The organism is Lacinutrix sp. Hel_I_90 (genome assembly GCF_000934685.1).
Classification (GTDB): Bacteria; Bacteroidota; Bacteroidia; order Flavobacteriales; family Flavobacteriaceae; genus Lacinutrix.
The window spans coordinates 1,157,844-1,215,514 of the sequence record NZ_JYNQ01000001.1 but is presented as its reverse complement, the minus strand read 5'-3'; the positions used below and the strand labels follow the sequence as shown (position 1 = coordinate 1,215,514).

At 34.3% G+C, this 57,671-nt stretch carries 52 protein-coding genes (2 of these 52 cut by a window edge); 41 read left to right on the top strand and 11 right to left on the bottom strand.

Going from position 1 to position 57,671, the window contains the following annotated elements:
* The 3 genes from GQ46_RS05435 to GQ46_RS05425 all read right to left on the bottom strand — a co-directional run.
* Positions 1-22, bottom strand: the 5' portion of a protein-coding gene (locus GQ46_RS05435) for a transglutaminase domain-containing protein (RefSeq protein WP_044399069.1). Its footprint begins 986 nt before the window's first position; only the first 22 of its 1,008 coding nucleotides appear in the window; its start codon is at positions 20-22; its stop codon lies beyond the left edge, outside the window.
* Between the two features lie 12 nt (positions 23-34).
* Positions 35-715: a carboxypeptidase-like regulatory domain-containing protein gene (locus GQ46_RS05430; RefSeq protein ID WP_044399067.1), complete on the bottom strand. Its 681-nt coding sequence runs from the start codon at positions 713-715 to the stop codon at positions 35-37.
* 317 nt (positions 716-1,032) lie between these two features.
* Positions 1,033-1,440 carry a hypothetical protein gene (locus GQ46_RS05425; RefSeq protein WP_044399065.1) on the bottom strand — a complete coding sequence of 136 codons (408 nt, stop codon included), beginning with the start codon at positions 1,438-1,440 and terminating at the stop codon, positions 1,033-1,035.
* 332 nt (positions 1,441-1,772) lie between these two features.
* Between GQ46_RS05425 and GQ46_RS05420 the strand changes: the two genes are divergently transcribed.
* Positions 1,773-2,666, top strand: a complete 894-nt coding sequence (locus tag GQ46_RS05420; protein ID WP_044399063.1) for a hypothetical protein — start codon at positions 1,773-1,775, stop codon at positions 2,664-2,666.
* Between the two features lie 113 nt (positions 2,667-2,779).
* On the opposite strand, the gene secA is transcribed toward GQ46_RS05420, so the two are convergent.
* The 5 genes from secA to GQ46_RS05395 form a co-directional block, all read right to left on the bottom strand.
* Positions 2,780-6,136 (bottom strand): preprotein translocase subunit SecA, encoded by a 3,357-nt coding sequence (secA, locus tag GQ46_RS05415; protein WP_044399061.1) that lies wholly within the window; start codon positions 6,134-6,136, stop codon positions 2,780-2,782.
* 258 nt (positions 6,137-6,394) lie between these two features.
* Positions 6,395-6,616, bottom strand: coding sequence for a DUF2795 domain-containing protein (locus GQ46_RS05410; RefSeq protein WP_008272287.1), 222 nt, complete (start codon positions 6,614-6,616; stop codon positions 6,395-6,397).
* A gap of 177 nt (positions 6,617-6,793) precedes the next feature.
* Complete coding sequence (locus GQ46_RS05405; RefSeq protein WP_044399032.1) at positions 6,794-7,366, bottom strand: cob(I)yrinic acid a,c-diamide adenosyltransferase; 573 nt, start codon at positions 7,364-7,366, stop codon at positions 6,794-6,796.
* A gap of 306 nt (positions 7,367-7,672) precedes the next feature.
* The gene (locus tag GQ46_RS05400; protein WP_044399031.1) at positions 7,673-8,446 is read right to left on the bottom strand and encodes an O-methyltransferase; all 774 of its coding nucleotides are present in this window, start codon (positions 8,444-8,446) and stop codon (positions 7,673-7,675) included.
* 105 nt (positions 8,447-8,551) lie between these two features.
* The gene (locus tag GQ46_RS05395; protein ID WP_044399029.1) at positions 8,552-10,414 is read right to left on the bottom strand and encodes an ABC-F family ATP-binding cassette domain-containing protein; all 1,863 of its coding nucleotides are present in this window, start codon (positions 10,412-10,414) and stop codon (positions 8,552-8,554) included.
* 104 nt (positions 10,415-10,518) lie between these two features.
* On the opposite strand from GQ46_RS05395, the gene GQ46_RS05390 reads away from it, so the two are divergent.
* The 37 genes from GQ46_RS05390 (at position 10,519) to GQ46_RS05210 (ending at position 51,982) form a co-directional block, all read left to right on the top strand.
* A complete protein-coding gene (locus GQ46_RS05390; protein ID WP_044399027.1) occupies positions 10,519-11,322 on the top strand; it encodes a polysaccharide biosynthesis/export family protein in 804 nt (267 codons plus the stop codon).
* Between the two features lie 10 nt (positions 11,323-11,332).
* Positions 11,333-13,783, top strand: coding sequence for an exopolysaccharide transport family protein (locus GQ46_RS05385; protein WP_044399025.1), 2,451 nt, complete (start codon positions 11,333-11,335; stop codon positions 13,781-13,783).
* A 14-nt stretch (positions 13,784-13,797) separates the two neighbouring features.
* Positions 13,798-15,084 carry a nucleotide sugar dehydrogenase gene (locus GQ46_RS05380; protein WP_044399023.1) on the top strand — a complete coding sequence of 429 codons (1,287 nt, stop codon included), beginning with the start codon at positions 13,798-13,800 and terminating at the stop codon, positions 15,082-15,084.
* Positions 15,085-16,077: an SDR family oxidoreductase gene (locus GQ46_RS05375; protein ID WP_044399021.1), complete on the top strand. Its 993-nt coding sequence runs from the start codon at positions 15,085-15,087 to the stop codon at positions 16,075-16,077. It begins immediately after the preceding gene.
* Positions 16,078-16,126: 49 nt separating this feature from the next.
* Positions 16,127-16,948, top strand: coding sequence for an ABC transporter permease (locus GQ46_RS05370; RefSeq protein WP_044404600.1), 822 nt, complete (start codon positions 16,127-16,129; stop codon positions 16,946-16,948).
* Between the two features lies 1 nt (position 16,949).
* A complete protein-coding gene (locus tag GQ46_RS05365) occupies positions 16,950-18,215 on the top strand; it encodes an ABC transporter ATP-binding protein (RefSeq protein ID WP_044399019.1) in 1,266 nt (421 codons plus the stop codon).
* A 2-nt stretch (positions 18,216-18,217) separates the two neighbouring features.
* A complete protein-coding gene (locus GQ46_RS05360; protein ID WP_197077337.1) occupies positions 18,218-19,375 on the top strand; it encodes a polysaccharide pyruvyl transferase family protein in 1,158 nt (385 codons plus the stop codon).
* Between the two features lies 1 nt (position 19,376).
* Positions 19,377-20,222: a glycosyltransferase family 2 protein gene (locus tag GQ46_RS05355; RefSeq protein ID WP_044399017.1), complete on the top strand. Its 846-nt coding sequence runs from the start codon at positions 19,377-19,379 to the stop codon at positions 20,220-20,222.
* Positions 20,219-21,253 (top strand): glycosyltransferase family 2 protein, encoded by a 1,035-nt coding sequence (locus GQ46_RS05350; RefSeq protein WP_044399016.1) that lies wholly within the window; start codon positions 20,219-20,221, stop codon positions 21,251-21,253. The genes GQ46_RS05355 and GQ46_RS05350 overlap by 4 nt, the downstream gene beginning before the upstream one ends.
* A 17-nt stretch (positions 21,254-21,270) precedes the next feature.
* On the top strand, positions 21,271-22,236 hold the full coding sequence (locus tag GQ46_RS17090) for a glycosyltransferase family 10 domain-containing protein (RefSeq protein WP_052503413.1): 966 nt from the start codon (positions 21,271-21,273) through the stop codon (positions 22,234-22,236).
* On the top strand, positions 22,217-22,903 hold the full coding sequence (locus GQ46_RS05340) for an FkbM family methyltransferase (protein WP_044399015.1): 687 nt from the start codon (positions 22,217-22,219) through the stop codon (positions 22,901-22,903). Before GQ46_RS17090 ends, GQ46_RS05340 begins: the two co-directional genes overlap by 20 nt.
* Positions 22,903-23,724, top strand: coding sequence for an alpha-1,2-fucosyltransferase (locus GQ46_RS05335; protein WP_044399014.1), 822 nt, complete (start codon positions 22,903-22,905; stop codon positions 23,722-23,724). Before GQ46_RS05340 ends, GQ46_RS05335 begins: the two co-directional genes overlap by 1 nt.
* 1 nt (position 23,725) lies before the next feature.
* Complete coding sequence (locus GQ46_RS17085; protein WP_052503412.1) at positions 23,726-24,754, top strand: glycosyltransferase family 2 protein; 1,029 nt, start codon at positions 23,726-23,728, stop codon at positions 24,752-24,754.
* On the top strand, positions 24,751-25,698 hold the full coding sequence (locus GQ46_RS17080; RefSeq protein WP_052503411.1) for a glycosyltransferase family 2 protein: 948 nt from the start codon (positions 24,751-24,753) through the stop codon (positions 25,696-25,698). Before GQ46_RS17085 ends, GQ46_RS17080 begins: the two co-directional genes overlap by 4 nt.
* Positions 25,699-25,700: 2 nt before the next feature.
* Complete coding sequence (locus GQ46_RS05320; protein WP_044399012.1) at positions 25,701-26,852, top strand: glycosyltransferase; 1,152 nt, start codon at positions 25,701-25,703, stop codon at positions 26,850-26,852.
* Positions 26,853-26,854: 2 nt separating this feature from the next.
* Entirely contained in the window at positions 26,855-27,733 is an 879-nt protein-coding gene (locus GQ46_RS05315) for a glycosyltransferase family 2 protein (RefSeq protein WP_044399010.1), read from the top strand.
* A 230-nt stretch (positions 27,734-27,963) separates the two neighbouring features.
* The gene (gmd, locus tag GQ46_RS05310) at positions 27,964-29,028 is read left to right on the top strand and encodes a GDP-mannose 4,6-dehydratase (RefSeq protein ID WP_044399008.1); all 1,065 of its coding nucleotides are present in this window, start codon (positions 27,964-27,966) and stop codon (positions 29,026-29,028) included.
* A gap of 5 nt (positions 29,029-29,033) precedes the next feature.
* Entirely contained in the window at positions 29,034-29,957 is a 924-nt protein-coding gene (locus GQ46_RS05305) for a GDP-L-fucose synthase (protein ID WP_044399006.1), read from the top strand.
* The gene (locus GQ46_RS05300) at positions 29,950-31,110 is read left to right on the top strand and encodes a DegT/DnrJ/EryC1/StrS aminotransferase family protein (RefSeq protein ID WP_044399004.1); all 1,161 of its coding nucleotides are present in this window, start codon (positions 29,950-29,952) and stop codon (positions 31,108-31,110) included. Before GQ46_RS05305 ends, GQ46_RS05300 begins: the two co-directional genes overlap by 8 nt.
* Before the next feature lie 86 nt (positions 31,111-31,196).
* Positions 31,197-32,351 carry an acylneuraminate cytidylyltransferase gene (locus GQ46_RS05295; protein ID WP_044399002.1) on the top strand — a complete coding sequence of 385 codons (1,155 nt, stop codon included), beginning with the start codon at positions 31,197-31,199 and terminating at the stop codon, positions 32,349-32,351.
* Between the two features lie 3 nt (positions 32,352-32,354).
* Positions 32,355-33,230, top strand: coding sequence for an N-acetylneuraminate synthase family protein (locus tag GQ46_RS05290; protein ID WP_044399000.1), 876 nt, complete (start codon positions 32,355-32,357; stop codon positions 33,228-33,230).
* 55 nt (positions 33,231-33,285) lie between these two features.
* Positions 33,286-34,677: a UDP-glycosyltransferase gene (locus tag GQ46_RS05285; RefSeq protein WP_044398998.1), complete on the top strand. Its 1,392-nt coding sequence runs from the start codon at positions 33,286-33,288 to the stop codon at positions 34,675-34,677.
* A gap of 1 nt (position 34,678) precedes the next feature.
* Positions 34,679-36,109, top strand: a complete 1,431-nt coding sequence (locus tag GQ46_RS05280; protein ID WP_044398997.1) for an MBOAT family protein — start codon at positions 34,679-34,681, stop codon at positions 36,107-36,109.
* Complete coding sequence (locus tag GQ46_RS05275; protein ID WP_044398995.1) at positions 36,110-36,985, top strand: hypothetical protein; 876 nt, start codon at positions 36,110-36,112, stop codon at positions 36,983-36,985.
* Positions 36,986-37,061: 76 nt separating this feature from the next.
* A complete protein-coding gene (locus tag GQ46_RS05270; protein WP_044398993.1) occupies positions 37,062-38,213 on the top strand; it encodes a glycosyltransferase family 4 protein in 1,152 nt (383 codons plus the stop codon).
* A 3-nt stretch (positions 38,214-38,216) separates the two neighbouring features.
* Positions 38,217-39,176, top strand: a complete 960-nt coding sequence (locus GQ46_RS05265) for a hypothetical protein (protein WP_044398992.1) — start codon at positions 38,217-38,219, stop codon at positions 39,174-39,176.
* Positions 39,176-40,732: a glycosyltransferase family 2 protein gene (locus tag GQ46_RS05260; RefSeq protein WP_052503410.1), complete on the top strand. Its 1,557-nt coding sequence runs from the start codon at positions 39,176-39,178 to the stop codon at positions 40,730-40,732. Before GQ46_RS05265 ends, GQ46_RS05260 begins: the two co-directional genes overlap by 1 nt.
* Complete coding sequence (locus GQ46_RS05255) at positions 40,725-41,765, top strand: exostosin family protein (RefSeq protein ID WP_044398990.1); 1,041 nt, start codon at positions 40,725-40,727, stop codon at positions 41,763-41,765. Before GQ46_RS05260 ends, GQ46_RS05255 begins: the two co-directional genes overlap by 8 nt.
* A complete protein-coding gene (locus GQ46_RS05250) occupies positions 41,758-42,756 on the top strand; it encodes a glycosyltransferase family 2 protein (RefSeq protein WP_082041711.1) in 999 nt (332 codons plus the stop codon). The genes GQ46_RS05255 and GQ46_RS05250 overlap by 8 nt, the downstream gene beginning before the upstream one ends.
* Before the next feature lie 10 nt (positions 42,757-42,766).
* Positions 42,767-43,318, top strand: coding sequence for a serine O-acetyltransferase (locus GQ46_RS05245; RefSeq protein WP_044398988.1), 552 nt, complete (start codon positions 42,767-42,769; stop codon positions 43,316-43,318).
* A complete protein-coding gene (locus GQ46_RS05240) occupies positions 43,318-44,436 on the top strand; it encodes a glycosyltransferase family 4 protein (protein ID WP_044398986.1) in 1,119 nt (372 codons plus the stop codon). Before GQ46_RS05245 ends, GQ46_RS05240 begins: the two co-directional genes overlap by 1 nt.
* A 73-nt stretch (positions 44,437-44,509) precedes the next feature.
* Positions 44,510-45,658: a glycosyltransferase family 4 protein gene (locus GQ46_RS05235; protein WP_231567325.1), complete on the top strand. Its 1,149-nt coding sequence runs from the start codon at positions 44,510-44,512 to the stop codon at positions 45,656-45,658.
* 63 nt (positions 45,659-45,721) lie between these two features.
* Complete coding sequence (locus tag GQ46_RS05230) at positions 45,722-46,996, top strand: O-antigen ligase family protein (protein WP_197077336.1); 1,275 nt, start codon at positions 45,722-45,724, stop codon at positions 46,994-46,996.
* Positions 46,980-47,918 carry a glycosyltransferase family 2 protein gene (locus GQ46_RS05225; protein WP_044398981.1) on the top strand — a complete coding sequence of 313 codons (939 nt, stop codon included), beginning with the start codon at positions 46,980-46,982 and terminating at the stop codon, positions 47,916-47,918. Before GQ46_RS05230 ends, GQ46_RS05225 begins: the two co-directional genes overlap by 17 nt.
* Positions 47,919-49,511 carry a hypothetical protein gene (locus tag GQ46_RS05220; RefSeq protein WP_044398979.1) on the top strand — a complete coding sequence of 531 codons (1,593 nt, stop codon included), beginning with the start codon at positions 47,919-47,921 and terminating at the stop codon, positions 49,509-49,511.
* An 8-nt stretch (positions 49,512-49,519) separates the two neighbouring features.
* Positions 49,520-50,530 (top strand): glycosyltransferase family 4 protein, encoded by a 1,011-nt coding sequence (locus GQ46_RS05215; protein WP_044398977.1) that lies wholly within the window; start codon positions 49,520-49,522, stop codon positions 50,528-50,530.
* 60 nt (positions 50,531-50,590) lie between these two features.
* Positions 50,591-51,982 (top strand): sugar transferase, encoded by a 1,392-nt coding sequence (locus tag GQ46_RS05210; RefSeq protein WP_044398975.1) that lies wholly within the window; start codon positions 50,591-50,593, stop codon positions 51,980-51,982.
* Positions 51,983-52,079: 97 nt separating this feature from the next.
* Here the strand turns inward: GQ46_RS05210 and GQ46_RS05205 are convergent, their stop codons facing one another.
* Both GQ46_RS05205 and GQ46_RS05200 read right to left on the bottom strand, forming a co-directional pair.
* Positions 52,080-53,261, bottom strand: coding sequence for a DUF4105 domain-containing protein (locus GQ46_RS05205; RefSeq protein WP_044398974.1), 1,182 nt, complete (start codon positions 53,259-53,261; stop codon positions 52,080-52,082).
* A gap of 15 nt (positions 53,262-53,276) precedes the next feature.
* Positions 53,277-54,263, bottom strand: coding sequence for a PorV/PorQ family protein (locus GQ46_RS05200; protein ID WP_156133291.1), 987 nt, complete (start codon positions 54,261-54,263; stop codon positions 53,277-53,279).
* Between the two features lie 199 nt (positions 54,264-54,462).
* Between GQ46_RS05200 and GQ46_RS05195 the strand changes: the two genes are divergently transcribed.
* The 3 genes from GQ46_RS05195 (at position 54,463) to GQ46_RS05185 (ending at position 56,914) form a co-directional block, all read left to right on the top strand.
* Positions 54,463-55,206 (top strand): phosphatidylcholine/phosphatidylserine synthase, encoded by a 744-nt coding sequence (locus GQ46_RS05195; RefSeq protein WP_082041709.1) that lies wholly within the window; start codon positions 54,463-54,465, stop codon positions 55,204-55,206.
* 44 nt (positions 55,207-55,250) lie between these two features.
* Positions 55,251-56,135, top strand: coding sequence for a DUF808 domain-containing protein (locus tag GQ46_RS05190; protein ID WP_044398970.1), 885 nt, complete (start codon positions 55,251-55,253; stop codon positions 56,133-56,135).
* Between the two features lie 182 nt (positions 56,136-56,317).
* On the top strand, positions 56,318-56,914 hold the full coding sequence (locus tag GQ46_RS05185) for a hypothetical protein (protein ID WP_044398968.1): 597 nt from the start codon (positions 56,318-56,320) through the stop codon (positions 56,912-56,914).
* Positions 56,915-57,157: 243 nt separating this feature from the next.
* Here GQ46_RS05185 and lptB read toward each other — a convergent pair whose 3' ends face one another.
* Positions 57,158-57,671: the 3' portion of an LPS export ABC transporter ATP-binding protein gene (gene lptB / locus GQ46_RS05180; RefSeq protein ID WP_044398966.1), read on the bottom strand. 227 nt of this gene lie beyond the right edge of the window; 514 of the gene's 741 nt are visible here — the last part of the coding sequence; the start codon falls outside the window, past its right edge; its stop codon occupies positions 57,158-57,160.

The window sequence follows — 57,671 nt, the reverse complement described above, 5'->3', positions numbered from 1 at the left end:
GATAAATGAAGGTGTTTTTCATAGCAGTTTGGGTTTATTTATTTCGCTTTGATTGATACACGCCTTTTACGGCTACTTTCCCCATAATAACCACTGTATCTAATGTCATTTTTATGTCTAGTGCTATGTTTGACGCTGAATTTTCATTTTCTATAACTACTTTTTGTGATTCCAGTCCGAGATAACTAAAAACTAAAACGTCTCCTTTTTTAAGCTTTATAGGAAATTCAAAATGCCCATTAAAATCTGTTACTGTTCCAGTTTTGGTTCCTTCTAATGTCACATTAACACCAACTAATGGTTCAGAGTTGTCAGACACATTTCCTTTTACAATAAAGCTATTTTGAAATGCTGAATTTTGAACTTCCTGAGTGTTTACAGCCGTTTTTGTTGGGTTTTGAGACTCCTGTGCTTGTATTGTATTCATTGAAAAAGCCAGTATACACGCCAGTCCAATACCACCAACAAGGCTAAGGTTTTTACCTTGCTTGTGATTTTCGTTGACCGTGCTTAACTGAGAACGATTAAATCTTCCGCAGGTGTTTTGACGCTTTTGATTTTGAAAATAATTAACAAGATCTTGAGTGTTCATTTTTGTAAAGTCGATGACCTCCTTTTCACAAGAGCCACAAAAGCCACCGTCTGGAGTTTGAGAAAATTGATTAAAGTTTTCGTGACAAGGTGTTTTGATGTTTAAGCTAAATTGATTTTTCATGTTATAGGTTTTAAAAGTTATGATGCCTCAAACCTATAACTTAACAGAGTATATAAAAACCAGCAATGAGTTAACCGGGCTTTTCAATGAGTGAAACCTGGTTTTTAATACGTTTTATTAAAAAAAGAGTAGGAGATGAGATTGAATTTGATTTTGTATAATACGTAATTATAAAGACTAATTTGTGGGGCCCGCTTCTTTAATTTGTTTTGGCGCTTTCTGACATTTTGGTAGTCTCACGATTTTAAAACAGTTCGCTTAGACCATATAAAATTAAGATCTTTACTCACGTTCGTTGAACTCGGCATGTCTTAATATCAATTAAAAACATGTTTTTGAGCCAGTGGTTTTCCAAAGTGAAATCCAGCAAAAACCGCAATAACTTCAGCAAGGATAAACCAAAGGCCTTTTGGTAGTGTTAACGTAACAAAAGCGGTAGCCAAAATCATTAGACCTGCAACAATATAGGCTGGAATCATACTTGTTTTTGAGATAAATCCTGCTATAAACATGCCGCTAATAATACCCATAAAGTGACCAATAACTACAAATACTTTAGCGCCTACAGGAATTCTATTCATATTATTCTTTATCCAATCCATATCTGTAGGATTAGCGTCTTCAGGTAGCGGAAATAGGTTGTGGCCAATACCCGTTTCAAAAATGTAAACGACCATTGAAGCCAAAATAAAACCAGCGAAGGTGGCGAGTATATTTCTAATCAAGACATTTAAATTTTAAACTCAAAAGGAGTTTGATTGGTTCTATTAAAGGTACGATTTTTTTCGTTATTCCTAAAGTTTCTATACCATGCGAAATAGAAAAATGTAGTTTTAATTAGTATAAAGACCTGTATCTCTTTAAGCCTTATAGGTCTTTTTTATAGTATTTATAATGGCCGATTGAGAAAAAAAAGGTGTTCATTGTTAGTGACTTAGAATAGCAAAACTTAATCGCAGATTAGCAATAAATATTTTCATATTAAAAAAAACAGTAGATTTACAATTGTATAGAAACACAATAAATTATAAGTTATAATCATTAAACCAAACCTATTATGAAGATTAAATACCTACTACTAGTATTTGTAATTTTTTTTAGCAGCTGTAATTCAACTGAAAAGTCAGATAAGAATACAACAATTGAAAAATCAGGTAAAGACACAATAGTTGGATCATGGACGTTATCAGAAGTAATAAATTATGATAAAGCTAATTTGGACATGGACAATCAGACAAAAGCAACCTTGGCAAATGAGATGCTCTCTAAAGGGTTAATGCTATATTTTTACCCTGATTCATCCTACACCGTAATAGAAGACGATAATATTAAGAACGGTGAATGGTCTTACCTTAATGAGAAAGAGGTTAAATACGGAAATAATAAACTTAAAATAGAACACTTTGATCAAGAAGGGACAATGAGGAGCATGCTTGTAACGATTCGCAATGAAAACGATGCTGTTGCATCAGAACTTAAGTTAGTCGAAGAGTTAGAGAAATTAGAAAACTATAAGGAAGACCCTTTTTACGTAGCGAATAACAAATGGAGACAGCGACCACTAGAAAAAGAGACGAATGCGGAAATTGTATCTCGCTTGGCAAATTATATATTGCATAATGCCTATCTTTTAAAATCAGCCTATGAAAGGAATGATGTTACTGTTACTTTTAAACATTCTCAAGGAATAATTAAAGTGTTTAAAGGGGGAATAGGTGTTGTTAAAGAAAACAGGATTAACGAAACATGGAAAAGTTATTTTTATGATGAAGAAGATGCGATGAAAGCCTATTATTTATATAATAGTTATCTTGGTAAGCAAGGCGTAATAAGAGCAACATCGACTAGAGACTGGGTGAAAGATAATTATGAAATATTAATGAAGTTGTATTCTAAAATTCAAAAAAGAAAGGGAGATGCTATTGAGGTTTTAAATAAACAAAACAGCTAGAAATATAAGAGTAATACATTAATACAGTTATAGAATATATCTTTTGACATTAAAGCAAAAAAAACCTGAAGTATGGCTTCAGGTTTTTTTATTATAATTGCTTATTTATTGTTTTATTCTTCTGTTAAAACCCATTCGCCCTTAGCGATTAAAGGTTCTGCTTGCTTGTATTTTACGGTTTTATTTTCACCACTCATAACATGCTTAATGGTCACACGGTCATTACGCCCAATTTTAGGTTGGTCACGTACAATGGTTTCTACAACTTGTTGCTGTTGCTGTGTGTTACCGGCGGCTCTGTTTTGAGCAGAACGCTCATCTAAATTTTGGATTTCGTCTTTTTGTGTTTTCAGATTTTCCTTTTTACGGGTTTGTCTTGCTTCACTTATTTCGTTGCCTTGATTGGCTTGTAATTCTCCTTTAAATAAAAACGAAATTACTTCTTTGTTTACTCGGTCTATCATGCCTTTGAATAATTCAAAAGCTTCAAACTTATAAATCAAAAGTGGATCTTTTTGCTCATGAACCGCAAGTTGAACAGACTGTTTTAACTCATCCATTTTACGTAAATGCGTTTTCCAGGCATCGTCAATAATGGCTAAAGTAATGTTCTTTTCAAAATCTGTAACTAATTGCTTTCCTTCTGAATTGTAAGCCGTTTCTAAATCTGTTACGACCTGTAATGTTTTTTTACCATCTGTAAACGGTACAACAATACGTTTGTATTTATCGCCTTGGTTTTCAAAAACATCTTTAATCACAGGAAACGCAATCTCAGCATTACGAGCCATCTTTGCCTTGTAGTGATCAAAAGCAGCATTGTAAATACGTTTTGTTAATGCCGTTGCTGATAATTTATTGAATTCTGCTTCTGTCACTGGCGATGCCATAGAGAAGTAACGGATTAATTCGAATTCGAAATTTTTAAAATCACTCGCAGCTTTATTGGTTTCAGCCATGCCTTCCGAAGTATCGAAAAGCATGTTTGCTAAATCAACACGTAAACGTTCTCCAAATAACGCATGGTGGCGACGTTTGTAAATTACTTCACGTTGCGAGTTCATAACATCGTCATATTCTAATAAACGCTTACGCACGCCAAAGTTATTTTCTTCAACCTTTTTCTGTGCACGCTCAATAGATTTAGAAATCATAGAATGCTGAATCACTTCGCCTTCCTTAAGTCCCATACGGTCCATCATTTTGGCAATACGCTCACTACCAAACAGTCGCATTAAATTATCTTCTAAACTCACATAAAATTGTGAGCTTCCTGGATCTCCTTGACGTCCAGCACGACCACGTAATTGTCTGTCTACACGACGAGAATCATGACGTTCTGTACCAACAATAGCTAAACCACCAGCTTTTTTAACGGCATCGCTTAACTTAATATCGGTACCACGACCAGCCATGTTCGTAGCGATGGTTACTTGACCAGGTTGCCCAGCTTGTTCTACAATATCGGCTTCTTTTTTATGGAGTTTTGCATTTAATACATTGTGCGGTACTTTTCTAATGCTTAGCATTTTCCCTAGTAACTCAGAAATTTCTACGTTAGTGGTACCTATTAAAACAGGACGGCCTTGTTGCGATAAGTTGGTTACTTCATCAATAACCGCATTGTATTTTTCACGCTTTGTTTTATAAACTAAATCTTCTCTATCGTGACGTGCAATGGGTCTGTTCGTTGGAATTTCAACAACATCTAATTTATAGATCTCCCACAATTCGCCTGCTTCTGTAACCGCAGTACCTGTCATACCAGACAGTTTACGATACATTCTAAAGTAATTTTGAAGGGTTACTGTCGCGAAAGTTTGTGTGGCATCTTCAATTTTTACATTTTCCTTAGCTTCAATAGCCTGGTGTAAGCCATCGCTATAACGACGACCATCCATGATACGACCTGTTTGCTCATCAACAATCATAACTTTATTATCCATAACAACATATTGGTTGTCTTTTTCAAATAAAGCATAGGCTTTTAGTAATTGATTTAGGGTATGTATGCGTTCAGATTTTACACCAAACTCTCTAAATAACTCTTCTTTTAAGTTGGCTTCATCTTCAGAAGATAAACCTTGTGCTTCAATTTTGGCTATCTCAATACCAATTTCTGGCATGACAAAGAAGTCTGGATTATCTTTTCCTGAAATGTATTCAACCCCTTTATCGGTTAATTCAATTTGATTATTTTTTTCTTCAATAACGTAGTACAATTCTGCATCAACCTTTGGCATCTCACGGTTGTTATCTGCCATGTAGGTGTTTTCTGTTTTTTGAAGTAATAGCTTATTACCTTCTTCACTTAAGAATTTAATTAATGCTTTATTCTTTGGAATACCTCTGTACACTCTTAACAGTTGAAAACCACCTTCTTTGGTGTCACCTTCCGCTATTAATTTTTTAGCATCCACTAAAACCTGAGTTAAATGTTTGCGTTGTACTGCAACAATATCTTCAACTTTTGGCTTTAATTCTGTAAATTCATGGCGGTCACCTTGTGGAATCGGACCTGAAATAATTAAGGGTGTTCTGGCATCATCAACCAATACAGAATCAACCTCATCGACAATCGCGTAATGGTGCGGGCGTTGTACTAAATCGTCTGGCGAATTCGCCATGTTATCACGTAAATAATCAAAACCAAATTCGTTATTTGTACCGTAAGTAATATCAGAGTTATAGGCTTTACGACGCCCTTCAGAATTTGGTCTGTGGTTATCGATACAATCTATACTCATGCCATGGAATTGGAAAATGGGCGCCATCCAGGCCATATCACGTTTTGCTAAATAGTCGTTTACTGTTACTAAATGCACACCTTTTTCGGCTAAGGCATTTAAGTAAACCGGTAAGGTTGCGACTAAAGTTTTACCTTCACCTGTTTGCATTTCGGCAATTTTACCTTCATGCAAAGCGACACCACCAATAAGTTGTACATCGTAATGAACCATGTCCCAAGTAATGGCTTTTCCCACAGCATCCCATGAGTTTGACCAGGTGGCTTTTTCACCATCAAGCGCAACATACTCTCCCATGCCAGAGACTTCTCTGTCAAACGGGGTAGCGGTTACTGTAATTTCGGTGTTGTTTGTAAAACGTTTTGCTGTTTCTTTAACCACAGCGAATGCTTCAGGTAAAATAGCATTTAAAGTATCTTCTACTGCAGCATACGATTCGTCTTCAATTTTATCAATCTCTTGATAAATGTCTTCACGTCTGTCAATGTCATCAATTGCTTCTGCTTCTACGCGTAACTTTTCTTTACGTTCGTTAAAAGGTTTTCGAGTTTCGGCAATAATGGCTTTGAATTCTACTGTTTTAGCTCGTAATTCATCGTGAGATAAAGCTTCTAAAGCGGTTTCAAAGGTTTTAATTTTATCTACTAAAGGTGAGATGGCTTTGACATCTTGTTTAGATTTGTCGCCAACAAAGACTTTTAGTACGGAATTTAAAAAATTCATAAGCTTATAATATTTTTTTGTCTTAAGTGCTTCGCTTGCACTCCATTTGACATTTTGTTTGTTATAGTGTCTGCGACTATCACACGAAGTGCAGTCGAAGGGTCTTTATTTATATTTAGAGGTATTATTAATTCCTTATAAAAAGGGCTTAAAGATACGTTTTGTGCGCTTCATTTCTAAAAATTAAAGCACAAAAAAAGTCTCAAATAGAGACTTTTTCTTTGTTTTTATAGTTTAGACGTAGCACTGCTAAGTCTTTTAATATTCGTCCTCGTTCCAGAGGTAGTCTTCATCTGTTGGGTAATCAGGCCAGATCTCTTCGATAGAATCGTAAGAATCGCCTTCATCTTCAATGGCTTGCAAATTTTCAACAACTTCTAAAGGTGCGCCAGTTCTAATAGCGTAATCTATAAGCTCATCTTTAGTTGCTGGCCAAGGTGCATCACTTAAATAAGATGCTAATTCTAAAGTCCAATACATTTCTTTATGGGTTTATTTTTTTGCAAAAATAATTTTTTAGTTTTAATAGTCAAGAAAAAAGTGAATTATTTTCAATAATAAAAAAGAACGTCATTTTTCACTGAAACAATTTAACTGTAAATCTTTTGCAGTGTTATGTAATCACAGGGCGTTGTAGGCTGTTTTTCTGTGTAGCTTTTAATGCTTTTCAGGAATCCATTTTACTTCATCTGCTTGCAAATCAAAGGACAACTTTCGTGCCAACACAAAAAGATAGTCAGAAAGACGGTTTAAATAGATGAGCGCTTCTGGTAAAAAGGGTTCTAAATCATTAAGCGCTGAGGCTAAACGTTCAGCACGGCGACAAACACAACGTGCTATGTGACAGAATGACACCGTTTGGTGGCCGCCAGGGAGTACGAAGTGTGTCATTTGAGGTAAAACGGCATTCATGGTATCCATTTCTTGTTCTAAAAGCGCAATATCTTCCTCCGAAACCTTATTGATGTTTAGTCTTTCTTTTCCATTTTTAAGAATCATTTTCTCTGGATCGGTCGCTAGGATAGCGCCAACGGTAAAGAGTTTGTTTTGGATGCTCACTAAAACAGCTTTATAAGCTGGGTCGATGTCTTGATCACGAATAAGACCAATATGAGAATTTAGTTCATCTACAGTACCATAACTATCAATGCGAATATGGTGTTTAGGAACGCGAGTACCACCAAACAATGCGGTGGTGCCTTTATCTCCTGTTTTTGTATATACTTTCATTTTTCTAGGGTTAGAAGTTGCAAGTTAGAAGTTTCAATTCTATTTATTAAAATAAAATACAATTTTCGCGACTTTCTTCAGTTAGGGGAAGGGAGGGGGCTTTCAACAAAACTCGGAAGGTTTGACGAAAAACAGCTTTAGCGATTTTTTATTAAAATAAAAATCTACTTGAATTTTCTACTCGTTTTCTTTGTGTCATCGCTCACTTTATAAAAAGTGTTGCTCTTTCTAAGAATACCAACAAAAACAACAATAAGGACTATTGAAATTATAAGTATTACGATTATTTTTTTATAAACTAAGCGATTAAACTCGTAGTGTAAAATGCTCTTTAGCTTGTTCTTTTCTAAAAAAAACAATGCCCCAGAAAAAAGTATCTATAGTAACGGTCACTTTTGGGTGTTGTTTTATAAGAGTCCAGGCTTCGGTCATGCCTGTACTCCAGTAGATGTCATCAAAAATAAAAACAGTATCATTGGTTGCGGTTGGGAGCAGGGTTTCAAAATAATTTAAGGTTGCCTCTTTTTGGTGATTACCATCAAAATAAATGCAGTCATAGGTGTTTTTAGTGAGTGTCTTTGTGACGTCATTAAAATCACCTGTTATAAGCCTGATGTTTTTTAAGCCGAACTGTTCAAAGGTTTGTTCTGTAAAAGCAGCAATGGCTGGGCAGCCTTCTATGGTTGTAATGTCGCCAGCGGGATGCCCCAAATGTAGCGCCTGTGTCGCAATGCCTAGTGAAGTTCCTAGTTCTAAGCTGTTTTTAAACTGAAAATACTGTGCGAAACGAGAGAGTAATTTTGCGCGGTATCTCGTGGTTCCTGCATTTTTAACCAGTTCTGAAACGCTGCGGGTGTGGCCTTTTTTTACGCGAGACCCAACACCTAAATCGCTAACCTCTATTTTAGTCCTGTTTGAAAGCAAATAAGTCCTGTAGGCCTTTAATTCTGAATAAATAGCCTGTTTTTTGCGGTCGTAGAAACATTTAGTTACCAAATCATAGACAAAAGGAGACTGCACACCATGTTGGTTTTTAGAACGCAACCAGAATTTTAGGTAAGCAATAATTAGTTTTCGCATAGGATTTTCCGCGAAAGCGGGATGCTTTTTATTAATTTCAAAATTTAATTAGTTCAATAGCTATAACACTAACTAATCATTGGTAGCTGCAAAATGCAGACTAAATTACCCTTCCATCTTTTCACTGAGCTCTAACCAGCGCATTTCCTTTTCTTCGATACTATCAATAATTTTTTGAAGTTTGTTAGACAACGCATTAATTTCATCTTGAGGAAGCTCGGGGTTTAAAAATTTTTGTTCTAATTCAGCTTTGTCAAACTCTAAGGATTTGATTTTACTTTCTAAGTTTTTATATTCCTTTTGTTCGTTATAAGAGAGCTTGGGATTGCTGTCTTTCTTCCAGTTTTTAGTCTCTTTTTTGTCTTCCGAAGCTTCAATAACTACAGGTTTGCTATCGTCATAGGCTCTAAAGTCACTATAATTTCCTGGGAAATCCTCGACTACGCCTTCCCCTCTAAAAACAAAAAGGTGATCGACAACTTTGTCCATAAAATACCTATCATGAGACACCACTAACAAACAGCCAGGGAAATCCAAGAGAAAGCTTTCAAGCACATTAAGAGTGACAATGTCTAAATCGTTTGTAGGCTCATCTAGAATTAAAAAGTTTGGATTTTGAATTAAAACGGTGCATAAGTATAAGCGTTTACGCTCGCCACCGCTTAATTTTTCAACAAAATCATATTGCTTTTTACGGTCAAATAAAAAGCGTTCTAGTAATTGCTGTGCGCTAATTTGACGGCCTTTTTTTAAAGGGATATACTCCCCGAATTCGCGCACCACATCAATTACTTTTTGATCTGGTTTAGGCGTGATACCCATTTGAGTATAATAACCAAACTTAACCGTTTCGCCAATAATAATCTTTCCAGAGTCGGGTTCGGTTAACTGGGTAATAATATTTAAAAAGGTTGATTTCCCTGTGCCGTTTTTGCCAATTATTCCCGCACGCTCCCCTTTTTGGAACATGTAATCAAATTGATCTAAAATAATTTTGTCTTTATAAGACTTCGATACTTTTTTAAGCTCTAGGATCTTGCTTCCTAAACGCTCCATATTGAGTTCTAACTGTACTTCGTGATCATTACGACGTTGGTGTGCACGGTGTTTGATATCTGCAAAATCATCTATTCTAGATTTAGATTTTGTAGTTCGCGCTTTGGGCTGGCGACGCATCCAGGTGAGTTCCTTTTTATAAAGTTGTTTGGCCTTACCAGTTTCTGTAGTTTCTTGTTCGATACGGGCTTCTTTTTTCTCTAAATAATAAGAATAGTTGCCTTTGTAATTGTATAATTGACCTTGATCTAACTCTATAATTTCATTACACACCCGTTCTAAAAAGTAACGATCGTGCGTGACCATAAACAGGGTGATGTTCTCTTTTGCAAAAAAGGCTTCCAGCCATTCAATCATTTCTAAATCTAAATGGTTGGTAGGCTCATCGAGAATTAATAAATCGGGTTTATTAATTAAGGCATTGGCTAAAGAGAGTCGCTTTTTTTGTCCGCCAGACATGCTACTTACTTTTTGATGCAGGTCGTCCAGCTTTAACTTAAAAAGAATTTGCTTGTATTGCGTTTCAAAATCCCAGGCATTAAAAGCGTCCATTTTCTCAAAGGCTTTTTGGTAGGCTTCGGCATCTTCCGGATTTAATAAAGCGAGTTCATAATTTTTTAGGACGTCTAATATCGGATTGTCGCTATTAAAAATCGTCTCTTCAACTGTTAGACTGCCATCTAAATAGGGGTCTTGCGGTAAAAAAGAGACTTTAATATTTTTTCTAAAAATTACCTGTCCAGAATCTGGGGTGTCTGTATTGGCAAGTATATTTAAAATGGAGGTTTTTCCTGTACCATTTTTAGCCACAAAGGCCACTTTTTGATCCTTATGGATGCTAAATGAAAGGTCTTCGAAAAGGGTAAGCTCTCCATAAGATTTCGATATGTTTTCAACGTTAAGATAATTCAATGAGTGATTTTTTTGCAAATAACGGATAAAAAACCAAAAAATCCGACAAATGTTTTATTATTCACGACGAAAAGCTATATTTGTTGTAAATCAATGAGTCCAAAATGAATCGATTGCTGTTTGGTATTATGCTGTTATTCAGTGTGTTATGTTCTTCTTGTGTCACTAATAAAGATGTTGTTTATCTTCAGGATAAGGGCACTGTAGTGAATGATTCTTTACAAATTGCAGAATTGTCTAAACCCTACCGTGTTCAAGTAAACGATATCTTGAGCGTTAATATTAAAGCGATTGATAGTGAGGTCAAGAAATTAGTCGAAGTGTTTCAACCAGTTGCTGAAGGAGCTGCAGGAGCTGCGGGTGGTCAGGGGGCTTTATATTTTAATGGTTTTACAGTAGACTTACATGGTAATATCGAATTCCCTATTCTTGGAGATATCAATGTGCTAGGCTTTACTACAGATGAGATAGAAGATAAAGTCAAAACGGAAATACTGGCAACCTATTTAAAAGAAACCACACAAATATTTGTGACAATAAAATTAGCGGGATTACGCTATACAGTAACAGGGGAAGGTGTTTCTGGTGTCTATACATTATTTCAGGACCGTGTAAATATCATTGAAGCCATTGCTAATGCTGGTGGCTTATCGAATGTCGCAGACCGACGTGATATTAAAATTGTGCGACAATATCCCTACGGTCAAAAAATACACAGTATTGATTTAACCGATATTGCGGCTATGAAATCACCTTATTATTACATTCAGCCCAATGATATCATTTTGGTTAAACCGCTTAAACGCAAAGCATTAGGAAGCGGAGAGACGGCAGCTCAAACCTTTACCACGATTGCCTCTATATTTTCTATTGTTGTCTCAACGTATTTTTTGGCAAGGAATCTCTAAATTATAGTTTATGAATGATGAATTTGATTTATTAGAGTCTTCAGCACCTGCTTTCGATATTAAAGCCTTTTTATTTAGAGCGTTAAGGTATTGGAAGTTGTTTATACTTTGCATTGGCATAGGTATTTTTATCATCTACCAGCAAAATATTAGAGAACAGGCCTCATATAGACTAAGTACTCAAATCTCTGTTGAAGATGAAACAAATCCCTTGTTTACATCTAACACAAGTTTAACGTTTAATTGGGGGGGTGTTTCAGGGAAAGTGAATAAGATTAGAACTTCTTTACAATCGCGTTCTATTCATGAAAAGGTTGTGGATAGCCTTCAATTTTATATTACCTATTTAAAACAATCGCGCTTTAGAAAAGACGACATTTATAAGGCGGCGCCCTTTAGAGTGTCTTTAATTCCAGATTCCTATCAAGTGCTTGATCAGCCCATAAAAATCACGTTAATCAATTTATTAACCTACGAATTAAGTTGGAATTTTGAAAATAGCATGGTTAATGCGCAGAACTATTCAGACAAGTCAATTAAAGCGACAGAAGTTAGTATAGGAGCGTCTAAGCAACAATTTAATTTTGGCGAAATAGTCAATAAACCCTTTTTTAAAGGCACCATTAATTTGGTTGAAAACCGCGAAATAAAACCGGGAGACTCTTATTTTTTTCAGTTTGAAAAGTTTAATACTGTGGTTGGGAACTATAAAAGTAAGCTTATTATAAGCAATCCTCAAAATTCTGCTATTTTAAATCTGAGCATGACCGATTTTAATAAAAGTAAAATTGTGGATTATTTGAATAAAACGGTTGAGGTATTAAGCGTAGATCACTTAGAACGTAAAAATCAATTTGTAACCAATACCATTAATTTTATAGACCAACAACTTGGTCGTGTCAAGTCTAAAATAACCTCTAATATAGATTCTTTAAACGACTATCGGGTAGAGAATAAAATCTTCAATATAGATGAAGAAAGCACTAACATTAATAGTCAGTTAGCCGTTTTAGAAATAGAAAAAGATGGGATCAATAGGAAGCTAGCCTATTACTCAAGTCTAAAAAGCTACTTAGAGAATAGCGAGAATACGACTGAGCTTCCAGCACCATCATTAGCGGGTGTAGACGATGGTAACATTCAAGGTAATATAGGGCGTATAAACGCGTTATCAGTACAAAAGGCAAACTATGAAAAAACAGTAAGAAGTGATGCTTCTATTTTTTCAGATTTAGACAGTCAGATAGACGCATTAAAATTGGTGTTGTTAGAAAATATCAGCACAGCTACAAATGGTCTTACCCGTGAGTTAAATTATGTGAATTCTAAAATTGCCAATGCCACTGAGAAAATAAGAAAACTACCTAAAAGCCAGCAAAAATTACTAGATATTCAACGTCAGTATGCCTTAAATGAACAAACTTATAATTTGTTCTTAGCAAAACGTGGAGAGGCAGACATTATCAAATCGGCCAGCGTAAGTGATATCGTGGTTATTGATAAAGCCAAAGATGTTGGTGCTCAGCCTATAGATTTAAAGTTGAGTTCACGATATATCGTTGCTGTTTTTGGAGGCTTAATACCACCCTTATTGTTAGCTTTTCTTATTACCTTTTTTGATAACAAATTACATAGTCCAAAAGATTTGGAAAGTCAATCCAGTATCCCGCTTTTGGGTGTTATAGGTAAAAATACTTTGGATAATAATTTAGTGGTGCATCGTAAACCAAAATCTGCAGTAGCAGAATCTTTTAGAGCCATAAGATCCAGTTTACAATTCATGTACAAAAAACACGAATTAGAAGGTTCTAAAACGGTTATGGTCACCTCCTCTGTTAGTGGAGAGGGGAAGACCTTTTGCTCTATTAATATAGCCACCGTTTTTGCATTGAGTGGTAAGAAAACAGTATTGGTTGGTTTAGATTTAAGAAAACCTAAAATCTTTGGAGACTTTAATATTCAAAACGAAATTGGAGCGGTTAATTATTTGATTGGTCAAAAAGAACTTAATGAAGTCATTCAGCCCTCAGGGATAGATAATCTTGATGTGATTACCTCAGGACCAATACCACCAAATCCTTCAGAGTTATTGATAGGTGATAAAATGGATGCATTAATAGCTGCATTAAAGGAAAAATACGATTATATCATCTTAGATACGCCACCATTAGGATTAGTGTCTGATGCTATTGAGTTGGTAGAGTATGCAGATGCGACTTTGTTCGTTACCAGACAGGATTATACTAAAAAAGCCATGTTGAATCTTATTAATGATAAGTATAAGCGTGGTGAAATTAAAAATATTAGTTTGCTTTATAATGATTACGACCAAAAAGGCAAGTATGGTTATGGCTACGGTTATGGCTATGGTTATGGCGACTATGGTAACGGCTATCATGAAAACGATAAAAATAAAATGACACTACTGGATCGTGTGAAGTCTATTTTTAAAATAAGCTAATAAGCAAGATTTTAATGAGTGATTCAAAAAAAATAGCAATAATAGGATTAGGATATGTTGGCTTGCCACTGGCGGTTACCTTTGCCAAAAAGTATCAGGTTATTGGTTTTGATATAGATTATAATCGCGTGCAAGCTTTGAGTAATGGACAAGATGATACGCTTGAAGTGTCTTCTTTGGACTTAAAAAAGGTATTAAATTATTCAGGAAACAAAGGCTTATGGCTTACAGAAAAGCATGCCGATTTAATCGAAGCTTCTATTTACATCGTAACGGTTCCAACACCTACAACTCAGGATAATAAACCAGATTTTACCCCCCTTTTAAAAGCCTGTGAAACGGTAGGTAAGGTTTTGAAATCTGGAGATATTGTTATTTTTGAGTCTACAGTATATCCCGGTGTTACTGAAGATATTTGCGTGCCAGTTTTAGAAGAACAGTCAGGATTAGAATTTAATCACGGTTTTTATGCGGGCTATTCACCAGAGCGCATCAATCCAGGCGATAAAAAACATACCCTTACTAAAATTCTGAAGGTGACCTCAGGGTCTACGCCAGAAATAGCTCAGGAAATAGATGCCTTATACCGTTCCATCATTGTTGCAGGGACCTATTTGGCACCCTCAATAAAAGTGGCAGAAGCAGCAAAAGTGATTGAAAATTCGCAACGTGATATTAATATTGCATTCGTTAATGAATTGTCGAAAATTTTTAGACGTTTAGACCTTGATACCCAAGCGGTATTAGAAGCTGCTGGAACCAAATGGAATTTTTTAAAATTCACGCCAGGTTTGGTGGGCGGGCATTGTATAGGGGTTGATCCCTATTATTTGGCAGAAAAAGCCATGCAAGTGGGGTATACCCCAGAGATTATTTTGGCGGGACGGCGTATGAATGATAGTATGGGGGCTTATGTGGCCCAGGAGACCGTTAAATTAATGGTGGCTAAAGGAACGGTTATTAACAAAGCTAGCGTTTTGATTTTGGGGATGACCTTTAAAGAAAATTGCCCGGATATTAGAAACTCTAGAGTGATAGATATTATTAATGAATTTAAAAGCTTTTCATTAAAGGTTGATGTTTACGATCCTTGGGCTTCGGGTGAAGCGGTAAAAAAAGAATATGATTTAGAGTTAATAACAGACCTTGGACTATTAAATAAAAATTATGATGCTGTGGTGTTAGCTGTAGCACATCATGAATTTTTAGCCTTCGATCTGGACGCGGTAAAAGGAGAAAAGGCAGTCGTTTTTGATGTCAAAAGTCAACTTAAAAGAAATCAGGCCGATGGCCGATTATAAATGAAAGAACACACACATCATACCCATGATTTAAGTAAATACGCTTTTCTGGTAACAGGAGGTGCAGGTTTTATTGGTTCTAATTTGGTGGGTTATTTATTAAAGCACAAGGCGAAGAAAGTAAGGGTTTTAGATGATTTTTCAAATGGTTATCGTAAAAATATTGAAGTGTTTTTGTCGCATCCTAATTTCGAATTATTAGAAGGCGATATTCGGGATTTAGAGACCTGCAAGGAAGCGATGTTAGCTATAGACTATGTGAGCCATCAGGCAGCCTTGGGCTCTGTACCACGGTCAATACATGACCCGATAACGACCAACGCAGTAAATGTGACAGGGTTTTTAAATATGATGGTGGCCTTAAACGAGAGTCCTACTGTAAAACGTATGGTGTATGCAGCTTCCAGTTCTACTTATGGCGATAGTAAAGCCTTGCCTAAAGTTGAAGATACCATTGGGAAGCCCTTATCGCCCTATGCTGTGACGAAATATGTTAATGAGTTGTATGCAGACGTTTTTGGTAAAACCTATAATACCGATACCATAGGCTTACGGTATTTTAATATTTTCGGCCCAAAGCAAAGTCCCAATGGCGCTTATGCAGCGGTGATTCCATTGTTTATGGAAGCTATAAAAAACAATCAGCCGGCAACGATTAACGGTGATGGTTTACAAACACGAGATTTCACCTATGTGGATAATGCGGTGCAAGCAAATATGAAAAGCTTTTTTGCAGGGACGGAAGCAAAAAATCAAGTCTTTAATATTGCGTGTCATGAACGCATTAGTGTGAACGCGCTTTGGGAGATTTTAAATACTTCTGCGGGGAAAAATATACAGGCTCATTACGGACCAAATCGAATGGGTGATGTCAAAGATTCTCTGGCAGATATTAGTAAGGCAGAAAAACTATTAAACTATCAACCTAAATTTTCGGTAAAGGACGGTTTGGTAAAAACCTGGGACTATTTTAAAAATAACAACAGTGAATAAAGAAATAGTACAAGACGATTGGTTGTATACCATTTCGCCTAAGCGTAAAATGATAGATTTAAATTTTAAAGAAATTTGGCGCTACCGTGACTTATTAATTTTGTTTGTAAAACGTGATATTATAACGCAATACAAACAAACGATTTTAGGGCCGCTATGGTATTTTATACAACCCTTATTTACCTCTGTTATTTTTACTCTAATCTTTAATAATTTAGCAGCCATCCCTACAGGAGATGGTATTCCTTCTTTTTTATTTAATTTGGCTGGTATTACCTCATGGAATTATTTTAGCTCTTGCCTCACGGGTACCAGTGATACCTTTAAAGCAAATCAAGGTATTTTTGGGAAGGTTTATTTTCCCAGAGTCATCACCCCGTTATCTGTCGTGTTTTCTAATTTAATAAAGTTTGGTATTCAGTTGCTGGTATTTATTTCTTTCTATCTTTATTTTGTTTTTTTTACTACAAAAGCAGATAATGCCATGCCGCAACTGGCCATTGTTTTGCTTCCGATACTTATTTTATTTATGGGACTGTTTGGTTTAGGTTTTGGGATGATAATTTCGTCTATGACTACAAAATATCGCGATTTAACCTTTTTAGTTGGTTTTGGCGTGCAGTTGTTAATGTACGCCTCCGCAGTTATGTACCCTTTATCTTATTTCAAGGAAAAAGTGCCGGAATATTCGTGGTTAGTAGAATACAACCCCATGACCACCATCATCGAATTATTTAGATATATGACTTTAGGAATCGGTGATTTTTCGGGATTTAAGTTTTTGTATGCTGGGTTGGTGAGTGTTGTGTTTTTTTTAATAGGATTGATTATCTTTAATAAAACCGAGAAATCGTTTATCGACACTGTATAATATGGAAGACAAAGATATCATACTTAAGGCAGAAAATGTCTCCAAACAATACCGTTTAGGGCTTGTAGGTACAGGTACCATTAGTCACGATTTAAATAGATGGTGGAGTAAATTACGAGGAAAAGAAGACCCTTATTTAAAAGTAGGTGAAAGTAACGATCGCAGTACAAAAGGGGAGTCCCAATACGTTTGGGCTTTAAAAGATATTAGTTTTGAAGTGAAACGTGGTGAGGTTTTGGGGATTATAGGTAAAAACGGTGCAGGAAAGTCTACCTTATTAAAAATTTTGTCTAAGGTTACTGGTCCCACTACAGGAGAAATAAAAACCAAAGGGCGTATAGCGTCATTGTTAGAAGTGGGTACAGGTTTTCATGGCGAGATGACAGGCCGTGAAAATGTGTTTTTAAATGGTGCCATTTTAGGCATGACCAAAAAGGAGATTGCTTCTAAAATAGAAGAGATCATAGATTTTTCGGGGTGTCAAAGGTATATAGACACGCCTGTAAAGCGTTATAGCTCGGGTATGACCGTGCGTTTGGCCTTTGCAGTAGCAGCCTTTCTAGAACCAGAAATTTTGGTGATTGATGAGGTGTTGGCCGTTGGAGATGCTGAGTTTCAAAAAAAAGCGATTGGGAAAATGCAGGATATTTCTCGGGGTGAAGGTCGTACAGTACTATTTGTGAGTCATAATATGGCTGCGATTAAAAACCTATGTACTAGATGTTTAGTATTGGAACATGGTAAAGTTGTTTTTGAAGGCGACCAGAATAGCGCTGTAGATTTTTATACTACCAATCAAGAAAAAAGCAGTAATTTTAATCGTAATAATGCCAAAAAAGGAATTGAAAATGTTTTTATTTCAGATATAAGAATAAATAACAGAGGTGGTGAGGAGATTGATATTGCTTTATCTGGTGATGAAATTATAATTTCATTACAAATAGAAAAAAATCAGTTTAAAGAACCATTATCTGTTGGTCTTGGAATATATGATATTAACGATAGCCCTATGATTCACTGCTCTACTGAAGTTTTAGATAAAGAATATACTAGTAACAGTGAGCAATTCACGGCATTGTTAAAAATAAAAAAGTGGCCTTTATCTGAAGGCGAATACTATATAAATGCATACATAAGATGCAAACAAGATCTTTTGGATCATGTGGTTGAGTCAAAATGGATTCGTGTTGAGAAAGGAGATTTTTATAACACAGGAAAACTACCGTCTTGGAAAAAAGGTTTTTTTTGTGACTTTGAATGGAATTAGAGATGAGAAAAATTTATTTTTTATCAGCTTCAGACCGATTAAATTACGGAGACTTATTGTTTCCTATTTTATTTAAAAAAGTTTTAGTTGAAAAGAAGGTAGCGCATAAGTTTTTAAATTATGGATTAATAAACAGTAATCTTAGTAGTTTTAATGCTTTAAAAACAGAGTCTTACAAATCATTATTCAATAGCATTAGGAAAGAACAAAATCCTATATTGATTATTGGTGGTGGTGAAGCTTTGTTTCCCAGATTTACAACATTGTACTCTTATATTAATCGTTTTTTTGATTTTTTAATGCGGCGTTATACTCTAAAAAGAATAGAACGTAACTATTCTATTTCTAGCAGAATTATAACATCAAAAAAAATAGTATACCCATTTACTCCTACAAAAAGTACTTTTAAGAATAACCAATTGAAGATTTTTTATAATACTGTTGGAGGTACTTTTAATACTATTTCAACTAAAGATAAAGCGCAGTTAATATCAGCCTTAAATGATTCTGATTATGTTAGTGTTAGAGATAATAGGTCTCTTAAGTCTATGCATGAGAATAAAGTTGAAGCTTCGCTGTTTCCAGATTCTGCACTTATCATGTCAAACTATTTTAGTCTGAATTATTTAAAAAATAATTGTTCTAAAGCTTTTGAATCTTTACCAGAAAGTTATTTTATGGTTCAAATAGGTCAAAGTAAAATGCCTAACGACTTTGATCTTTTTTTTCAAAATTTATTAACGTATTCTATAAGTTCTAATTGCAAAATAGTTTTGTGTCCAATAGGTTTAGCTTCTGGGCATAATGATTATGAGGTATTAAAAAAAATACACAAAGTATATCCTGAAACCATATTGGTTTACCCAAAAAATATTGAAGATATAATGATAACTATATCAAAATCAAATTGTTACTTAGGGACTAGTTTGCATGGTTTAATTACAGCACAAAGCTTTAATGTGCCATTTTATCTTTTTAATAAAAATGTAACTAAATTAAAATCCTATATAAATACTTGGTTAGAAGAATTTTGTTTTAAAGATGAATATTCATTAGAATATATTTTAAATAATTGGAATACAGAATTGTATAAGAGTAAAACAGATAAACAAAAAGCATTGGTTTATAAAAATTATGATATAATGTTTAGTAAGTTTTAACATGACAAAGTTTTCATTAATAGTATTATCAAAAACCGATAAGGATTCTATTTTCAAAATGAACGTAGAATGTTTTAATACTTTTATAGACAGTGCAAAAAAAGCAGGTGTAGATTATGAAATAATATTAATAGAAAGTAACGTAAACGCTAACTATAATTATACGGTTAAAAATTTTGAAATCATCACGCCTGTAGAATCTTTTAATTTTCATAAATTTTTAAATATTGGTGTTGAGCATGCCAATGGAGATTATTTTATATTGAGTAATAACGATGTTGTTTTTAATGTGAACTGGTTAAAAGAGTCAATTAAAGTAATGGTAAATAATCCTAAAATAGTATCTTCTTCGCCTCTTGACCCAAAAACAAACAAGCTGCCAAAAAAATTAATTGAAAATAATAATTACCTTTTAGGGTATCAAATTCAAAAACACCTAACAGGATGGTGTATTGTGATCCATAAATCTGTATTCAATACTATTAAAAAGTTAGATGAGCGATTTGAGTTTTATTATGCTGATAATGATTATGCAATGCAATTGCAGAAGTATAATATAAAACACGCTTTAATAACAAAAGCTATCGTCCATCATTTAGAGAGTGGGAATTCAAATCACAAGAAAGAAGTAAAAAAAACTGTTTCCTTAAATAAGAAATTGCCAAACTACATAATTAAAGAAAATTGGACCTGGGTTTTGGAAAACGAAAAGATGATGAAAGGATTAATTCAGTTCCATGATAAATGGGGAAGCAGACGTATTATTAAATTAAAGCTTAAAGTTGTTAGATTTTTTTCGAATATAGGTCTTGGATTTTTAAACAGAGTTATATTATTTCATTCATGAGAAAGGGTCCAAATACTGTTAGAAACCAAAAGTTAAACCTGCAACCCTGTTCGCATAGGGTTATTATTCCTTTGTATATTCCAAATGAAGAGGATTATTATCAAGACGCTTTTAAGATTTTTAAAATGTGTTTAGTGTCTGTTCAAAAAACAGCGGTTTCTCCTTTAAAAATTTCGGTAATATCTAACGGATGTATAGCTTCAGTTAATAATGAATTACTTAAACTAAGCCAGGAAGGAGAAATAGATGAACTCATCATTGAAACCGAAGCCATAGGTAAAATAAACAGTATTTTAAAAGCATTACGCACGGCAGAAGAACGCTTAATCACCATTACAGATGCTGATGTTTTATTTTTAAATAATTGGGAGAGAGAGGTGTTAAATGTTTTTGAAGCTATTCCAAACGCTGGAATGGTGAGTCCAGTACCAATGTATCGCACACAAACACGTTACACAAGTAACATATGGTTACGCTATTTATTTTCAAAAAAATTACGCTTTAGTCCTGTTAAAAACCCGGAAGCGTTAATTAAGTTCGCAAAAAGTGTAGGTTGGCCGGGATTAAAACCACACCTAACAGATGTTACAGTAACATTGGAAGGGAAAAATAATATCTTATCTGTGGTTGGGAATGCACATTTTGTAGGAACTTACAAAAATGAAATATTTAAATCAATGCCAAAGCAAAATAGTGTTTATAAATTAGGCGGTAATAGCGAGCGTTTATATACTGATCAACCAGTATTAAAGCACGGAGGTTATCGATTAGCGACCTATGATAATTTTGCCTATCATATGGGAAACACCATAGAGCCATGGATGATAAGTATATTTGAAAACCTGAATATTGAAAAGAAAAGTTACAAGGATTTCGAAAATTTTAAAATATTAAAGAAAAATTCGCTCAATTATTTTTTAGCAGAAAAGTGTTTTAAAAAACTATTCTATTTTGAGTTTTTTAAAAGAAAGATATACCAGTTTAAAGGATTAACGAAAAAACAGGTTGAGTTGTTTATAGGTGGATTTTAGTCCTAAGATTTGAGATTATGAAAATTGTTAAACTTACTTTTAATTACGACTGGCCAATTTTCAGGCAAACTAAAGCGTATTCTCAAATTTGGGGAGATTACAAATTTATTATTGATGAAAATTTAAAAGCATGTGATTTTTGGATTATATACAGTGATTATAAATTGCAGCCTGAAACTGTAAAATGCAACCCAGAAAACACCATATTCATTCCTGCGGAATGTTATGCCACCAGCCCAAGATTTACCCAGACATTTTTAAATCAATTTGGTTTAATCTTAACAGTACAAAGAGAGCTTAAACATAAGAATATAAAATATACCCATAATGCGAATCCCTGGTTTGTAGGTAGAAGCTATGATGAGTTAATAGATGTAATACCACCAAACAAAACAAAATTAATTTCGGTAGTAACCTCAAATAAGGTTTTCACTGAAGGACATCAAAAACGCTATGATTTTGTGATGGCCTTAAAAAAACATTTTGGAGATAAAATAGATCTGTTTGGAAGAGGTATTAATGATTTTGAAGACAAATGGGATGTTTTAGCAGATTATAAATATACTGTTGCCATTGAAAATGACTATTGTGATGACTGGGTAACCGAAAAATATTTTGATTGTATGCTATCCAATACTTTGCCATTTTATTATGGCTGTCCTAATCTTGAAACTATAGTGGATAAAAACTCCTTTATTCGTATAGATATAAATAAATTAGAAGAAGCTATAACTGTAATTGAGGATGCTATTGAAAATAACGAATATGAAAACAGATTAAAGATATTAAATAATCAAAAAATTAAAAGTCTTAATAATGATCAGCTTTTTCCATTGCTTACCAGTATTCTAGATGACTTGGATGCTAATTTAAAAAAGAAAAAGATAACATTAAAAATAAATAAAAGGAGCAAGCTAAGTAAAAAAATCATTTCTATAAAAAGACATCTTTCAAATTTAAGACATGTTAAAAAAACTAATTAAATTACTAAAGAATACGCTATTTAAAAAACGTTTAGAGCAGCAAAGGAGACAAAATAAGTTGCAGCAAGAACGTTGCAAACCTTGGTTTTCGGTAAAAGGCGACCAAACATTACGTTTAGATTATCCTTTAAATGAAAATTCCGTAGTATTTGATTTGGGTGGTTATATAGGAGAGTTTGCAAGTTCGATTTACAACAAATATGGATCTGGTATTTACATTTTTGAACCAGTCAAAAGGTTTTATGATAGTATTGAGCAAAAATTCAAATCTAATACTAAAATTAAAGCCTATAACTACGGTCTGGCTGGTTCAGACCAAACACTTAATATAAGCATGACAGATGATGCGTCTTCTGTTTTTATAAAAGCTAAAAATTCAGAAACCATTCAATTAAAATCTATTGTACAATTTATTAATGATAACAAAATAGAGCATATCGATTTGATGAAAATTAACATTGAAGGTGGCGAATACGAGGTCATGGAAGCGTTGATAGCACATAATATGTTAGGTTTATTTAAAGATATACAAGTGCAGTTCCATGACTTTATAATACCAGATGCTAAAATAAGAATGAAAAGTATTCAAAACGAATTAGCCAAAACACACAAGCTCACGTATCAATATGAGTTTGTTTGGGAAAATTGGACCTTAAAAGATAAGTAGTGATTGTTATAAAGTTAATTGGCGGATTAGGGAATCAAATGTTTCAGTACGCAACGGCTAAGGCTATAGCTCTGCATAAAAATACAACGCTTAAGCTGGATGTTAGTGCGTTTGAAAATTATGATCTACATGATTACAGCTTAGATCATTTTAACATCACAGCAAAGAAGTATCAGCAACCTCCCAAATGGCTAAAAAAAATTCAAAATAAATTAAAACCAAAAACGTATTATAATGAAGAGTCTTTCCGCTATAATTCATTCCTATTCGATAGTAATGCAAAAACCATTCTTTTAAATGGCTATTTTCAGAGCGAACAGTATTTTTTAAAATATAGAGAAGAAATTATAAAAGACTTTAGCATAACAAGTCCTTTAAAACCAGAAACGAAAGCATTACTTCAGAAGGTTCATAAAACCAATGCTGTATCCATTCATATAAGAAGAGGTGATTTTTTAAAGCATGACGTCCACAACACATTCAAAGAAGAGTATTATAAAAAGGCTATGAAAACAATTGAAAGTAAAATAGATAATCCAACCTACTATTTGTTTTCTGATGATATGCCATGGGTGAAATTAAATTTTAAATCAAATTTTAAAACTGTTTATGTAGATTTTAATGACGCCCAAACGGCTTTCGAGGATCTGGTTTTGATGTCTAATTGTAAGCATAATATTATTGCCAATAGCAGTTTTAGTTGGTGGGCGGCTTGGTTGAATACAAATCCAAGTAAAATAGTGATTGCTCCAGAGCAATGGTTTAATGGTAATAAATATGACTACACAGATGTCGTACCTGAAACCTGGGTAAAAATTTAAAATGAACGATCAACCACTCATAACCGTTTTAATTCCTACTTACAATTGTGAGCAATATGTTCATGAGGCAGTACAAAGTATCCTTGACCAAACTTATACCAATTTTGAATGTATGATAATAGACGATTGTAGTACAGATAATACAGTAGGAGTTATAAAAGCGTTTAATGATAGTCGTATCAACTTAATAATCAAGTCTAAAAACTCAGGCTATACTAATAGTTTAAACTATGGCTTGACCATTTCAAAAGGTAAATACATTGCCCGTATGGATGGTGATGACATTTGTTTACCACATCGGTTTGAAAAGCAAATAGAGGTATTAGAAAACGATGATAATATAGTGGTTTGTGGCTCTGTCTTTAAAATTATAGATTCAGAAATTGTAATTGAGGCTCCGGAGCATCACGAGGAAATAAAAATAGGGTTGCTAAAGGATTCTTGCATAGGTCACCCAACAGCAATGATTAGAAAATCTGTTTTAGATGATAATCAAATAAACTACAATACAGAATATGAACCAGCGGAAGATTATGATTTATGGGTAAGGCTGTCTCAATTAGGTAAATTATACAATATTCAGGAGGCCTTATTTTTATACAGAGTCCATGACAATCAGGTATCGATCACAAAAAAAGAGATACAACGTAAACGTGCTAGTTTATCTCGATTTAATATGTTAAGTCAAATAGATTTTGAATATTCAGCAGAAGAAAAGCAAGCTTACATCAAACAATTTTCGTTTACAGAGCGGTTAAATTTTGAGGAGCTAAGAACCTTAATTTATTTAAAAGAAAAAGCGCTGAAAGCGAATAAGGGGTTTTTTAATTCAGAAGCACTAAAAGCGGTTTTAGAAACCTTTCAAACAGAAAACATTAATCAGTATTTTAAAGCTAATAAAAGCTACAGTCCAAAAATGATTGGTCAGTTTATAACCATTTCCGGATTGGTGAACACTGATTTTAGTTTAACCGAAAAATTCAAACTGTTTATTAAAGCATTTCTATTTTTTAAAAAACAGGGAGTATGATTTCTATTATTATCCCCATATATAATCGCGCGCATTTAATAGAAGAAACATTACACTATATTAGTGACCAAACTTATAAAAACTGGGAGTGTATAATAGTAGATGATGGCAGTGATGATAACACAGTAAATACTGTTAAAAATTATATAAGAAAAGACATTCGTTTTACTTTATACAAAAGACCTAAAAATAAAGTAAAAGGACCAAGTAGTTGTAGAAATTACGGTGTAAGTTTATCTAAAGGTGAGTACATTCAGTTTTTCGATAGTGACGATATTATGCACCCGGAGCATTTACAAAAAAAGCGAGAAGCTATCATGAATCATGATTTTGTAGTTTGTCAATTGCAAGCGTTTAAAGGCCATTTTGATACCCACTTATTTACTACGGCTAATCAACCAGAAATTCTGTATAGTTCAAATGTATTTGAAGATTTTGCGACAGGAACATTTCCTATGATGATGTTGGCGCCACTATGGAAAGCAGCTACGATAAAAAAGTATTTGCCCATTCGTGAAGACTTACACATTCTTGAAGATCACGATTTGTATGCGCGCGCATTATTTAATACCAAAACATATGCTATAATAAACAAACCACTCATTTTTTATCGCGTAGGTGAGAGCTCTTCAACTCATAATTTTTATACTAACGTGGATTACGGTTTAGAGTCATACCTTGAAGCAAAACGAACCGTTTTAAATCTCTCGGCATCAAATAAAATAAGATTAGCCATCTTAAAAATGACCTTAGGTTTTTTTAGGCAAGCCTTAGCAGAGCGAAACATGAAAGCGGCTAATAATTGCTTAGATTTTATTACAAAAAACCAACTGGCTTATACCTTTGATTTAAAACTAAAAATGTCACGTATTCACTTTTTCTACAGAATTTTTAAATTCGTAAAAAGAGGCGATACAAAATTTAAACCACTATTTAAATTGTAATTATGAAGATTTTAATGGTCGCCATCCCTAATCACCATTTCTTTCAATGGGTAAACCAATTGAAAGATGCTGGTCATGAGGTTATTTGGTTTGATATCACTGATGGTGGCCCCAAAGCAGATAAAATTGACTGGGTAAAACAAATAAAAGGGTGGAAGTTGCGTTGGGACTTTCCAATGAGAAGCAGAGTTAAAACAAAATGGCCAGAATTATACAAATGGCTTCTAAAATATAATACCAAAAGTACTTCTAAAGTATTCGAACAACTTTTAAAACAAGAAAAACCAGATATAGTGCATTGTTTTGAAATGCAATTGGCGGGGTTTCCTATTTTACAAACGATGCAAACGAATACAATTCCATTTATCTATTCTTCTTGGGGAAGCGACTTATTTTATTTTGAACAGAAGGGTTTTTCAAAATTAGAAGTAGAAACGTTTCTACAACGCGTCAATTATTTAATAACAGATTGCAAACGTGATTATGGTATTGCGTTGTCGCATCAATTTAAAGGCGTTTTTTTAGGTGTTTTTCCTGGGAACGGTGGTTTAACGCTTGACCCTATCGCAATTAAGCCCACAAGAGAAAGAAGGGTGATTTTAATTAAAGGTTATGACGATGGTTTGGGAAAAGCATCAATAGTTCTAAGCGCTTTAGAAACCATTTCAAAAGAAACATTAGCTGCTTTTGAAATTATAATTTATAGCGCAGATACTAGTATTCAATCAGTTGTTAGAAACAGTAAAAAACTCTCGGCACTAAATATAAAGATACAGTCTCGTTATCAATTTATGAAAAACAAACAATTATTGGAAATTATGGGTAGTACAGCTATTCATATTGCAAATAGTCTTTCAGACGGTATGCCAAATGCCTTGTTAGAGGCTATGGGAATGGGTGCTTTTCCTATACAATCTAATCCTGGTCGCGTGACAGAAGAAGTGATTACAAATAGTGTAAATGGATTTTTAATTGATAATCCTTTGGATGAAAATCGTATTGCAGTTTTAATTAAGGAGGCGATATTTAATGAGACATTAAGAGAAAGCGCACAAGGTTATAATGTAACTTTTATTAAGGAAAACTACAATCGTATTGCATTAAAGCCTAAAATAGTAACATTGTATAACACCATATTACTAAAACGAAATTAAGTATGCAGTTATCTTTTTTAATCGTTACTAAAAACAGAACTGAAGATTTAACCTTTACTTTAAATAGACTTAAGGAAATGGTCGATATATCTAAACATGAAGTTTTAGTTTTTATAGATGGCTGTAAAGAAACAGAAAAAATTAGGTCTGACTTTGATTGGGTAAATTGGACAGTGTCTCCAGTAAGTATTAGTGCTTCCCCTGCAAGAAACACACTTTATAATCAAGCAAAAGGAAATTATTTTATAGGACTGGATGATGATGCACATCCAATAAGTAATCATTTTATTAAAAATATTGAAACTGAATTTGAAAGTAATAAAACTATTGGCATCTTAGCATTTCAGGAAGTGAGAGGTTGTTTTGATTCTGACCAAGCAGCACTAGAAAAAGCAATTTATGGTACATCTCACTTTACAAATGATTTTGTTGGTTGTGGATTTGCAATACGTAAGACGGTGTATCATGCTACAAACGGCTTTCCGGTTTGGATGGATATATACGGAGAAGAATCGGCATTAGCTTTAGAGGTTTTAGACTCAGGGTTTGCCATTAAATACGTTGATGATATAATTGTAAACCATAGAGTAGATGTCACAAAGCGAAAAAAACTAGGGCGTAATTATTTTAGATTTGAGCATCAATTAAGAAATACCCTTCGTTATTATCTGGTTTATTATCCTAAGCCTACATTGCAGGTTGTTAAAGCGCTCGCACATAATTTTAGAAAATATGCAGTCAAAGACATGCTGTATTTTAGGTCTTTTATGAAAGTCTTTTTTTTTACACTATATAATTTGCCCATAATTCTAAAATCAAGAAAGCCAGTTAGAAAAGAAACTTTGGAATTAAAAAAAGAACTTAAAAACTTGACCTATTAATAGCTTCAAATCTTTAGTTTTTCCTTTAAAGATGGGTTTAAGATGACGATATAAAATGTTTATTAGTGTGATTTCCATTTGTTTGTTTTGAGCGCTTTGTTGGTTTTTATTATTTAACTTTTAATATATTTGAATGGGTACAATACCATTGATGGTAAAAATTTAATAAAAATAGATAAAGAGACTTTAAAACCAGAATTAAGTACCTTTATCTCTCAAAAAAAATAAAAATGAAAGTAGCCTTAATAACAGGAATAAATGGTCAAGATGGTTCTTATCTGGCAGAATTACTTTTAGAAAAGAATTACATGGTACATGGTATTATAAGGAGAAGTTCTACTTTTAATACCGAGCGTATTGAGCATTTGTATATTGATACATTATTAAAGGATTTACATAAAAAGCAAAATATAAAATTGCATTATGGCGATATGACAGATGCGACTAATCTCATTCGATTAGTTAAAGAAATTCAGCCCGATGAGATCTACAATTTGGCAGCGCAGTCACATGTTAAAGTATCGTTTGATATGCCAGAGTACACCGCTGAAACAGATGGCATAGGAACCTTAAAATTACTAGAAGCCGTTCGTATTTGTGATTTAACTACAAAAACCAGAATTTATCAGGCCTCAACTTCAGAATTGTTTGGTAAGGTACAGGAGACACCACAAACTGAAACGACGCCTTTTTATCCGCGATCACCTTACGGTGTTGCAAAACTTTATGCGTTTTGGATTACCAAAAACTACCGTGAATCTTATGGTATGTATGCTGTGAATGGTATATTGTTTAACCATGAATCTGAAAGACGTGGCGAGACTTTTGTAACTCGGAAAATAACATTAGCTGTTGCCCGCATTGCGCATGGTATTCAAGATAAATTATATCTTGGAAATTTAGGAGCTAAACGCGATTGGGGGTATGCCAAAGATTTTGTAGAATGTATGTGGCTCATGTTGCAACAGGAGGTGCCAGAAGATTACGTTATTGGTACAGGAGAACAACACACCGTTAGAGAGTTTTGTGAATTGGCCTTTGCCGAAGCAGGTATAGCACTCAAATGGGAAGGGCATAGTGAACAGGAGAAAGGTGTTTGTGCCAAAACGAATAAAACACTTATTGAAATTGATCCCAATTATTACCGTTTAGCAGAAGTAGAAACCCTGTTAGGGAATCCCACAAAAGCAAAAGAAAATTTAGGTTGGAACCCTAATAAAACATCTTTTAAAGCCTTGGTTAAAATTATGGTAGAACATGATTTAAAGCACGTTTTAAAAAACAATAGTAAATAATAAGTATGAAGATTTTACTAACAGGTGGAAATGGAATGGTTGGTAAAAATATCTTGGATTTTAATCAACAGGATCATCACATTTTAGCACCAAATCGAAAAGAACTTAATCTTGAAGATTTCTTAGCAGTTTGTACTTATATTAAAACACATCAACCAGATTATGTTATTCATGCCGCTGGATTAGTAGGAGGGATACAAGATAATATTGCACATCCTGTTAACTTTTTAGTTAAGAATTTAGACATCGGTAGAAATATTATAATGGCTGCAAAAGCAAATAGAATAAAGCGTTTTATTAATCTATCAAGCTCTTGCATGTATCCTCGAGATGCGGTCAATCCGTTACAGGAACATCTAATATTAAAAGGGGAGTTAGAGCCTTCAAATGAAGGTTATGCCTTAGCAAAGATTGTAACAACACGCTTGTGTGAATACATAACTAAAGAAGATGACTTCTTTGAGTACAAAACAATTATTCCATGTAATTTATACGGTAAGTACGATAAGTTTTCGCCAGAACATTCACATATGGTGCCAGCTGTTATTAGAAAACTTCATGATGCCAAAGTTAATAACCTTAAAAGCATTTCTATCTGGGGTGATGGAGAAGCCAGAAGAGAATTTATGTATGTTCAGGATTTAGCAGATTTTATATTTTATGCCATCTCCAATTTTGAAACCATGCCACAGAACTTAAATGTTGGATTAGGTGAAGATTATACGATTAATGAATATTACAAAAGTATTGCTGCAAGTATAAATTTTAGAGGAGAATTTGAACACGATTTGTCTAAACCCGTAGGAATGAAACAAAAATTGATTGACAATACCAAACTAAAAGCTTTTGGATGGCAACCAAAAACATCGTTAAAAGAAGGCATTCAATTAACCTATGACTATTATAAAAAGACCGTAATTAATGATTAAATATCCATTAGCGACTTCCACTTGGGATGAAAAAGAAATTGAGGCGATACAAAAGGTTATTGCTAGCGATATGTATACCATGGGAGCACAGGTAAAACAATTTGAAACGGAGTTTGCTCACTTTATAAAAGCAAAATTTTGCCTGATGGTGAATTCTGGTTCTTCGGCTAATTTATTGGCTGTAGCAGCTTTGTTTTATACTAAAAATCCCAAATTAAAACGCGGGGATGAGGTTATTGTACCCGCGGTTTCCTGGTCGACAACCTATTATCCATTATACCAATATGGTTTAAAGCTGAAATTCGTTGACGTCGATTTACACACTTTAAATTTCGATTTAGACCAGTTGGCAAAAGCCGTGACTGACAAAACTAGAATGATTTTTGCAGTTAATCTACTAGGAAATCCTAACGATTTTGATACCATAAATGAAATTATTGGAGAGCGGGATATTATTTTGATAGAAGATAATTGTGAGTCGATGGGAGCCGAGTTTAAAGGAAAGCAAACGGGTACCTTTGGTCTTATGGGAACTTTTTCCACCTTCTTTTCACATCATATGGCAACTATGGAAGGCGGATTAATTGCCACAGATGATGAAGAGTTATACCATGTGCTAATAAGTTTAAGAGCGCATGGTTGGACAAGACATCTGCCAAAAGAAAATAAAGTAGCTAATAAAAGTGAGGATTGGTTTACAGAGTCTTTTCGTTTTGTTTTGCCAGGTTATAATGTAAGACCTGTAGAGATGAGTGGGGCAATAGGGATAGAGCAATTAAAAAAGCTACCAGATTTCCTAAAGCATAGACGAATGAATGCGGAATGTTTCGTGAGTCTGTTTAAAGATCATAAAGAGTTTTATATTCAAAGGAATACAGGCAATAGTAGTTGGTTTGGTTTTAGTTTAATAATTAAACCAGAGTCAAAATTAAAACGTAAAGATATTGTTGAAAAACTCACAAAACACAATATAGATTGCAGACCCATTGTTACTGGTGATTTCACAAAGAATGAAGTCTTATCCTATTTTGATTATGAAATTTTTGGCGACATGAAAAACGCCAAATATTTGGATGAAAATGGACTGTTTGTAGGAAATCATCAAATGCCATTAAATAGTGAGATAGCATATCTTTTCAAAGTTTTATCATAGCTTACCTTTTGACCCTGTTTTTTTGCTATTCCACTGCTAAAATGTGTATTTTAGTGGCATTATTACTAAACAATACTTTCTAATCAATGAAGAGAATAGGATTTATTCCATTGCGTAAAGGCTCAAAAGGCATCCCTAATAAAAACAAACGTAAAATGGTTGGAAGACCATTATTTACTTGGGTTTTAGGTGAAGCTATTTTTTCAGATTTAGATGAAATTATCATTTATACAGATGATGAAGCGATTATCAGTTTTATTGCAAAAGAATACCAGTGGACCACTAAAGTAAAAGCACACTTGAGAAGTGATGAAAGTGCTAGTGATACAGCATCTACAGAAATGGCCATGTTAGAGTTTTGTGAGCGTATTGCTTATGATTTTGATGCCTTTTGTTTATTGCAAGCCACGTCTCCCTTTACTACAAGAGCAGACATCAATGCCTGTTTGTCAAAATTAAATGAAGGCTATGATTCTGCATTAACCGTAGTGAATACCCATCGTTTTTTGTGGAATGAAAATGGGACGCCTATAAATTATAACCCATTACAACGTCCGCGACGTCAAGATTTTGACGGATTATTAATAGAAAATGGGGCCGTTTATACGACCACAAAGGACGCACTTAAAAAAAATAAAAACAGACTAGGAGAAAAAACGGCTGTAGTAAAAATGCCTGAAGCGTCTCTATTAGAAATAGATACAGAAAACGACTGGATAGCGGTAGAACAGTTGCTTATCGAGCGTCAAAAAAGAGCTAAAGAAGCCTCAAAAATAACACATGTGGTCTTAGATGTCGATGGTGTGTTTACAGATGGTACCATAACCTATACTAAAGATGGTGAGCATACGAAAAGTTTTGATATGCGTGATGGTATGGGCTTAGAAATAATGAGACAGTTTGACATAGAAGTGATGGTGATGACTTCAGAAAACTCTGAATTAGTTGCTAGACGTATGCAAAAACTAAAAATTGAACACGTATATTTAGAGGTGAAAGACAAATACAGTTTGCTTCAGCACATTATAAAAGAACAAAACCTAAACATTAATAATTTTGCCTATTTAGGTGATGACGTTAACGATTTAGCCAATATTTGTAGCGTCGGCTGGTCTTTAGTGCCTAATAATGCAACAGCTATTGTAAAGCAAAATGCAGATGTCGTATTATCTAAACCCTCTGGTGCTGGAGCGATTAGAGAAGCCTGCCAGTTTATAATGAATTATAATAAAAGATTCTAAGTGATGAATACCTATAAAAAACCATATATTATTGCTGAAATTGGGTGTAACCATAAAGGCGACATGAGCATTGCAAAAGAACTAATTAAAGTAGCAAAAATCTTTTGTAATGTAGATGCGGTGAAATTTCAAAAGCGACACAATAAAGAGTTGCTCACTGAAGAACAGTATAATAGTCCGCATCCTAATCCCATGAACGCTTATGGAAACACGTATGGGGCTCACAGAGAATTTTTAGAGTTTGATGTGACGCAACATCAGGAACTAAAGGACTATTGCGAAGAAATTGGTCTTGTGTATTCAACCTCTGTATGGGATCTAAGCTCGGCAAAAGAAATTGCATCTTTACATCCTGAGTTTATAAAAATTCCTTCAGCCTGTAATAATAATGTGGCGATGTTGGTGTGGTTATGTGAAAACTATAAAGGCGAAATTCATATTTCTACAGGAATGACCACTAAAGACGAGATTGACGATTTGGTCCGTTTGTTTAAAAAGTACAATCGAAATCAAGACCTAGTGCTTTACAATTGTACCTCAGGGTATCCCGTGCCCTTTGAGGACGTCTGCTTATTAGATATTAATGTGTTAATGGACAAGTATAAAGACACCGTAAAACATATTGGTTTTTCTGGACACCATTTAGGCATTGCGGTAGATGTAGCTGCCTACACCTTAGGGACTAATATTATAGAACGGCATTATACTATAGACAGGACCTGGAAAGGTACAGACCACGCCGCGTCTTTAGAGCCCATGGGTTTGCGTAAGTTGTCTCGTGATTTGAATGCGGTACATAAAGCGTTGCGTTTTAAAAGTCAAGATATTTTACCAATCGAGCAGGTACAACGCGATAAATTAAAAAACCAAAAGGGATAATTTATAGTCCTAAAATTAAAAGAAAAAAAGAGTCCTGTTTTCACAGGAAATAAATATGAAAAAAAAAGTATTTGTTTTTTTTCCTGATGGCGTAGGGTTGAGAAACTTTGCCTTTACTGATTTTAAAGCGATTGGTGAGCACATGGGCTTTGATATTACCTATTGGAACAATACAGTTTTTTCTTTAAAAGAAGAGTTGGGCTTTCAGGAGGTTAAGATTGAAGACCATAGCAGTCATAAACTATTACCCATTTTCTCCAGAGCCCGAAAACGTGCGGAGCTCAATGTGTCCCGTGATAAATTTAATGATTCGGTCTACCCAACCTATAAGTTCCCATTTAGTTATAAGGGTTTAAAAAATACGTTTAAAAGTGTTTATACAAAACTGCTTATTGGTTTGTATTCCTCAGAAGTTGGCGTGGTTAAACTTCGTAAAAAAATTAACGCCTTAGAGCGCTCGACTTCTAAATACGCGTATTGTAAAGCACAATTAGAACAGCATAAACCAGACTTAATATTCTGTACAACGCAACGTGCAACACAAGCAATTAGTGCCTTATTAGCGGCTAAAGATTTAGGTATTCCAACCGTTGCTTTTGTCTATTCTTGGGATAATGTCCCTAAAGCCATGCAAGTGGTGGAAACCGATTACTATTTTGTTTGGAGTGATTTAATGAAAGTTGAGGTTTTGAAATATTATCCTTATGTAAAGGACGAACAGGTTATAGTCACAGGAACACCACAATTTGAACCGCATTTTGATAACAGTTTAAAACAATCGCGAGCAGCCTTTTTTAAAGCATATAATCTGGATGAAAATAAGAAATACATTTGTTTTTCTGGAGATGATGAAACCACATCGCCCTTAGACCAATACTATTTAGAAGATCTGGCAAATGCGGTTAGACGCCTTAATGCAAAAGGTGAAAATCTGGGTATTATTTACCGTAAATGCCCTGTCGATTTTACAAAGCGCTATGATGCGGTTATAGCCGCAAATAAAGACCTTATTGAAGTTATCGATCCCATTTGGAAACCTGTTGGTGATCAATGGAATCAAGTTTTACCAGCAAAAGAAGATTTTAAATTACTGTATAATGTTTGCGAGCACAGTGAATTTGTGACCAACGTCTGTTCCTCTACCGTGTTCGATTTCGTGGCCCATAAAAAGCCATGTATTTACTATAAATATGAACAACCACAATTAAAAAAAGGGATTCGTGATATCGGTCAAAATTACAACTATGTGCATTTTAGATCGATGCCTAGTCAGGACGCAGCTGTTTTTTGTACAGATAAAAAAGACTTAGAAGCCATTATTAAGAATATTTTAGAAGGCAAAACCTCTAATGTTGAAGAGGGCTTAAAATGGTTTGAAATAGTTGCAGGGAAATCACCTACAAGGGCATCCAAAAATATTTGGGAAGCAATCAAAAAGATACTCTAAGATGCTTTTTAATTCACTTCTTTTTCTAGGCTTTTTGCCTGTAGTTTTTTTACTGTATTGGTTTGTTTTTAAAAAAACTTTAAAAATTCAAAATCTATTTTTACTTATAGTTAGTTATGTGTTTTATGGCTGGTGGGATTACAGATTTTTAAGTTTAATACTATTTAGTACTCTTGTAGATTTCTTTGTCGCAAAACAATTAGCAAATACAGAAGGTCCTAAATCAAGAAAAAGAATTCTGGCGGTTAGTTTGATCACTAATTTAGGGCTTTTAGGTTTTTTTAAATATTATAATTTTTTTATTGAAAGTTGGGTGGAGGGCTGGAGCGCGATAGGTGTCACTATGCAAACATCGACTTTGAATATTATACTACCTGTGGGCATTTCATTCTATACCTTTCAAACCTTAAGTTATACCATCGATGTTTACAGAAAACAGCTTCAGCCTACTTCTAATTTTATAGATTTTTCTGCCTTTGTGGCTTTTTTTCCTCAATTGGTAGCAGGTCCCATAGAAAGAGCCAACCACTTACTACCTCAATTTCAAAGCAAAAGAACATTTAATTTAGAACGTGCCAAATCTGGACTGCATTTAATTGTTTGGGGATTATTAAAAAAAGTGGTCATAGCCGACTCCTGTGCCATTTATGTGAATAGTATTTTTTCAAATTATGAAAGTGCCAGTGCAATGACCTTGATATTGGGTGCTGTGTATTTTGCTTTTCAAATCTATGGTGATTTTTCAGGATATTCCGATATGGCCATAGGGATTTCGAGATTGTTTGGATTTGATTTGATGATTAACTTTAATTACCCCTATTTTTCAAGAAATATTGGAGAGTTTTGGAGACGTTGGCATATTTCACTTTCTACTTGGTTTAGAGATTACTTATATATTCCTCTAGGGGGGTCTAGAGGTAGTAAAAAAAGACAAGTACTAAATGTATTCATTATCTTTCTAGTCAGTGGATTTTGGCATGGAGCAAACTGGACTTTTGTTGTTTGGGGATTTTTAAATGCTCTGTATTTCTTACCATCGTTGTTAGCTAAAACAAACAGAAGACATACTTCAAATATAAAAATCAACAATTTTAAATCTGGAGTTATAATAGCATTTCAAATTATGATAACGTTTGTGCTCACCTGTATTGCTTGGGTTTTTTTTAGAGCAGATACAGTCATGGAGGCCTTTAATTATTTATATAGAATTACCAGATTAAATTTCAAAATCGAATATTTAAGTATAGATCGTTATGCTCCCGAATTAGTATTGCTACTGTTAGGGTTTATTAGTGTAGAATGGTTTTCTAGATTTAAGCAAGAACCAATTTCGGGTAAACATAGTTTGGTTAAACTAACGATTTGTATTCTTGTTATTTTTGTTTTGGGTAGCTTTTCAAATCCCCAGGATTTTATATATTTTCAATTTTAGATGAAACAATTTTTTAAATACATACTATTTGTCTTGGTGTTAAGCCTTATTAGTTTAAAACTATTAGACATATTATATTCAAAAGTATATGCACAAGGTGCACGAACAAAATTTCAATATTTTAGAACGTATGCAAACAAGAAAGTAGATTATATACTTCTTGGGTCATCCAGAGTTGAAAACATAATAAACCCTGAGATCTTGGATTCTATAACAGGAAAAACAACCATTAATTTAGGTGTCCAAAGTGCACGATTAAAAGATATTTTCATGTTTTTAAAAGCCATAGAAGATTACAAAGTAGCACATGAAAAAATATTTATTCAATTAGATTATAATTATAATTTGCCTGATGCCTATTCTTTTTTTTTAAATAATCAATTATTACCCTTCAAAGATGAAAGTAGGGCTGTAGAAGACTATCTGAGTGAATGCGATAATAATTTCATGCTGGATAATTTTCCTTTTTTAAGATTCACTTTATACGATCAAAAGTTAGGTGTGAGAGAATTATTTGCGAATAGTATTGATAAAAAATCTATGGTTTCTAAGTACAATGGTTTTATGCCAAATCCTGGCACTAATTTTAAAAGCACATATAATTTGCCTTCAGAAATTATAGCAGAAAACAAGTTATTTCAAGAGATATTGGAATATATTAAAACTAAAAACCTTAATGTTGGTTTCTTTTCTTCTCCTATGCGGCCAGACACACAAAATTTAAAGTATTTTAGTCTTCTTAAAGAAAAGGTTCCAGATTTAAAAGATTACTCAGGAGCAGTAAAAGATCCAATATTATTTAGAGATAATTTACATTTAAATGATAAAGGCGCTGCGGTATTCAGTTTAATTTTTGCTAATGATAATAATCTATAAAGAATTAAATTTAAAATACATTTTAGTATCTTTTTAAAAAAATATTAGCCAAATAATAAACAATTAAATCTATCTAGTGCATATAGCTTTTATAACACCAGAATATCCACACCCTAATATAAAGTATGCTGCAGGGATAGCTACCAGTATAAAAAATCTGGCGATTGCTTTAGTGCAAAAAGGTGTAAAAGTAACAGTGTTTACATATCATCAAGAACGAGATGTTGTTTTTGAGGATTCAGGAGTCGTCATTCATTCTATTCAAAAGAAAAGTTATGAATTGTTTACTTGGTTTAAATACCGGAAGTACTTACAAAACTATATAAATACTATTATTAAAAAAGAAACTATTGATTTGTTAGAAGCACCAGATTGGACAGGTGTCACAGCTTTTATGCGCTTTCGAGTGCCTTTAGTGATTCGGTTTCATGGCAGTGATGCTTATTTTTGTAAATTAGATAACCGAAGACAGAAGTTTAAAAATTTTGTCTTCGAAAAAATAGCGTTAAAAGGGGGCCAAGCTTATATTGCACCAACCACCTTTGCAGGTGCAGAAACCCAAAAAATTTTTGGACTAAATATAAACAAGATTAAAACCATTCACCACGGGCTACAATTGGAACGTTTTGTGAATGAAACGCCTCAGGATTTTGAGGTCAATACTATTTTATACATTGGTACGATTATTAGAAAAAAAGGGGTTTTAGAATTGGCTCAAATTTTTAATACAGTATTAGAAACCAATTCAAAAGCGAAGCTGGTATTAATAGGAGGGGATGCGCCAGATATTAAAACCGGAAGTGATTCAACTTATAAATTAATGGAAAAACTGTTTTCTGATAAAGCAAAACCGAAGGTAAACTACCTGGGTAAGATTCCCTATTCAGAAGTAAAATCACACATAAAGAAAGCACAGGTTTGTGTCTTTCCTTCCTTTGCCGAAACCTTGGGTATGGTTACCATAGAGTCTATGGCGCTCCAAAAACCAGTCGTTAATACAAATATGGGTTGGGCTCAAGAATTAATAGATGATGGCGTGAATGGCTATTTAGTGCATCCTGCAGATATTGAGGGATATGCCAAAAGAATCACCATGCTTTTAAATGATGTAAAATTGTGTGCCAGTATTGGCAAAGCCGCACGAAAAAAAGTAGAAACCACCTTTGATATTGAGAAACAGGTAGGTAAGAACATAGACTTTTATAGAGCTGTACTATCAAAAGCATAAGCATTGAGCCGATTCAAAAACATAAAAAAAACTTTTGGTAAACGTATTAAACGTTTAAAATTGTTAGCTTTTCATAGTCAACAATTCAGTTTTAAAAGCAATCCTAAAAAACGAATCATTATTTGCTTTAACGGCGTTGTACCTCATGGTGGCTTGGTCGATAGACTGAAAGGTATAATCTCATTTTATGATATTGCTAAAATCTTGGATTATGAGTTTTTTATTCAGTTTGATACGCCTTTTAGGTTAGCGGTGTTTTTAGAACCTAATCAAGTACAATGGCAAATGAACAGAGCGGCTATTAAGTACCATCCACTAAAAACAAAAATTTTATACCTGGTCAATGACTTTGAGTGTCATCCGTTACAAATAATTAAGGACTCTAAGGCCGACACCTTTCTTGTTTATGCGAACATTGATTATTCGAATACGCTATATCCAGAATGGACCACGCAAGAGAAGGAAGCGCATTGGCGTAAGAACTTCAATATGGTGTTTAAAAAATCAGCACTGCTAAACAGTAAATTAAAGGCTGTAGAAAATGAAAAATATATTGCTTTTCATACCCGATTCACCAGCTTAATGGGTGATTTTAAGGATACGACGGCGTTGGTATTAGATGGTAAACAACAGAATGTACTACTAGAGCAGCTACAGCAAAAAATAAAGCCTATTTTAGAAGACACGCATTATAAATGTTATGCTTTTTCAGATAGTATTCGTTTTTTAGAAACGATTAAACAAAGAGAATCCGTGTATTTGGTGGAAGGTAATCCCTTTCATATGGATAACTTTGGTGGTGACACGCCAATTCAAGGGCACTTAAAAACGCTTTTAGATTTTTTTATGCTCTCTGAAAGTGAGTCTATTTATTTTTTGAAATGTGGTAAAATGTACCACAGTAGTTTTTCAAAATATGCAGCCATTGTAGGGAATATACCGTTTAAAATGATTACAGATTAATGATGTTTATAGTGTTACATAATGACGGAGTGGTATCTTCAATTTTAGATGAAGCACTTGAGCCTGTGTCACTTTTTGATACTGGTAATCCAGTGCCAATAACCTTAAAAACGATAGCGCAAACAAACAGAAAGACTTTGGTGGTTTGGTGTCATGAACATTTAAAGGAGCACGTGAATAGTGAAGCTTTTGAGACTATTTTTCACCACGAACGCATTTTTGCCTCTTATAATCCATCAACCACTGACTATTTACCCAAACAGCTTGGCTATGTTGAACGCTCGTTTTTTTTGAAGGTAAATAAAACAGTAACCTATCCCACCTGGTTGATGAGTAGCCATATTGGCGGATTAAATACCGAAGTACTCCGCAATTTAACAAGACACTTAAACCATAATGAATCCTTTGACTACTTTTTGCTCTCATTAGCAAAACGTGCCATGGTAGAAGGTCTGTTTTGTTATTCTGAGCATAAACTATTGACTTCAAAACCTACAGAAGTCATTACAACGCCGCAAGCGTCGAAACAAGAACTCTTTAAGTTTGTAAGACAACATTACAAGTGGGTTTGGGTAATTTTCTTAGCTTGGTGTTATGCCATATTTGAGCGCAAGACTTCTGTGTTTAGTGTTTTGAAGTGTGTTTTCTACAAACGATTAAAAACCGATTTTAATTTAGAAACAATTGCAATACAATCCACTAAAAGGGAAATTGAAAACAAATCCATTGATGTTATTATTCCAACGATAGGTAGAAAAAAATACTTGTACGATGTGCTACAGGATTTGGCTAAACAAACCCATTTGCCTAAAAACGTGATTATTGTAGAACAGAATCCACAATCCAATGCAGTGTCAGAATTAGACTATCTATTAACAGAAATCTGGCCATTTACTATTAAGCATACCTTCACCCACCAACCAGGGGTTTGTAATGCCAGAAATATCGCATTATCCCAAGTGGAAAGTGAATGGACACTTTTAGGAGATGACGACAATAGATTTAAGTCCAACTTAATTGAATCACTATTTAAAGCTATCGAAAAGTATGGCGTAACAGTTGCATCTACCGTTTATTTGCAATCGCATGAAGCCCAAACCTTTTTCAAGACTGCACAAACCAGTATTTTTGGATCAGGAAATTCAATTATTAAATCTGAATTAATACAGAAAACAGCTTTTAATTTAAACTATGAATTCAATTATGGTGAGGATTCCGATTTCGGGATGCAATTGCGCCATTTAGGCGAAGATGTTATTTTTTTAGCCGATGTAAGTATTACACATCTTAAAGCTCCAATGGGGGGTTATAGAACTAAAATTAAACAGCAATGGGAGGATGCAGCGATTCAGCCAAAACCATCACCCACCATTCAATTATTATATCAAACCTATTTTACGAAGCAGCAACTTTTAGGCTATAAATTATTACTATTTTTAAAGTTGTTAAAGGCTAACGGCTTTAAAAACCCAATCGCATTTAAGAAACGATTTAAAAAACAATGGCAACAAAGTGTGCTTTGGAGTCAAAAGCTAAAACAACAACAACATGCTTAAACTGTATACCGATACTCAGTTTTTAACCGAAACGCATCGTAAGGAAGTGTTTCCGTTGTTGTTTGATCTGCATTTCAAACCCGATGAGCGGCTAGCACACTATTATGAAGTAGTGGAAAGTATTGCAGCCTGTGATATTATCGTGATGCCCATTGATTACACTCGTTTTATAAAACACAAAAAGGCGTTCGATGCCCTTTTAAAGGCTTCAAAAACAAATCACAAACCCTTATGGATCTATACAGCAGGCGATTTTGGGTTTACTAATTATATAAAAAACAGTTATACCTTTAGATTGGGTGGTTTTGACAGTACGTTGAGTGACACGAATTTTATTATGCCCGCTTTTATAAACGATCCTTATGTAGCACAAATGCCAAACTCTTTTTCTGTTTTAAAGAAAACAAAGAAGCCTTCTATTGGATTTGTTGGGCATGCTCAATCGGGATTTTTAAAGTATTTAAAAGAAGGCGTAGGTCACTTAAAAGTTGGTGTAATAAGGGCATTACATAGGGTGTTGGTAGACGCGCAAGTCTTTTATCCGTCAAGTGTAAAGCGTGCAGGGTATCTATCGGCTTTATTAAAAGATAATCGCATAGACTCCCATTTTATCTTAAGAAACAAGTATCGTGCTGGCGTGACTTCTGAAGCGGAAAAGCAAAAATCAATGATTGAGTTTTACGAGAATATCTTTAACAATGCCTATACTTTTTGCAGTCGTGGCGTGGGTAATTTTTCTGTCCGTTTTTATGAAACCTTAGCCATGGGGCGTATTCCTATTTTGTTAAATACAGATTGTCGCTTACCATTACATACCACTATCGATTGGAAAACCCATTGTGTGATTATTGAGGAAGCTGAGGTTCATAAAATGCCAGCGCATATTTTAGCCTTTCATGAGGCTTTATCATCTGCCGATTTTGAAAACATTCAGCATAACAATCGTGAAATCTGGAAAACCAAGTTGATGCGGCATGCTTATTTTATTGCAATTCATGATGTATTTATTGCTAAATTAGAAGTTCATGAGTAAACCCTTTACATTGATTGTTTGTACCTATATGCGCCCGCAACCGGTGTTGCAATTGTTGCATTCGGTGACTAGTCAAACATTTTACCCCAACGAGATACTCATTATTGATGGCTCTACCACTACTGAAACGGAAAACATTTTAGCTGAAAATCAGTTTAAAAATCTAAAGTACTTTAAAGTGTCTGCTGAAGACCGTGGACTAACCAAACAACGGAATTTTGGAATAAGTAAAGTTGAGGAGTCATCTGAAATCGTTTGTTTTTTAGATGATGATATTGTGTTGTCGCCAAGTTATTTTGAACAGTTGCTAGGCACCTATGACACACATCCAAAGACATTAGCTGTTGGGGGCTATATTACCAATGAAGTCCAATGGGAGAAGACGGATGGCTTACAAGATCCTTCGAAATTTTATTATGATGGCTGGATGCGAAGTGAGCCCTTACGTTTTAAAATACGTTCTAAATTGGCTTTGCAACCCAATGCAGCACCAGGAATAATGCCTGATTTTTCACACGGAAGGCCTGTGAGTTTTTTACCGCCTTCAGGGAAAGTTTATAACATTGAACTTCTAATGGGTGGTGCTTCATCCTACAGGGTAGAAATCTTTAAAACGCTTCGTTTTGCAACGTATTTTGAAGGGTATGGCTTATACGAAGATGCTGATTTCTCGTTAAGATTAACAAAAATGGGGGACATCTATTTAAATACTAATGCGCAATTGGTGCATAATCATGACACTTTAGGGAGACCCAATCAGTTTCATTATGGCAAAATGGTACTAAGAAACGGTTGGTATGTATGGCGGGTGAAATATCCAAAACCTAGCTTGAAAGCACGGGTTAAATGGCATGGGACAGCATTCTTGTTAACCGCCATCCGCATTATAAATGGGTTGACTTCAAAGAAAAAGAAAGAAGCGCTTACCGAAAGTTTGGGTAGAGTCGTAGGATGGTTATCTTTAGTTTTTAATCCACCAAAAGTTAAATAATAGTTTAGTAATGAATTTGTTTTCACTTATCGCATCAGATTATAAAAGATACAAGACTTATGGGGGTCATTTTTTTTCCATTTTCTTTTTTACGCAAGGCTTTTGGGCGGTATTTCAATACAGAATCGCTCATTGGTGTTATAAATTAAGAATTCCAGTTGTAAAACATATAGTTCTAGTTTTATGCTTGATTTGGCAAAAACTAATTGAAATTTTAACCGGTATTTCTATACCTTATTCGGTAACAATAGGGCATTCCTTTTATATCGGGCATTTTGGAGGCATTATCCTAAATGCAAAAAGTAGTGTTGGTAATCATTGTAATATCTCACAAGGGGTTACCATTGGCGTTAGTGGTCGGGATGATAAACGAGGGGTTCCCAGTATAGGAAATAATGTATATATTGGCGCGAATGCGGTTATAGCAGGAAAAATAAGCATTGGCGATGATTGTCTTATTGGAGCAAACTCTTTAGTAGTCGATTCGTTTGAAGGCGGTGTGACACTGCTTGGTGTTCCTGCTAAAGTTATTAATACGAATTCTTCAAAAGGCTACATATAATGAAGTTTCTGGTCATAACTAATGCCCCTACATTAACACAAAACGGACAACTTTGTGCCTATGCACCTTACGTTATAGAAATGGATGTTTGGACAAAATATGTTAAGGAGTTTAAAGTGGTCTCTCCTAACCAGTATGCTCAAGAGTTATTAACGCTACCTTTTAAAAAGCAACCAGAATTGGTGGCTATTTCTAGTTTGCAGTTTAGCACTGTTAACCAATTCTTGTTGAGCTTGTTAAAAATTCCGATGGTACTTTTTAAACTGTATAAAGCCATGTTGTGGGCCGATCATATTCATTTACGATGTCCAGGAAACATAGGCTTGTTAGGCTGTGTGGTACAGCTGTTTTTCCCTAAGAAACCCAAAACTGCAAAATATGCGGGAAACTGGGATCCGGGCGCTCAGCAACCCTTAAGTTACCGTATTCAAAAGTGGTTATTGAGTAACACAACACTCACTAAAAACATGCAGGTTTTGGTCTATGGCGATTGGCCGAATAAAACGAAGAATATTAAACCTTTTTTTACCGCGACCTATGGAAAGGATGAAATTGAAACGCGTACGATACGAGACTACATTATTGTTTTAAAGTTTGTTTTCGTAGGGAGTTTGGTCAAAGGAAAACGACCACTATTAGCGATTCAAATCGTTGAAGAACTGCATAAACAAGGAAAATCCGTGTCCTTAGAGTTATTTGGCGATGGCCCCTTAAGACCAGCATTAGAACAGTACATCCATGAAAACAATCTGGGTGCTTTTGTGATAGTTAATGGGAATCAAACCAAAGCAGTGGTCAAGCAAGCCCTAAAGGAAGCACATTTCTCTATATTACCTTCAAAATCTGAAGGCTGGCCCAAAGCCATTGCAGAAGCCATGTTTTTTGGTGCCATACCCATTGTTACAAAAATCTCATGTGTGCCCTATATGTTGGATTATGGAAAAAGAGGTTTATTAATCGAACCAAAATTAGAAGCGGCAGTAGCTCAAATTAGCAAAGCGATAGAGAATGTAGGAGATTTAGAATTGATGTCTGAGGCTGCTTTAGAGTGGTCACAGGCGTATACATTAGATGTGTTTGAACATGAAGTTGTTAAGCTTTTGAATAGTGAAAAGTGAATAGTGAAAAGTGAATAGTGAATAGTGAATAGTGAATAGTGAAAAGTGAAAAGTGAAAAGTGAAGGGTGAAAAGTGAAACGGCATAAATTAGATATAAACAACCAACAACCAACAACCAACAACCAACAACCAAAAACAAATAGTACCTTGAGAGTTTTACAATTAATAGATTCATTACATACTGGAGGAGCAGAACGCGTGGCCGTTAATATTGCTAATGCTTTGGCCTCGCAGATTACTGCGTCTTATTTGTGTGCGACTCGTGAAGAGGGGTTGTTAAAAGAAAGTATTGCTAAAGACGTTGGTTATTTATTTTTAAGCAAGAAAAAAGCAATCGACCTTAAAGCGATTAGCACCTTGAGCAACTATATCAAATCAAATAAAATTGAAATTATTCATGCCCATTCTACCTCTTTTTTTCTAGCAGTGTTGCTTAAATTAGTTAATAAACGACTAAAAATAGTATGGCATGATCATTATGGCGGTAGTGCGTTTTTAGAAAAACGCCCATTCAAAATATTAAAAATCTGTTCTGGATACTTTTCTCAAATTTTTAGTGTGAATACCGCTTTAGAAGCTTGGGCGAAGACAAATTTAAAGTGTAAAGAAGTGATGTATTTGTCAAATTTTGCGATCGAAAATGCAAACCAAGCGGTTACCAGTTTAAAGGGGGGCGATGGAAAACGAATCATCCATTTAGCAAACTTAAGACCACAAAAGGATCATTTCACGCTATTGGAGGCTTTTAAAAAAGTAAATTCACTTTATCCAGAATGGAGCTTACACTGTGTAGGGAAAGATTTTGAGGATGCGTATTCTAAAGCCATTCATAATAGAATAAAAGGCTTAAAATTAGAAAAACAAGCGTTTATTTATGGAAGCTTGCCAGACATTTCAAATATTTTGAAACAATCTACAATTGCTGTATTAGCTTCAAAATCGGAAGGGCTGCCTATCGCGTTATTAGAATATGGATTAGCCGGTTTGCCTGTGGTAGTAAGTGATGTTGGAGATTGTAAACGGGTGATTGAAAGTCCGCATTTAGGTCAATTAATTCCTGCTGAAAATGCGTCGCGATTAAGCCAGGCAATAATCAAGTATATTTGCGACTTGGAATCAGCAAAAAAAAAGGGATTACATTTGAAAGGGCATGTAAAGGCTCATTTTTCAGAACGTGTAATAATGAACACCCTCATAGCTCAGTATCAGCAAATTGTATAAATGACCAAAACCGAATACATAAACAAGCGTATAAAACAAGTGTTCAAACCTCTGTATGTAAGGGTGGCAGTACTACTTATGATTGTTTCTTATTTTTATAATCTACCCGTTATAAATTATAGTGTACAGGGCGATAATGAATTACGATTGTTTGATGTTGCAGGACTTTTAGTTCTTTTTATACTGTATAATAATTGGCCCTTAATTTCATTTTATATCCGCTCTAAAGCTTACCTAAAACACATGCATACCTTTATTTTATGGTGTGCTTTTACTTTGATTTTTACCTTATTATTTAGTCTTTTTAAAGGCAGGCCGCTATGGTTTATTAAATCAGTTTTATATTATTACCACATGGTTGTTTTCTTCTATACCGGCGCATTAGTAGCCATGTATTTACGAGACCGATCAAAATATAACTTAGTCGCCTCCATCGTTTTAATATTGGCCATATTGGAAGCTGTACTCGTGTTTTTACAGCATTATGGGTTTGTGCCTTTTCTATGGAACGCAGTTTATAAAGAAGCTTATGGTGGCTTTTTGTCGGGTACCCTGGGCCCTAATAAGATTGTTTTAGGCATGACCATGTTTATCTCTTTAGTTTATGCCATTGGTTTGTTTATGCAGAAACAATTAAAAGTAAATAAAATACTCATTATCACATGCATGGTGACTAGCTTATCCGTTATAGGGATTTCTGGTTCTAGAACCACTTATCTCGCATTAATAGTATTTTCCTGTTATATTTTTATCATGAGAACACGTAAGTTTTTAGCCTTGTCTGTAGTCTTGTCTTTAGCAGTAATCATCGCGTTTTTTTTGAACTTAGAACTTATAGAAACCATTACTACAACGATAGAGAATCGTGTGATTAATAAAGTCTCGGCACCAACATTCATTCCTGGGGAAGATGCAAATGTAGATGTTGGTCAATTGTATGAAGACTTGGGGGCCGGAAGAGATAGACTTGTAGTAATGTATTTGAACTATATTGCTAAAAATCCGTATGTCATCCCAATAGGTATTGGTGTTAATAATAGACTACTAGTTACATCTTCTGCTCACAATATTTACCTCAGTTTAATTAATGAAGTTGGACTCGTTGGTTTATTTATTTATATCAAATGGCTTACGTCTTTTTTATATGTTAAATTTGGAAAAGTAAGTGGACTCAAAAATGTATTAAGTGGCTTAGTGTTTGCCATGATTGTTACCTTATATTTCGGGGAACATTTATACCTTTATAGGTCTGTATTTACTATTTTAGGTTACTTTATACTCATAACAGTATTATTAATCGCGCCTAGATATTATTTTAACAATGCAAAACCAAAATAACATAGCAGTGGTCATTCCTTATTATAATGCATCAAAACACATTGTTGATGTATTAAATAAATTACCCGATTTGGTCACCAAAGTCTATGTTATAGACGATTGTAGTCCAGAGCCTTTTCCTGAGACAGCACTAAATGCATTTAAAAATGTAGAATACCTTAAGAACGAAAAGAATTTAGGTGTAGGTGGTGCTACAAAAACAGGATTTACAAAAGCGATTGCCGATGGCATGGCTATTGTTGTTAAAGTAGATGCCGATGACCAGATGGATACCACTTACATTAAAGATTTAGTAAAACCTTTAATTGAAAATAGAGCGAGTTACGCAAAAGGCAATCGCTTTAGAGATTTTAAAGCCTTGAGAAAAATGCCCTTTTTTAGAAAAGTGGGTAATTTGGGCTTGTCTTTTTTAACTAAAGCCGCTACCGGTTATTGGAATAATTTTGATCCAACCAATGGTTTTTTTGCCATTAAGACAGAGACCTTAAAAGGCTTAGATTTTGAAGCCATAGCCAATCGTTATTACTTTGAAACCTCCCTAATTGCGCAATTGTATTTTCAAGAAGCCGTTATTAAAGATATACCTATGCCAGCTGTTTATAATGGTGAAAAATCCAATATGGTCGTTTGGAAAATGCCGTTTGTTTTTTTGCCTCAATTGATAAAAACCTTCGTAAGTCGTATTTATAAATCCTATTTTGTTTACGATTTTAATATGTCGTCAATCTATATTTTAATTGGATCGCCTTTATTTTTATTCGGATTGATTTATGGCGTATATAACTGGTGGTTCTATTCCAGTCAAGACATTTTTGCGCCAACAGGAACCATCATGCTAGTGACTTTAACCATTATTATTGGCTTTCAGTTGTTATTGCAAGCAATACATTACGATATTACTAAAGCGCCAAAAGCAACGTAAATGCTAAAGAATGAAACCAGACAGCTTATTCTAGTCATTGCAATAAATGTAACGATTGCTTTAGGCTTCTTTATAGGTAATTTGAATGCGAATTACAGTAGTTTGTCTTCTGATATTCAAAACATTATACCAGTAGCGCAAAAGTTCGATAATCCTGAACTATTTAAAAAAGACCTTTACCTAAATACAATCGATAATGTGCGGTATTACACGCCTTTTTATGTGCAATCCTTACGGTTTTTTGGGAAATTCACAAATCAGGATTATGTGCAGTCTGTAAATATTATGAATGGCATCTGTCATCTTTTATTTGGTGTTTTATGGTTTTTTCTTATTTACAAATTTGTATCCAATTTCTGGATCGCCTTACTAATTTCTGTTTTAGTAAGAGGTATTGTCTGGCTGCCAGGCTTCGAAATATGGGGGATTGCAGATCTGTGGACCATGATGCCGAGAACCTTATACATTACTTTTTTTCCTATTCCATTTTTAATTTTGAAACCCTCATTTCTAAGAGTCGTTCTATCTGCTTTTTTAATAGGGTTGGTCTTTAATTTTCATCCCATAACGGGATTAGGCGGGATCTTGCTCTATCTTTCTTTTATTGTCTTATATGTTATAGTCTATAAACAGAAAAGTAAAGTAACGGTTAAAAATAGTCTTGGTGTTTTACTAGCCTTGTTAATAGGGATGTTGCCCTTTATATTAACCTATTTTGGTAAGACATCCAGCAATATTACCTACGATATGAATGCTTTTTCACAAGCGTTTAATGCACGAATTCCAATGTTGTTTTCTGAGCCTATAACTTTTTTAAAGCAATGGGTACATTTTAAAACATTGTTTTATATACTACCTGTAATCCTTTATTACCTGGTATCCCGAAGCCATAAAGAATCGAATAACCGCGCAAAAATCATCATTTTACTCACTGTGATTTTAATCGTCTTACCGTCTATTAGCGTTTATGTAGAAGGTTTCGTTAATCGTATTTTGAACTTGAATTTGAGGCTTTCTTTTCAACTGATTAGAAGTCAAAAAATAGCCATTATCCCATCGTTTTTTGCTATGGCCTATTTGCTTCAGTATTTGCATGAGAAACTAAAAAGTAACTGGTTTTTACCAGTGTTAGTGTCTACCTGTTTTTTAGTGTTATTGGTTTGTAAACGGCCCGTTTTTGATGCAGTTCCATTTGTTGGAGATGATATTTCTAGATTGGTTCTTCCTAATAATTTAAGCTTTGGAAGCCATCTTCCTTCTAAAAAACTAGCGGCAGATGCTATGGCTGAATATATAGAAGAAAATACGCCTCAAGAGGCCCTTTTGTATGGAAGCCATCATTATAGAGGTGCTTCAAGGCGCTCTGTGATATTAGATTCTAAGGGGGCTTCAATGCTTATTGAAGGTAATCCTACGCAGTTTATAGAAGCCAGAGAAAATCAGAAAAAATTAGGCAATGCGCAGACAATAATAGAAAAAATAAAGGTGCTTAAAACTTTAGGTGTAAACTATATTGTGACCAGAAACAAAGCCTATGGGTCTGAATTGACTCCAGTACACACCGAAGGTGATCTTTCACTTTATAAATTATAATTTGTTAAATGAAAAACCTCCTATACATAGGAAACAAGCTCTCGCAAAAAGGAAAAACGGTCACGACCATTGAAACCCTAAGTGCAGCATTGCAAGCAGAAGGGTTTCGGGTAAAATCTGTTTCTAAGCAAACCAATAAAGGATTACGACTATTAGAGATGTTATTTTCTATTTTAAAATATGCTAAAAAAACAGATTATGTTTTAATAGATACGTACAGTACACAAAATTTTTATTATGCCTATTTATGCAGCCAGTTATGTCTTTTGCTAAACTTAAAGTACATTCCAATACTTCATGGTGGGAATCTACCAAATCGTTTAAAAAACAATCCGACATTAAGCGCGGCCATCTTTAAAAATGCGTGGATTAATATTGCACCTTCAGGCTATATAAAGGCGCATTTTGAAGCGTACGGTTTTACTAATATTAAAATCATACCGAATGCAATTAACATAAAAAAATATGAATTTCAGGAACGGAAGTTTGACGGGATAAAGTTACTTTGGGTGCGTTCGTTTTCAAGAATCTATAATCCTAAATTAGCGGTAGAGGTGTTTCATGGTTTAAAATTAAAAGGGGTAGCGGCTACTTTATGTATGGTAGGGCCTGATAATGATGGTAGTTTAGAAGAAACAAAAGACTATGCAAACCGCTTAAATTTAGACGTTACATTCACCGGGAAATTATCAAAAAAAGAATGGGTGGCCTTAGCTAAAAACGAGACTGTTTTTATTAATACGACTAATTTTGATAATATGCCGGTAAGTATTATTGAAGCTATGGCTCTAGGATTACCCGTTATTTCAACTAATGTTGGTGGATTGCCCTTTTTAATTGACGATTATAAAACAGGAATTTTAGTTGAGCCAAATAATGCAGAGGCCTTTGTTAATGCAATAATGCAACTTATAAATAATCCTGAAGAAACTATGTTATTCGTTAAAAACGCCAGACTTAAAGTCCAAGGTTTTGATTGGGCTATTGTTAAAAAGTTATGGATTAACACATTAAGTTAATTTCTTGCCATCCATAGATAACTTACTATCTTTGCGGTGTGAGTAACAACCAAACAAAGTATGTCTAGCTCTAAAATTCATTTTGAAATCTCAGAGCGTAAAATTCTTTTACGTCTTTTTGACTTGCTGTTTATTGGTTTGGCGCTCTATGGATTAAGTCGTATTTCTGGCTTTTATTATTTTAGAATTGATGAAAACAATTGGCGGTGGCTCATTGTTTTAGCCCTCTATATTATGGTTTTTGGAACCATTTTTGAACTATACGATTTACAAAAGTCAAGCAAGTTAGAAACCGTAACAGGAGCTATAATTCTTACGACATCTGTCACCGTTTTAGTGTATTTATTAACGCCTTATTATACGCCGTCTTTACCAGATAATCGTATTCAAATTCTCTATTTTTATCTTGCAATATTATTAGTTTTATTGGTTTGGCGTACCGCCTATATTAACGTTATAGCTTCTCCAAGGTTTTTTAAAAGAGTCTTGTTAGTGGGCGAAACGGAAAATATTGAGGCGATTATTGCGTCCTTAAAACAGGCCGATCCTAATTATCAAATTATTGGTTTTATAAATTGTGAAGAGGAACGGAAGGCCTCTGTTAAATTTAAGGCAATTAAAAAGTTTGAACAAGATGATATTCACAGTATCATCCATACCGAGAATATTAATGAAATTGTTGTTGCCATATATAATTCTGAAGCGATAGCGTCTTCGGTTTATGTAGATTTGATAACTTTATTAGAGCGTGGTTTTACTATTCGTGAATACACACAAGTTTATGAAGAGATGGCCTATCGGGTGCCTGTTCAGTTTATTGGTAAAGATTTTTACAAGTTTTTCCCGTTTAGTAAAAATAATAAAAACAAGCTATATCTCGCTTACAGAAGAATTTTTGATATTTTTTTGTCGCTTATCGGTATGGTGTTAGGTATTCTGGTATTGCCCTTAATCCTAATAGGAAACCTTTTAGCAAATAGGGGCCCTCTTTTATATACCCAGGAACGGGTTGGAAAAAACGGAAAACCATTTACAATATATAAATATAGAAGTATGGTTACGACTGCCGAAGCACAAGGTGCCGTTTGGGCAACAAAGAATGACAGTCGTGTTACTCTGTTTGGACGCTTTTTAAGAACCTCTAGACTTGATGAATTACCACAGCTTATTAACATTTTAAAAGGTGAAATGAGTATCATTGGGCCTAGACCAGAACGCCCAATGTTTGTGAACGAATTATCGCGGATTATCCCATTTTATCACACCAGACATATCGTAAAACCTGGATTAACTGGTTGGGCGCAAGTAAAAGCGCGCTATGGATCTAGCGTGGATGATAGCTTGGTGAAATTACAGTATGATTTATATTATATTAAACACCGTAGTTTTATACTCGATTTTAATATTATAATAAAAACACTGAGTACGGTCATTTTCTTTAGAGGGCAGTAACTTAGTTTACAGTCCTCAATGTTCAATTTTACATCTTCTGTGTTCAGTATTCAGTTTTGGCTCTTCCATGTTCTGTCTCCAATATTACTTTGCGACTTTACTGTAGACTAAAAGACGTCTTGTAAAACCAAAGTAAATACAGATACCTAAATAATAAGGCAATCAAAAAAGGAATCAATGCAAACGAAAAGCCTTGCACACCAATAATCCAGTGTAAAGTCATTAGGCACAATAAGATAATTAATAGCTTTAAGAACCCAATATACCAAAGTTTGGGAGCCGTTTTAGTGGCTTGGTAACTAATAATTAAATTTAAAGGAAATGCCCAAAGTACATTATAGTTATTAGCAGTCGCTGTATGATCTGTTGCAAACCACAGTAAAAACAATAAAGTACCTATGCTTCCAGTAAGGGCAAAAATAGAAACATCCAGCCACTTTGAACGCGTTTGTTTTTTATAATCTAAATAGGTCACCCAAAGGATACATAATCCTATTAAACCGATAATAAATAAAGGGCTTAAAAAGAAATTGCTTTTTGTGATTTCAGGCTTAGATTCATAAATAGTATTCGTTTCCTTAACTAAGGGTTCTCCTGAATCTTTAAAGCTTGCTTTATCAAAAAACTGAAAGATATAGTCTGGTAAAAACATATAGTTTCTTGGTTCTGCCTTTTGATCGATAACAGAGCCTAAAGCCACATTAATACCAAAATGGCCCCAGGAATTCCAATAAATATTAGTATTAATAAGCTGTCTAAAGCTTTCTGCTTTATAGGTTTTAGGTGTTTTGTAAGCTATATTTGAATTTAAAACGGCTTCGGCGACATCGCGCATTTTCGTAGCACAATTATCATAGAAAAAATCATACGCGTAAATTTTATTTTCTTCTTTAGCGTTATTAATTAGAAAGCTAAATAAAGCGCGTTTTTGAGCTTTAGTTAAGTTTAAAACTTGCTCTTTAATGCTTCGGTTTTGAGAAATATAAATGGCCTTAAAACGCTCATAGGAAGTGTAACCTAAGTAATAATCTAACTTGCCTTTGGCGAAATTCAAATAAAAATTTGGGGCATTAAAATCAAACATCCCGTAATTGTAGACGATATCGAGCGTGCCCGTACGTACTCTAAAGGCACTGTGACCAAAGGAATCATTTAATAGTTGTCCTGGACCCATAGTAAGCACACTTATTTCAGCATCCTCAGATAAATTTGGATTTTGAGCAGTGGCAGAAATAGAAAATAATAATAAGAACGCGAGTAGGAGTAAAAATGGTTTCATAAGCATAAAAAGCGTTTATCTAAACGCACTAAAATCAAGTTTCACTGAAAATACATTAGAGTAGAGTGCTATACTTTGGTCTCCAATGTCTGTAAAAGCATAGTCTATTTGAATGCCGTTGTATTTAAAACCAACACCAAAACTAGGCTGAAAACTTAAATTTTCAGAATTATCAATTTGTAGTTCATGTTGAAAATTGCCTAAGCCAGCCCTAAGGTATATCATGTCGATATAACCAAACTCAAAGCCCAAAGCAGGATTGATACTGGCAGAAGAAGTTGATATTAAATCGTTATTTTGTTCAAAACGGACATTTAAATCTATTTCTGCTCGTAAAGCATAGTCATAATTAAAGTTATAGCTTTTAGAAACACCTAATTGTAGTTTAGGAATCGTAATTTCTGAAGCTTCTGGTAATTCCTGATTTTGACCTTCAATAGCCCCTTGAATTCTTGCAAAAGCGTCTTCATTATAACTCCAGGAATTGAAAGTCGTGGTAATGTCACGAGCCATCAAGCCAAATTTCCAATTATTGCCTGTTTCAAACTGTATTGCAGCATCTAAGCCAAATCCCCAGGAATTAGCAAAATCGCCAATAATACGTCGGATTACTTTAGCATTTACCCCATAATTTAAACCTTGAAGGGGTAATTTTCTAGCATATGAAAACGTTAAACCATAATCTGCTGTCGAAAATAAACGAATACGGTCATAATTAACATTACCTTGATCATCAATAAGTTGTGTGGTGTCTAAAATATCATCAACAGCAAAACGAATTAAAGATAAGCCAATAGCACTTCTGTCATCTAAAGGCATGGCAAAGGCGGCATAATCGTAATTTGCAATATTAGCAAAGTAACTGGAATGCATTAAAGCGAGTTGTTTGTCTTCAACATTCACGAGTCCAGCAGGATTCCAATAACCAGCATTAACATCATTTGAGCTAGCAGTTACGGCATTACTCATCCCTAACGCGGCAGCATCAACACCTATATTCATAAACTCGTTAGAATATTTCGTTTGTGCAGAAAGCGTGAGTGACACAGCGACTAAAGCGAGTGTGAAAAGGAGTCTCAAATGCAATTTTTTTACAAAGATGATATAATTTTTCTATATATTAAACTTCAATTCATATACAATATTGTTTAATATTAGTATTAGACGAAAATACTTTGCTATTTTTACAAAAAATTAATGCATGCAGATAAAAAAATACATTCCAAATAGTATCACGCTTCTTAATTTGTTGTGTGGCAGTATCGCTGTTATTTTTGCGGTAAACAACCATTTTGTAACGGCTTCTTTATTTGTTTTTTTAGGCATATTCTTTGATTTTTTTGATGGCCTTTTGGCACGTAAATTCAATGTTCAAAGTGAATTGGGATTGCAATTAGATTCTTTGGCAGATATGGTAACTAGTGGCTTGGTTCCTGGAATAATTCTATATAAATTATTGGCTTTAGCTAGTGATTCACCAGTACTTACGGGTGCTGTAGAATGGAGTGAAACAATGCATTGGTCTGGCTTTAAAATGACTTGGTTGCCTATTATTGGTTTGTTTGTGACGTTGGCTTCTGCTTATAGATTGGCAAAATTTAATTTGGACGAAGACCAGCAAACGTATTTTAAAGGCTTACCAACACCTGCAAACACCTTGCTTATTATGTCATTGCCATTAATTTTGGAATTTCAGAATAACGATACTATCAATCAGATTATTTTGAACCAATGGTTTTTAATCGCTTTAACTTTTTTAAGTTGTTATTTACTAAATTCTAATATCAAATTGTTTGCGCTAAAGTTCAAAGACTATAGCTTTAAAAATAATGCGATGCGTTATGTTTTTATCATCCTGAGTGTAGTGCTTTTGATTGTCCTTCATTTTGCAGCAATTCCATTAATTATTCTCACCTACATTATTTTATCCTTAATCTCTAAATAAAAAAAGAAATGGTTCCCGTTTCTATAACTAAAACAAAGATATAAATGGCTTCAGGTTTTTTTGCATTGCTAGATGATATAGCAGCCTTAATGGATGACGTTATTGTCATGAGTAAGATTAGTACTAAAAAAACAGCTGGTATTTTAGGAGATGATCTGGCAGTAAATGCCGAAAAAGCAATAGGTTTTGTTTCCTCAAGAGAATTACCCGTGTTGTGGGCAATTACAAAAGGTTCGGCGCTTAATAAAGTAATTATTTTGCCAATCGCTTTTTTATTGAGTGCTTTTGCACCTTGGGCAATTACTGTAGTTTTGATTTTAGGCGGCATCTATTTGGCTTTTGAAGGTGTAGAAAAAATCGTTGAATTTTTTGTACCCCACAAGCGCCAAAAAACTATTGTTGTTATAGATACGCTTTCTGAAGAAGAACAAACCATTGCTGAAAAAAAGAAAATTAAATCGGCTGTTTTTACAGACTTTATTTTATCCGTAGAAATTGTAATTATTGCCTTAGGTACCGTTTTAGGTCAGCCTATTTTGTTTCAAATAATAGTAGTTTCAATTGTTGCAGTTATTGCTACCATTGGTGTTTATGGCATAGTGGCGTTAATCGTTAGAATGGATGATTTAGGGTTTAAGCTGGTAAGCCTAAATGCAAATAAAAAAAGTGTTTCTAATTTTATTGGAAATTTTTTAATACGAGCTTTGCCGATAGTTATTAAAAGTTTGTCTATAATAGGTACGATTGCTCTGGTTTTAGTTGCCGGAGGAATATTTGTTCATAATATTGAATTTTTTCATCATTTTCTAGACGTGCTTCCGGGTATTATTAAGGATTTTATCGTCGGACTCTTGGTTGGTTTTGCTGCATTTTTAGTAGTGAAGATTTTTAAAAGACTTTTTTTCAAAAAAGATAAGGCCATTCACTAATATCTTTCAATAAGGGTTCTGTAATTAGAAGCATCTTAGAATGTCATGCTTTCTTGCTTATTTGCGAATCTTAAATTAATGGCCTTTTCAAAATATTAGCAAAAGAAATGAATGGCAGAAAGAGTTGGCACTCCTGAGGATAAAAATAATAATTATAGTATTCAAATACAACAAAACACCATATGAAAGACCTCAAATTCCCAATACACTTTAGTTTTAAAATTGGCACTTTAGCGAATGATTTCACAGCAAAAGATGTTGATGGTAGAACCGTAGCTTATGTCAAGCAAAAGCTCTTTAAACTTAAAGAAGCAATAACCATTTATTCAGATGAAAATAAAACGCGTGTAGATTATACTATTGCTGCGAATCAATGGTTAGATTTTTCTGCAGCTTATGCCTTTAAAGATGGCAAAGGGACAAGTATTGGCAAAGTTGCCAGAAAAGGGTGGTCTTCTATTTGGAAAGCGAATTACGAAATTATAGATCAAAACGATAACTTACAATATCGGGTTAGTGAAAATAATCCTTGGGTCAAAGTACTGGACTCTGTAGTTGGCGAAATACCTGTTTTAGGTTTTTTTACAGGCTATATGTTTCATCCCACTTATAATGTCACGAATCTAAGAGATGAGGTGATTGTAAAACTCAAAAAGCAACCTTCTTTTTTTGGTAAGGAGTTCAAACTCGAATTAGTAAAACCTATTGATAATAATGATGACGAGCGCATTATGTTAGGTTTAATGATGCTCATTTTATTAGAGAGACGACGAGGTTAGAAAATAATGAATAGGTATAAAAGGGGGCTTATTTTCTGGTAATTAAGAGTTGATTCTTGTAAAAAGAAAAAGCGGTCTTTAAATGCAATGCATTTGTATCGCATTACTAACGTTATAAAAAAGGATTACTCTGCTTGAATCTGAAAGAGAATTGTGCTAATCATTAACGCAAAAGCACTTGGGATTAGTAAGTAACAAATAGCTGTCTAATGCCGAAAACAGTAATAAATTGGTCTTAGGCTACTAAAAATCAATTTTCTTTTTACGCAGTTCAAAGTTCTGCCCTAAATACACCTTACGCACCATTTCATCCTCAGCTAATGCTTCAGGAACTCCAGCTTTTAAAATGCCTCCTTCAAACATTAAATAGGTTCGGTCTGTAATGGCTAAGGTTTCCTGCACGTTGTGGTCTGTGATTAAAATACCAATCCCCTTTTTTGCCAATCGGGCAATAATACGCTGGATGTCTTCAACGGCCACAGGATCTACGCCTGCAAAAGGCTCATCCAATAGAATAAAATTAGGATCGGTAGCCAGAGCACGTGCAATTTCAGTACGGCGTCGCTCTCCTCCAGATAATAAATCGCCACGGTTTTTACGAATGTGCCCTAAACTGAATTCATCAATAAGCGATTCCATTTTATCTAACTGCTCTTTTTTACTGAGCTTCGTTAATTGAAGAACACTCAAAATATTATCTTCAATACTCAGTTTTCTAAATACCGAAGCTTCCTGTGCCAAATAACCAATACCATTT

Excerpts from the sequence above, each read along its gene's own strand:
- GQ46_RS05430 (WP_044399067.1), bottom strand. The coding sequence starts at position 715 with ATGAAAAATCAATTTAGCTTAAACATCAAAACACCTTGTCACGAAAAC.
- GQ46_RS05420 (WP_044399063.1), top strand. The coding sequence starts at position 1,773 with ATGAAGATTAAATACCTACTACTAGTATTTGTAATTTTTTTTAGCAGC.
- secA (WP_044399061.1), bottom strand. The coding sequence starts at position 6,136 with ATGAATTTTTTAAATTCCGTACTAAAAGTCTTTGTTGGCGACAAATCT.
- GQ46_RS05410 (WP_008272287.1), bottom strand. The coding sequence starts at position 6,616 with ATGTATTGGACTTTAGAATTAGCATCTTATTTAAGTGATGCACCTTGG.
- GQ46_RS05405 (WP_044399032.1), bottom strand. The coding sequence starts at position 7,366 with ATGAAAGTATATACAAAAACAGGAGATAAAGGCACCACCGCATTGTTT.
- GQ46_RS05400 (WP_044399031.1), bottom strand. The coding sequence starts at position 8,446 with ATGCGAAAACTAATTATTGCTTACCTAAAATTCTGGTTGCGTTCTAAA.
- GQ46_RS05390 (WP_044399027.1), top strand. The coding sequence starts at position 10,519 with ATGAATCGATTGCTGTTTGGTATTATGCTGTTATTCAGTGTGTTATGT.
- GQ46_RS05385 (WP_044399025.1), top strand. The coding sequence starts at position 11,333 with ATGAATGATGAATTTGATTTATTAGAGTCTTCAGCACCTGCTTTCGAT.
- GQ46_RS05380 (WP_044399023.1), top strand. The coding sequence starts at position 13,798 with ATGAGTGATTCAAAAAAAATAGCAATAATAGGATTAGGATATGTTGGC.
- GQ46_RS05375 (WP_044399021.1), top strand. The coding sequence starts at position 15,085 with ATGAAAGAACACACACATCATACCCATGATTTAAGTAAATACGCTTTT.
- GQ46_RS05370 (WP_044404600.1), top strand. The coding sequence starts at position 16,127 with ATGATAGATTTAAATTTTAAAGAAATTTGGCGCTACCGTGACTTATTA.
- GQ46_RS05365 (WP_044399019.1), top strand. The coding sequence starts at position 16,950 with ATGGAAGACAAAGATATCATACTTAAGGCAGAAAATGTCTCCAAACAA.
- GQ46_RS05360 (WP_197077337.1), top strand. The coding sequence starts at position 18,218 with ATGAGAAAAATTTATTTTTTATCAGCTTCAGACCGATTAAATTACGGA.
- GQ46_RS05355 (WP_044399017.1), top strand. The coding sequence starts at position 19,377 with ATGACAAAGTTTTCATTAATAGTATTATCAAAAACCGATAAGGATTCT.
- GQ46_RS05350 (WP_044399016.1), top strand. The coding sequence starts at position 20,219 with ATGAGAAAGGGTCCAAATACTGTTAGAAACCAAAAGTTAAACCTGCAA.
- GQ46_RS17090 (WP_052503413.1), top strand. The coding sequence starts at position 21,271 with ATGAAAATTGTTAAACTTACTTTTAATTACGACTGGCCAATTTTCAGG.
- GQ46_RS05340 (WP_044399015.1), top strand. The coding sequence starts at position 22,217 with ATGTTAAAAAAACTAATTAAATTACTAAAGAATACGCTATTTAAAAAA.
- GQ46_RS17085 (WP_052503412.1), top strand. The coding sequence starts at position 23,726 with ATGAACGATCAACCACTCATAACCGTTTTAATTCCTACTTACAATTGT.
- GQ46_RS17080 (WP_052503411.1), top strand. The coding sequence starts at position 24,751 with ATGATTTCTATTATTATCCCCATATATAATCGCGCGCATTTAATAGAA.
- GQ46_RS05320 (WP_044399012.1), top strand. The coding sequence starts at position 25,701 with ATGAAGATTTTAATGGTCGCCATCCCTAATCACCATTTCTTTCAATGG.
- GQ46_RS05315 (WP_044399010.1), top strand. The coding sequence starts at position 26,855 with ATGCAGTTATCTTTTTTAATCGTTACTAAAAACAGAACTGAAGATTTA.
- gmd (WP_044399008.1), top strand. The coding sequence starts at position 27,964 with ATGAAAGTAGCCTTAATAACAGGAATAAATGGTCAAGATGGTTCTTAT.
- GQ46_RS05305 (WP_044399006.1), top strand. The coding sequence starts at position 29,034 with ATGAAGATTTTACTAACAGGTGGAAATGGAATGGTTGGTAAAAATATC.
- GQ46_RS05300 (WP_044399004.1), top strand. The coding sequence starts at position 29,950 with ATGATTAAATATCCATTAGCGACTTCCACTTGGGATGAAAAAGAAATT.
- GQ46_RS05295 (WP_044399002.1), top strand. The coding sequence starts at position 31,197 with ATGAAGAGAATAGGATTTATTCCATTGCGTAAAGGCTCAAAAGGCATC.
- GQ46_RS05290 (WP_044399000.1), top strand. The coding sequence starts at position 32,355 with ATGAATACCTATAAAAAACCATATATTATTGCTGAAATTGGGTGTAAC.
- GQ46_RS05285 (WP_044398998.1), top strand. The coding sequence starts at position 33,286 with ATGAAAAAAAAAGTATTTGTTTTTTTTCCTGATGGCGTAGGGTTGAGA.
- GQ46_RS05280 (WP_044398997.1), top strand. The coding sequence starts at position 34,679 with ATGCTTTTTAATTCACTTCTTTTTCTAGGCTTTTTGCCTGTAGTTTTT.
- GQ46_RS05275 (WP_044398995.1), top strand. The coding sequence starts at position 36,110 with ATGAAACAATTTTTTAAATACATACTATTTGTCTTGGTGTTAAGCCTT.
- GQ46_RS05260 (WP_052503410.1), top strand. The coding sequence starts at position 39,176 with ATGATGTTTATAGTGTTACATAATGACGGAGTGGTATCTTCAATTTTA.
- GQ46_RS05255 (WP_044398990.1), top strand. The coding sequence starts at position 40,725 with ATGCTTAAACTGTATACCGATACTCAGTTTTTAACCGAAACGCATCGT.
- GQ46_RS05250 (WP_082041711.1), top strand. The coding sequence starts at position 41,758 with ATGAGTAAACCCTTTACATTGATTGTTTGTACCTATATGCGCCCGCAA.
- GQ46_RS05245 (WP_044398988.1), top strand. The coding sequence starts at position 42,767 with ATGAATTTGTTTTCACTTATCGCATCAGATTATAAAAGATACAAGACT.
- GQ46_RS05240 (WP_044398986.1), top strand. The coding sequence starts at position 43,318 with ATGAAGTTTCTGGTCATAACTAATGCCCCTACATTAACACAAAACGGA.
- GQ46_RS05225 (WP_044398981.1), top strand. The coding sequence starts at position 46,980 with ATGCAAAACCAAAATAACATAGCAGTGGTCATTCCTTATTATAATGCA.
- GQ46_RS05220 (WP_044398979.1), top strand. The coding sequence starts at position 47,919 with ATGCTAAAGAATGAAACCAGACAGCTTATTCTAGTCATTGCAATAAAT.
- GQ46_RS05215 (WP_044398977.1), top strand. The coding sequence starts at position 49,520 with ATGAAAAACCTCCTATACATAGGAAACAAGCTCTCGCAAAAAGGAAAA.
- GQ46_RS05210 (WP_044398975.1), top strand. The coding sequence starts at position 50,591 with ATGTCTAGCTCTAAAATTCATTTTGAAATCTCAGAGCGTAAAATTCTT.
- GQ46_RS05205 (WP_044398974.1), bottom strand. The coding sequence starts at position 53,261 with ATGAAACCATTTTTACTCCTACTCGCGTTCTTATTATTATTTTCTATT.
- GQ46_RS05200 (WP_156133291.1), bottom strand. The coding sequence starts at position 54,263 with ATGAATATAGGTGTTGATGCTGCCGCGTTAGGGATGAGTAATGCCGTA.
- GQ46_RS05195 (WP_082041709.1), top strand. The coding sequence starts at position 54,463 with ATGCAGATAAAAAAATACATTCCAAATAGTATCACGCTTCTTAATTTG.
- GQ46_RS05190 (WP_044398970.1), top strand. The coding sequence starts at position 55,251 with ATGGCTTCAGGTTTTTTTGCATTGCTAGATGATATAGCAGCCTTAATG.
- GQ46_RS05185 (WP_044398968.1), top strand. The coding sequence starts at position 56,318 with ATGAAAGACCTCAAATTCCCAATACACTTTAGTTTTAAAATTGGCACT.